Origin of the sequence: Streptomyces sp. NPDC059649 (genome assembly GCF_042734445.1) — a bacterium.
Lineage (GTDB): Bacteria > Actinomycetota > Actinomycetes > Streptomycetales > Streptomycetaceae > Streptomyces.
On sequence record NZ_JBHWDV010000036.1, the window covers coordinates 1 to 57374 of the forward strand.

At 70.4% G+C, this 57374-nt stretch carries 47 protein-coding genes, 1 pseudogene and 1 riboswitch (1 of these 49 running past the window's edge); of the genes and pseudogenes, 17 read left to right on the forward strand and 31 right to left on the reverse strand.

The window, feature by feature from the left end; genetic code table 11:
* Positions 1-68: 68 nt before the first annotated feature.
* The 10 genes from ACFV1J_RS29010 to ACFV1J_RS29055 form a co-directional block, all read right to left on the reverse strand.
* Positions 69-1778 (reverse strand): proline--tRNA ligase, encoded by a 1710-nt coding sequence (locus ACFV1J_RS29010; protein ID WP_385862937.1) that lies wholly within the window; start codon positions 1776-1778, stop codon positions 69-71.
* A gap of 150 nt (positions 1779-1928) precedes the next feature.
* A complete protein-coding gene (locus ACFV1J_RS29015; protein ID WP_385862938.1) occupies positions 1929-2465 on the reverse strand; it encodes a GNAT family N-acetyltransferase in 537 nt (178 codons plus the stop codon).
* A 24-nt stretch (positions 2466-2489) separates the two neighbouring features.
* Entirely contained in the window at positions 2490-3335 is an 846-nt protein-coding gene (locus ACFV1J_RS29020; protein WP_385862939.1) for a GNAT family N-acetyltransferase, read from the reverse strand.
* 171 nt (positions 3336-3506) lie between these two features.
* Positions 3507-4664 carry a flavodoxin-dependent (E)-4-hydroxy-3-methylbut-2-enyl-diphosphate synthase gene (gene ispG / locus ACFV1J_RS29025; protein WP_385862941.1) on the reverse strand — a complete coding sequence of 386 codons (1158 nt, stop codon included), beginning with the start codon at positions 4662-4664 and terminating at the stop codon, positions 3507-3509.
* A 172-nt stretch (positions 4665-4836) separates the two neighbouring features.
* Positions 4837-6138, reverse strand: coding sequence for a M50 family metallopeptidase (locus ACFV1J_RS29030; RefSeq protein ID WP_385862943.1), 1302 nt, complete (start codon positions 6136-6138; stop codon positions 4837-4839).
* Complete coding sequence (gene dxr / locus ACFV1J_RS29035) at positions 6135-7409, reverse strand: 1-deoxy-D-xylulose-5-phosphate reductoisomerase (protein WP_385862945.1); 1275 nt, start codon at positions 7407-7409, stop codon at positions 6135-6137. The genes ACFV1J_RS29030 and dxr overlap by 4 nt, the downstream gene beginning before the upstream one ends.
* A gap of 98 nt (positions 7410-7507) precedes the next feature.
* A complete protein-coding gene (locus ACFV1J_RS29040) occupies positions 7508-9427 on the reverse strand; it encodes an acyl-CoA dehydrogenase family protein (protein ID WP_385862947.1) in 1920 nt (639 codons plus the stop codon).
* 566 nt (positions 9428-9993) lie between these two features.
* Entirely contained in the window at positions 9994-11454 is a 1461-nt protein-coding gene (locus tag ACFV1J_RS29045; protein WP_385862949.1) for an aldehyde dehydrogenase family protein, read from the reverse strand.
* 296 nt (positions 11455-11750) lie between these two features.
* A complete protein-coding gene (locus ACFV1J_RS29050) occupies positions 11751-13463 on the reverse strand; it encodes a PucR family transcriptional regulator (RefSeq protein ID WP_385862951.1) in 1713 nt (570 codons plus the stop codon).
* Between the two features lie 196 nt (positions 13464-13659).
* Positions 13660-15837, reverse strand: coding sequence for an ATP-binding protein (locus ACFV1J_RS29055; protein WP_385863047.1), 2178 nt, complete (start codon positions 15835-15837; stop codon positions 13660-13662).
* A 284-nt stretch (positions 15838-16121) separates the two neighbouring features.
* Here ACFV1J_RS29055 and gabT point away from each other — a divergent pair, with 284 nt between their 5' ends.
* A complete protein-coding gene (gene gabT, locus ACFV1J_RS29060) occupies positions 16122-17471 on the forward strand; it encodes a 4-aminobutyrate--2-oxoglutarate transaminase (RefSeq protein WP_385862953.1) in 1350 nt (449 codons plus the stop codon).
* Between the two features lie 576 nt (positions 17472-18047).
* A complete protein-coding gene (locus tag ACFV1J_RS29065) occupies positions 18048-18791 on the forward strand; it encodes a phosphatase PAP2 family protein (RefSeq protein WP_385862954.1) in 744 nt (247 codons plus the stop codon).
* A 63-nt stretch (positions 18792-18854) separates the two neighbouring features.
* Here ACFV1J_RS29065 and ACFV1J_RS29070 read toward each other — a convergent pair whose 3' ends face one another.
* From ACFV1J_RS29070 to ACFV1J_RS29095, 6 genes are all read right to left on the reverse strand, one after another.
* Positions 18855-20276 carry an NAD(P)/FAD-dependent oxidoreductase gene (locus ACFV1J_RS29070; protein ID WP_385862956.1) on the reverse strand — a complete coding sequence of 474 codons (1422 nt, stop codon included), beginning with the start codon at positions 20274-20276 and terminating at the stop codon, positions 18855-18857.
* Positions 20277-20290: 14 nt separating this feature from the next.
* Entirely contained in the window at positions 20291-21160 is an 870-nt protein-coding gene (locus tag ACFV1J_RS29075; protein ID WP_385862958.1) for an ABC transporter permease, read from the reverse strand.
* Positions 21160-22095 (reverse strand): ABC transporter permease, encoded by a 936-nt coding sequence (locus tag ACFV1J_RS29080; protein WP_385862960.1) that lies wholly within the window; start codon positions 22093-22095, stop codon positions 21160-21162. The genes ACFV1J_RS29075 and ACFV1J_RS29080 overlap by 1 nt, the downstream gene beginning before the upstream one ends.
* Positions 22092-23255, reverse strand: coding sequence for an ABC transporter ATP-binding protein (locus ACFV1J_RS29085; RefSeq protein ID WP_385862962.1), 1164 nt, complete (start codon positions 23253-23255; stop codon positions 22092-22094). The genes ACFV1J_RS29080 and ACFV1J_RS29085 overlap by 4 nt, the downstream gene beginning before the upstream one ends.
* Positions 23256-23320: 65 nt before the next feature.
* Positions 23321-24568 (reverse strand): PotD/PotF family extracellular solute-binding protein, encoded by a 1248-nt coding sequence (locus ACFV1J_RS29090; RefSeq protein ID WP_385862964.1) that lies wholly within the window; start codon positions 24566-24568, stop codon positions 23321-23323.
* Between the two features lie 182 nt (positions 24569-24750).
* A complete protein-coding gene (locus ACFV1J_RS29095; protein WP_385862966.1) occupies positions 24751-26268 on the reverse strand; it encodes a gamma-aminobutyraldehyde dehydrogenase in 1518 nt (505 codons plus the stop codon).
* Positions 26269-26470: 202 nt separating this feature from the next.
* Between ACFV1J_RS29095 and ACFV1J_RS29100 the strand changes: the two genes are divergently transcribed.
* The 3 genes from ACFV1J_RS29100 (at position 26471) to ACFV1J_RS29110 (ending at position 29105) form a co-directional block, all read left to right on the forward strand.
* Positions 26471-27112: an NADAR family protein gene (locus ACFV1J_RS29100; protein WP_385862968.1), complete on the forward strand. Its 642-nt coding sequence runs from the start codon at positions 26471-26473 to the stop codon at positions 27110-27112.
* 108 nt (positions 27113-27220) lie between these two features.
* Positions 27221-28243: an adenosine deaminase gene (locus ACFV1J_RS29105; RefSeq protein WP_385862969.1), complete on the forward strand. Its 1023-nt coding sequence runs from the start codon at positions 27221-27223 to the stop codon at positions 28241-28243.
* A gap of 193 nt (positions 28244-28436) precedes the next feature.
* The gene (locus ACFV1J_RS29110) at positions 28437-29105 is read left to right on the forward strand and encodes a DUF2690 domain-containing protein (RefSeq protein ID WP_385862971.1); all 669 of its coding nucleotides are present in this window, start codon (positions 28437-28439) and stop codon (positions 29103-29105) included.
* Positions 29106-29162: 57 nt separating this feature from the next.
* On the opposite strand, the gene ACFV1J_RS29115 is transcribed toward ACFV1J_RS29110, so the two are convergent.
* Both ACFV1J_RS29115 and ACFV1J_RS29120 read right to left on the reverse strand, forming a co-directional pair.
* On the reverse strand, positions 29163-30344 hold the full coding sequence (locus tag ACFV1J_RS29115) for a PotD/PotF family extracellular solute-binding protein (protein ID WP_385862972.1): 1182 nt from the start codon (positions 30342-30344) through the stop codon (positions 29163-29165).
* Positions 30345-30486: 142 nt separating this feature from the next.
* The gene (locus tag ACFV1J_RS29120; protein ID WP_385862974.1) at positions 30487-31941 is read right to left on the reverse strand and encodes a gamma-aminobutyraldehyde dehydrogenase; all 1455 of its coding nucleotides are present in this window, start codon (positions 31939-31941) and stop codon (positions 30487-30489) included.
* 198 nt (positions 31942-32139) lie between these two features.
* On the opposite strand from ACFV1J_RS29120, the gene ACFV1J_RS29125 reads away from it, so the two are divergent.
* The 4 genes from ACFV1J_RS29125 to ACFV1J_RS29140 all read left to right on the forward strand — a co-directional run bounded on the left by ACFV1J_RS29125 (position 32140) and on the right by ACFV1J_RS29140 (position 36102).
* Positions 32140-32613 carry an Lrp/AsnC family transcriptional regulator gene (locus ACFV1J_RS29125; RefSeq protein ID WP_018087114.1) on the forward strand — a complete coding sequence of 158 codons (474 nt, stop codon included), beginning with the start codon at positions 32140-32142 and terminating at the stop codon, positions 32611-32613.
* 2 nt (positions 32614-32615) lie between these two features.
* The gene (locus ACFV1J_RS29130; protein WP_385862976.1) at positions 32616-33977 is read left to right on the forward strand and encodes an aspartate aminotransferase family protein; all 1362 of its coding nucleotides are present in this window, start codon (positions 32616-32618) and stop codon (positions 33975-33977) included.
* Between the two features lie 230 nt (positions 33978-34207).
* The gene (locus ACFV1J_RS29135) at positions 34208-34948 is read left to right on the forward strand and encodes an ABC transporter ATP-binding protein (protein ID WP_385862977.1); all 741 of its coding nucleotides are present in this window, start codon (positions 34208-34210) and stop codon (positions 34946-34948) included.
* Positions 34930-36102 (forward strand): hypothetical protein, encoded by a 1173-nt coding sequence (locus tag ACFV1J_RS29140; protein WP_385862978.1) that lies wholly within the window; start codon positions 34930-34932, stop codon positions 36100-36102. Before ACFV1J_RS29135 ends, ACFV1J_RS29140 begins: the two co-directional genes overlap by 19 nt.
* 493 nt (positions 36103-36595) lie before the next feature.
* Here ACFV1J_RS29140 and ACFV1J_RS29145 read toward each other — a convergent pair whose 3' ends face one another.
* Positions 36596-36991 (reverse strand): RidA family protein, encoded by a 396-nt coding sequence (locus ACFV1J_RS29145; protein ID WP_385862980.1) that lies wholly within the window; start codon positions 36989-36991, stop codon positions 36596-36598.
* 151 nt (positions 36992-37142) lie between these two features.
* Here ACFV1J_RS29145 and ACFV1J_RS29150 point away from each other — a divergent pair, with 151 nt between their 5' ends.
* From ACFV1J_RS29150 to ACFV1J_RS29170, 5 genes and pseudogenes are all read left to right on the forward strand, one after another.
* Entirely contained in the window at positions 37143-37550 is a 408-nt protein-coding gene (locus tag ACFV1J_RS29150) for a MarR family winged helix-turn-helix transcriptional regulator (protein WP_385862982.1), read from the forward strand.
* A 10-nt stretch (positions 37551-37560) separates the two neighbouring features.
* Entirely contained in the window at positions 37561-38706 is a 1146-nt protein-coding gene (locus ACFV1J_RS29155; protein ID WP_385862984.1) for an LOG family protein, read from the forward strand.
* Positions 38707-38872: 166 nt separating this feature from the next.
* Positions 38873-39754 (forward strand): annotated as a pseudogene (locus tag ACFV1J_RS29160) (hypothetical protein); the annotation flags it as partial.
* A gap of 529 nt (positions 39755-40283) precedes the next feature.
* On the forward strand, positions 40284-41438 hold the full coding sequence (locus ACFV1J_RS29165; protein ID WP_385862986.1) for a sensor histidine kinase: 1155 nt from the start codon (positions 40284-40286) through the stop codon (positions 41436-41438).
* The gene (locus ACFV1J_RS29170; RefSeq protein WP_385862988.1) at positions 41432-42118 is read left to right on the forward strand and encodes a response regulator; all 687 of its coding nucleotides are present in this window, start codon (positions 41432-41434) and stop codon (positions 42116-42118) included. Before ACFV1J_RS29165 ends, ACFV1J_RS29170 begins: the two co-directional genes overlap by 7 nt.
* 112 nt (positions 42119-42230) lie before the next feature.
* Here the strand turns inward: ACFV1J_RS29170 and ACFV1J_RS29175 are convergent, their stop codons facing one another.
* From ACFV1J_RS29175 to ACFV1J_RS29200, 6 genes are all read right to left on the reverse strand, one after another.
* Positions 42231-43319, reverse strand: coding sequence for an ABC transporter ATP-binding protein (locus ACFV1J_RS29175; protein WP_385862989.1), 1089 nt, complete (start codon positions 43317-43319; stop codon positions 42231-42233).
* Positions 43320-45050, reverse strand: coding sequence for an ABC transporter permease (locus ACFV1J_RS29180; protein WP_385862991.1), 1731 nt, complete (start codon positions 45048-45050; stop codon positions 43320-43322). It lies immediately after the preceding gene.
* Positions 45026-46102 carry a thiamine ABC transporter substrate binding subunit gene (locus ACFV1J_RS29185; RefSeq protein ID WP_385862993.1) on the reverse strand — a complete coding sequence of 359 codons (1077 nt, stop codon included), beginning with the start codon at positions 46100-46102 and terminating at the stop codon, positions 45026-45028. The genes ACFV1J_RS29180 and ACFV1J_RS29185 overlap by 25 nt, the downstream gene beginning before the upstream one ends.
* A gap of 102 nt (positions 46103-46204) precedes the next feature.
* Positions 46205-46325, reverse strand: a riboswitch (TPP riboswitch).
* A 33-nt stretch (positions 46326-46358) separates the two neighbouring features.
* Positions 46359-47465 (reverse strand): 23S rRNA (adenine(2503)-C(2))-methyltransferase RlmN, encoded by a 1107-nt coding sequence (rlmN, locus tag ACFV1J_RS29190; protein WP_030413730.1) that lies wholly within the window; start codon positions 47463-47465, stop codon positions 46359-46361.
* Between the two features lie 335 nt (positions 47466-47800).
* Positions 47801-48373, reverse strand: a complete 573-nt coding sequence (locus ACFV1J_RS29195; protein ID WP_385862995.1) for an RICIN domain-containing protein — start codon at positions 48371-48373, stop codon at positions 47801-47803.
* Between the two features lie 665 nt (positions 48374-49038).
* Positions 49039-49662 (reverse strand): TetR/AcrR family transcriptional regulator, encoded by a 624-nt coding sequence (locus ACFV1J_RS29200; protein ID WP_385862996.1) that lies wholly within the window; start codon positions 49660-49662, stop codon positions 49039-49041.
* 79 nt (positions 49663-49741) lie between these two features.
* Here ACFV1J_RS29200 and ACFV1J_RS29205 point away from each other — a divergent pair, with 79 nt between their 5' ends.
* Positions 49742-49969: a hypothetical protein gene (locus tag ACFV1J_RS29205; RefSeq protein ID WP_385862998.1), complete on the forward strand. Its 228-nt coding sequence runs from the start codon at positions 49742-49744 to the stop codon at positions 49967-49969.
* On the forward strand, positions 49966-50232 hold the full coding sequence (locus ACFV1J_RS29210) for a hypothetical protein (protein WP_385863000.1): 267 nt from the start codon (positions 49966-49968) through the stop codon (positions 50230-50232). The genes ACFV1J_RS29205 and ACFV1J_RS29210 overlap by 4 nt, the downstream gene beginning before the upstream one ends.
* Positions 50233-50479: 247 nt before the next feature.
* Here ACFV1J_RS29210 and ACFV1J_RS29215 read toward each other — a convergent pair whose 3' ends face one another.
* From ACFV1J_RS29215 to rpsB, 5 genes are all read right to left on the reverse strand, one after another.
* Positions 50480-51652, reverse strand: a complete 1173-nt coding sequence (locus tag ACFV1J_RS29215; protein WP_385863001.1) for a phosphatidate cytidylyltransferase — start codon at positions 51650-51652, stop codon at positions 50480-50482.
* Positions 51652-52209, reverse strand: a complete 558-nt coding sequence (frr, locus tag ACFV1J_RS29220; RefSeq protein WP_030413725.1) for a ribosome recycling factor — start codon at positions 52207-52209, stop codon at positions 51652-51654. The genes ACFV1J_RS29215 and frr overlap by 1 nt, the downstream gene beginning before the upstream one ends.
* A gap of 175 nt (positions 52210-52384) precedes the next feature.
* A complete protein-coding gene (gene pyrH, locus ACFV1J_RS29225) occupies positions 52385-53155 on the reverse strand; it encodes a UMP kinase (RefSeq protein WP_385863003.1) in 771 nt (256 codons plus the stop codon).
* Between the two features lie 163 nt (positions 53156-53318).
* The gene (gene tsf / locus ACFV1J_RS29230; RefSeq protein WP_385863005.1) at positions 53319-54155 is read right to left on the reverse strand and encodes a translation elongation factor Ts; all 837 of its coding nucleotides are present in this window, start codon (positions 54153-54155) and stop codon (positions 53319-53321) included.
* A gap of 105 nt (positions 54156-54260) precedes the next feature.
* Positions 54261-55154: a 30S ribosomal protein S2 gene (gene rpsB / locus ACFV1J_RS29235; RefSeq protein ID WP_385863007.1), complete on the reverse strand. Its 894-nt coding sequence runs from the start codon at positions 55152-55154 to the stop codon at positions 54261-54263.
* A gap of 361 nt (positions 55155-55515) precedes the next feature.
* Here rpsB and ACFV1J_RS29240 point away from each other — a divergent pair, with 361 nt between their 5' ends.
* Positions 55516-56919, forward strand: coding sequence for a murein hydrolase activator EnvC family protein (locus ACFV1J_RS29240; protein ID WP_385863009.1), 1404 nt, complete (start codon positions 55516-55518; stop codon positions 56917-56919).
* 366 nt (positions 56920-57285) lie between these two features.
* On the opposite strand, the gene ACFV1J_RS29245 is transcribed toward ACFV1J_RS29240, so the two are convergent.
* On the reverse strand, positions 57286-57374 hold the 3' portion of the coding sequence (locus ACFV1J_RS29245) for a TetR/AcrR family transcriptional regulator (RefSeq protein ID WP_385863048.1). 451 nt of this gene lie beyond the right edge of the window; only the last 89 of its 540 coding nucleotides appear in the window; its start codon lies beyond the right edge, outside the window; its stop codon occupies positions 57286-57288.

Genomic DNA, 57374 nt, shown 5'->3' on the forward strand with positions numbered 1-57374 from the left:
CGGGGGCCCGGCGGGGGGGGGCGCGGGCCCCCCCCGCGGCGTTCTGGTGTCGGGCGTTACCCGGCGGGTCAGGCGCTGAGCCGGGCGACGGCCTCCTCGACCGTCAGCTCCTCGCGCTCGCCGGTGCGGCGGTCCTTGACCTCGACCACGCCCTCGCCGGCGCGCCGGCCGGCGACCACGATGGTGGGCACGCCCAGCAGTTCGGCGTCGGTGAACTTCACGCCCGGCGAGACCCCGGCCCGGTCGTCGACCAGGACCCGCAGGCCGGCGTCGCCGAGCCGGTCCCCGATCTGCAGCGCGAGCTCGGTCTGCTGGGCCTTGCCCGCCGCGACGACATGCACATCGGCCGGGGCGACCTCGCGGGGCCAGCACAGCCCCTTCTCGTCGTGGGTCTGCTCGGCCAGCGCGGCCACCGCGCGGGAGACGCCGATGCCGTACGAGCCCATGGTGACCCGGGTCGGCTTGCCGTTCTGGCCGAGCACGTCGAGCTCGAAGGCGTCCGCGTACTTGCGGCCGAGCTGGAAGATGTGGCCGATCTCGATGGCGCGGTCGATCTTCAGGCCGGTGCCGCACTTCGGGCAGGGGTCGCCGGGCTCGACGACAACCACGTCGAGGTAGTCGTCGACCTCGAAGTCGCGCCCGCAGACCACGTTCTTGGCGTGCACGCCGTCCTTGTTGGCGCCGGTGATCCAGGCGGTGCCGGGGGCGACGCGCGGGTCGGCGAGGTAGCGGAAGGCCTTGCCGGCCAGGCCCTGCGGGCCGACGTAGCCGCGGACCAGGTCCGGGCGGTCGACGAAGTCCTCGGCGGTGACCAGCTCGACGGTGGCCGGCGCGAGGTGCTCGCCGAGCTTGCCCAGGTCGACCTCGCGGTCGCCCGGGACGCCCACCGCGACGATCTCGCCGTCGACCTTGACCAGGAGGTTCTTCAGCGTCGCGGAGGCCGGTACGCCGAGGAACTCGGCGAGCGACTCGATGGTCGGGGTGTCGGGGGTGTCCAGCTCCTCGACGGGGCCGTGCACGCTGCCGTCGGCGGGCTCGACGGTGACCGTGACGGCCTCGGTGTTGGCGGCGTAGTCGCAGGCCGGGCAGTCGACGAAGGTGTCCTCGCCGGCCGTCGCGGGCGCCAGGAACTCCTCGGACGCCGAGCCGCCCATCGCGCCGGAGACGGCGGAGACGATGCGGTAGTCCAGGCCCAGGCGCCGGAAGATCTTCTCGTAGGCCTCGCGGTGCAGCGCGTAGGACTGGGCCAGGCCCTCGTCGGTGGTGTCGAAGCTGTACGAGTCCTTCATGTGGAACTCGCGGCCGCGCAGCACACCGGAGCGGGGGCGGGCCTCGTCGCGGTACTTGATCTGGATCTGGTAGAGGATCACCGGCAGGTCCTTGTAGGACGTGCACTGGTCCTTGACCGTGAGGGTGAAGATCTCTTCGTGGGTGGGGCCGAGGAGGTAGTCGGCGCCCTTGCGGTCCTTGAGGCGGAAGAGCAGGTCGCCGTACTCCTCCCAGCGGCCGCTGGTCTCGTAGGGCTCCTTGGGCAGCAGCGCCGGCAGCAGGACCTCCTGGCCGCCGATGGCGTCCATTTCCTCACGGACGATGCGGGAGACGTTCTCCAGGACCTTCTTGCCCAGCGGCAGCCACGTCCAGATGCCGGCGGAGGAGCGGCGGACGTACCCGGCGCGGACGAGCAGCTTGTGGCTGGCGGTCTCGGCGTCGGCCGGGTCGTCGCGCAGTGTCTTGATCATCAAGCGGGACATGCGCTGGACCTGTGCGGCGTTGGCCATGGGAGTTTCTCCTGCGTAAGAAAGGTGACTCCCTGGAGGTTAGCCGCAGGGGTGTGCCCGGCGGAAATGGGATACGGCTGGGATACCGCCCACGTGGTCGGCCGAGTGGGGGCGTGCCTGTTCCGGTGCCGGCGACTTCGTGGCGGCGGATCAGGGACGTTTCAGCGGCAGGGCCGCGCCCATCACCGCGTACGGGGTCGGGGCGCTCGGGAACAGGACCCGGCGGGCCAGGTCGTGGTAGCCGAGGGAGCGGTAGAGCTTGCGGGCGGGGCTCTCGACGTCGATGGCGGAGAGGATGGAGCGGGGTTCGCCGGCGCCGTCGGTGATCCGGGTGATCAGTGCCCGGCCGAGGCCGCGGTGCTGGTAGGCGGGGTGGACGTGCAGCTCGGTGATGGTGAAGGAGTCGTCGAGCCAGTGGTCGAGGCCCTCGCTGCGCAGATAGGGCTCGACGACCGTGGACCACCAGTGGGTGCGGTCGTTGGGCATGCCGTAGACGAAGCCGACGAGCCGGCCGGCGGGGGTGGTGGCGCCCAGGGCCCGGGCGCCGGGGCAGTCGAGGTGGCGCAGGACGATGTGCCGGCGGACGGCGATCTCCTCCTCGCTCAGGCCGAAGGCGAGCGCCTGCACCGCGAGCGCATCGTCCACGCGGGCGGCGAGATCGAGGGGGCCGACCGCGACATCATCCATGGTCGGAGCGTACAAGGCCGGGGGTCAGAACAGTACGCTCATGAACGCGCCGACTTCCTCGAAGCCCACCCGGCGGTAGGCGGCCCGGGCAGCGGTGTTGAAGTCGTTGACATAGAGGCTGACGACCGGCGCGACGTCGCTCAGGGCATAGCGGAGCACGGCCGCCATTCCGGTCTCGGACAGGCCCTTGCCGCGGTGCGCGGGGTCGACCCAGACGCCCTGGATCTGGCAGGCGCGCGGGGTGGCGGCGCCGATCTCCGCCTTGAAGATGACCTTGCCGTCCTCGACGCGGGCGAAGGAGCGGCCGGAGCCGACGAGTTCGGCGACCCGGGCCTGGTAGAGCAGCCCGCCGTCGCCGGCCATCGGGGAGATGCCGACCTCTTCGGTGAACATGGCGACGCAGGCCGGCATGATCAGGTCCATCTCGTTCTTGCGGATCCGCCGGACGTACGGGTCGGGGGCGATCTCGGTGGACGGCGAGGTGGTGACCATCAGCGGCTGGTGGGCGCGGATCTCGCGGGCCGGTCCCCAGTACGGCTCCAGCAGCGACCAGAGTTCGGTGGTCGGGCCGGCCGGGCCGACGATGGAGGAGCAGCGCCGGCCCTGGCGGCGGGCGCGGTCGGCGAAGCCGCGGATGGCCTCGGAGGTGGCGCAGACGGGGACGAGGTTGGCGCCGGCGTAGCAGAGCGACTCCAGCCGGCCGCCGAGGTACCAGCCCCACATCTCGCCGCCGAGCCGCCAGGGGTCGAGGCCGGCGACCTGGACGCGGGCGGCGACGAAGGCGTTGGCGACCGGGTCGCGGTCGAGGACCGCGAGCGCATCGTCGAGGTCCCCTGGTTCGAGAACCTTGATGGTGGTGGTCGTCAGCACTTCTCGGTTTGCCTCACCGTGACGGGCCTGGGAGGCCAGGCGGGAGCAGGTCTTGGCACTTTACCTCGCGTCCGCGCGGGGCACCCGTGCGCTGCCCGGGGGGCCGGTCCGGGCAGCGGTGAGCCCCGCGGCCCGGGGTGGGCGCGGGGCTCGGGTGGGCTGTGGGGCGGGTCAGCCGGCGGCGGTGACGACCGGTTCGCCGGAGGCGACGCCGTCCTTCTCCATCTGCTCGGCGATCTTCAGGGCCTCTTCGATGAGGGTCTCGACGATCTTCGACTCGGGGACGGTCTTGATGACCTCGCCCTTGACGAAGATCTGGCCCTTGCCGTTGCCGGAGGCGACGCCGAGGTCGGCCTCGCGGGCCTCGCCGGGGCCGTTGACGACGCAGCCCATGACGGCCACGCGGAGCGGGACCTCCATGCCCTCCAGACCGGCGGTGACCTCGTCGGCGAGCTTGTAGACGTCGACCTGGGCACGGCCGCAGGACGGGCAGGAGACGATCTCCAGGCGGCGGGGGCGGAGGTTCAGCGACTCCAGGATCTGGATGCCGACCTTGACCTCCTCGACGGGGGGCGCGGAGAGCGAGACCCGGATGGTGTCGCCGATGCCCTCGCTGAGCAGCGCGCCGAAGGCGACCGCGGACTTGATGGTGCCCTGGAAGGCGGGGCCGGCCTCGGTGACGCCGAGGTGGAGGGGGTAGTCGCTCTGGGCGGCGAGCTGGCGGTAGGCGTTGACCATCACGACCGGGTCGTTGTGCTTGACCGAGATCTTGATGTCGCGGAAGCCGTGCTCCTCGAAGAGGGACGCCTCCCACAGCGCGGACTCGACCAGCGCCTCGGGGGTGGCCTTGCCGTACTTCTGCAGCAGGCGCCGGTCGAGGGAGCCGGCGTTCACGCCGATGCGGATCGGGGTGCCGGCGTCGCCGGCCGCCTTGGCGATCTCCTTGACCTTGTCGTCGAACTGCTTGATGTTGCCGGGGTTGACCCGGACCGCGGCGCAGCCGGCGTCGATGGCGGCGAAGACGTACTTCGGCTGGAAGTGGATGTCCGCGATGACCGGAATCTGGGACTTCTTGGCGATCACGGACAGCGCGTCGGCGTCGTCCTGCGTCGGGCAGGCGACCCGGACGATCTGGCAGCCGGAGGCGGTCAGCTCGGCGATCTGCTGCAGCGTCGCGCCGATGTCGGAGGTCCGTGTCGTCGTCATCGACTGCACCGACACCGGTGCGTCTCCGCCCACGGCGACCGTACCGACGTGGATCTTGCGGCTGACCCGGCGGTCGGCGAGCTTGGTCGGTACGTCCGGCATTCCCAGTGAAATGGCAGTCATCTGGCGAGCAACCCCAAGGTATGGATCAAGGCCCCGCATCGGCGGGCTCCGGCCTCCGAGATTACGGCACCGGGCTCGCCCGGAGCACATCGAGGCCGTGCGCCCCCACTAACGGAGGCGGCCGGGCGCGCCCATACGGTGGCGGCGGGCCCGGCCGGCACGGATATCCGGTTCAGGTGAGCTTGACCGGGTTCACCACGTCCGCCACCAGCACCAGCAGCGTGAAGCAGATGAAGATCCCGGCGACGACGTAGGCGACCGGCATGAGCTTGGCCACGTCGAAGGGTCCGGGGTCCGGCCGCCGGACGATCTTGGCGAAGGCCCGGCGGATGGACTCCCACACGGCGCCGGCGATGTGCCCGCCGTCGAGCGGGAGCAGCGGCAGCATGTTGAACAGGAACAGCGAGAGGTTGAACCCGGCGACCAGGAAGAGCATGGTCGCCACCCGCTGCTCCGGCGGGATGTGCAGCGAGAAGACCTCGCCGCCGACCCTCGCTGCGCCGACCACGCCCATCGGGGAGTCCTGCTTGCGCTCGCCGCCGTTGAAGGCCGCGTTCCACAGGTCCGGGACCTTGCCGGGCAGGTTGACCAGGGAGGAGACGCCCTGCTCGACCATGTTGCCCATGCGGTCGACGGACTGGCCGAAGGACTGCTGGACCACGCCGCTGGCCGGGGTGAAGCCGAGGAAGCCGGCGGTGACGAACTGGCCGGGGACGTAGCCGCCGTGCCCATCGGTCTTGGCGACCTTGTTCTTGATCAGCTCGGCGTGCAGGGTCTTGCGGACGCCGTGCCGCTCGACGACCAGGGTCGCGGGGCCGGTGGTGTCCCGGATCTGCTGCTGGAGGGCGCCCCAGTCGGGGACGTCGTGGCCGTTGAACGTGACGATCTTGTCGCCGGCGCGCAGGCCGGCGGCCTTGGCCGGGGAGTCCTTGGCGCCGTGCGGGCACTTGTCGGTCTTGGCGGCGGCCGAGATCACACAGTCGGAGACGGAGCCGACCTGGGTGGTCTGGGTGTTGATGCCGAAGCCCATCAGGACGCTCATGAAGATCACGACCGCGAGGATCAGGTTCATGAACGGCCCGGCGAACATCACGATGATGCGCTTCCAGGGCTTGCGGGTGTAGAAGAGCCGCTTCTCGTCGCCGGGCTGCAGTTCCTCGAAGGCGGCCGAGCGGGCGTCCTCGATCATGCCGCGGAACGGCGAGGTGGAGCGGGCCTGCAGCTTCCCGTCGTCCCCGGGCGGGAACATCCCGATCATGCGGATGTAGCCGCCGAGCGGGATGGCCTTGATGCCGTACTCGGTGTCGCCCTTCTTGCGGGAGAAGATCGTCGGCCCGAAGCCCACCATGTACTGCGGCACGCGGATGCCGAACATCTTGGCCGTGGAGAGGTGGCCGAGCTCGTGCCAGGCGATGGAGAACAGCAGGCCGACGACGAAGACGACTATGCCGAGGATGGTCATCCAGGTCGTCATGCGCGAGCCTCCGAGGGTGTCCGTGCCGCACGGGCGGCCAGTTCGCGGGCGCGGGCGCGCGCCCAGGTCTCCGCCTCCAGGACGTCCGCGACGGTCAGGGAAGTTCCCGAGGCGGGCGTGCCGTGTTCGGCGACCACCTCCGCGACCGTATCCACAATCCCTGTGAACGGCAGCCCGTCCTTGAGGAAGGCGTCCACGCATTCCTCGTTGGCGGCGTTGAAGACGGCCGGTGCGGTGCCGCCCAGGGAGCCGACGTGGCAGGCGAGCGGTACGGCCGGGAAGGCCTCGGCGTCCAGCGGGAAGAACTCCCAGGTCTGCGCCGTGGTCCAGTCGACGCCGGGGGCGGCGTCCGGGACGCGGTCGGGCCAGCCCAGGCCCAGTGCGATCGGCATCCGCATGTCGGGCGGGCTGGCCTGGGCGAGGGTGGAGCCGTCGGTGAACTCCACCATCGAGTGGATGAAGGACTGCGGGTGGACGACGACCTCGATCGCGTCGAAGGGGACGTCGAAGAGCAGGTGCGCCTCGATGACCTCCAGGCCCTTGTTGACCAGGGTCGCGGAGTTGATCGTGACGACCGGGCCCATGGACCAGGTGGGGTGGGCCAGCGCCTGTTCGGGGGTGACCCCGGCCAGCTCGGCCTTCGTACGGCCGCGGAACGGGCCGCCGGAGGCGGTGACCACGAGCTTGCGGACCTCGGCGCGGTCGCCGCCGGTCAGCGCCTGGAAGAGCGCGGAGTGCTCGGAGTCGACGGGGATGATCTGGCCCGGCCGGGCGACGGCCTTGACCAGCGGGCCGCCGACGATCAGGGACTCCTTGTTGGCCAGCGCGAGTACCCGGCCCGCCTTGAGGGCGGCGAGGGTCGGGGCGAGGCCGATGGAGCCGGTGATGCCGTTGAGGACGGTGTGGCAGGGGGAGGCGGCGAGTTCGGTGGCGGCGTCGGGGCCGGCCAGGATCTCGGGGAGCTTCTCGCCCGGGCCGTACCGGTCGGCGAGCGCGGCGCGCAGCGCGGGGGCCGCGTCCTCGCGGGCCACCGCGACGGTGTCCACCCGCAGCCGGTGCGCCTGCTCGGCGAGCAGCTTGGGCCGGCCGCCGGCCGCGGAGAGCGCGCTCACCCGGAAGCGGTCGGGGTTGCGCAGCACGATGTCGATCGCCTGGGTGCCGATCGAGCCGGTCGAGCCGAGGATCACCAGGGAGCGGGGCCGGACCGGGCCGTCGGGATCGCCGGCGGCCGGCTCGAAGCGCAGGTGCGGATGGGCGAGGGAGTCCGTCATGGGGTCCATTGTGGCCGGTCGCGGAGGTGCCGTGGACACGGAGGGCACAGGCCGGGCCCGGTCCGGCCGATCAGCGGCGGACCGGGCCCGGGTGTGGTTCAGCCGATGGGGCGGTGGACGTTGTCCTTGGCGCTCGGGCCGGGGGTGGCGTCGGCGATCCACGGGCCGTCGCCGCTGGGGTCGACGATGCCCTCCTCCAGCCAGCCGTAGCTGCCGTCCAGGACGCCGGAGACGACCTTGCGGTCGAGTTCGTCGGTGTTGGTCCACAGCCGGCCGAAGAGCTCCTCGATCCGGATCCGGGCCTGCCGGCAGAACGCGTCGGCCAGTTGCTGGGCCTCGCGGCCGTGGTCGGCGGTCTCGCGCAGGTGCTCGGCGCGGACGCAGGCGGCGCTCATCGCGAAGAGTTCGGCGCCGATGTCGACGATCCGGCCGAGGAAGCCCTGTTTGGTCTCCATCCGGCCCTGCCAGCGGGACATCGCGTAGAACGTGGACCGGGCGAGCTTGCGCGAGGTCCGCTCGACGTACCGCAGATGCCCGGCGAGGATGCCGAACTCCTGGTACGTACGCGGGAGTTGACCGGGCCCGGCGACGAGCTTGGGCAGCCAGCGGGCGTAGAACCCGCCGGCCTTGGCGGCCGCCCGGCCCTTGTCGGCGAAGGACTTGTCGGGGTCGATGAGGTCACCGGCGACGGACAGATGGGCGTCCACCGCCTCCCGGGCGATCAGCAGGTGCATGATCTCGGTGGAGCCCTCGAAGATCCGGTTGATCCGCATGTCGCGCAGCATCTGCTCGGCGGGGACCGCGCGTTCGCCGCGGGCGGCGAGCGAGGGAGCGGTCTCGAAGCCGCGGCCGCCGCGGATCTGGACCAGTTCGTCGGCCATCAGCCAGCCCATCTCGGAGCCGTAGAGCTTGGCGAGGGCGGCCTCGATGCGGATGTCGTTGCGGTTCTCGTCGGCCATCTGGGAGGACAGGTCGACGACCGCTTCCAGGGCGAAGGTGGTGGCGGCGATGAAGGAGATCTTGGCGCCGACGGCCTCGTGCTTGGCGATCGGCCGGCCCCACTGCTCGCGTGCCGCGGACCACTCCCGGGCGACCTTCAGGCACCACTTGCCGGAGCCGACGCACATCGCGGGCAGCGAGAGCCGCCCGGTGTTGAGCGTGGTCAGGGCGATCTTCAGGCCGGCGCCCTCGGGGCCGATGCGGTTCGCGGCCGGGACCCGCACCCGGTGGAAGCGGGTGACGCCGTTCTCCAGGCCGCGCAGGCCCATGAAGGCGTTGCGGTTCTCGACGGTGATGCCGGGCGAGTCGGCCTCGACGACGAAGGCGGTGATGCCGCCCTTGTGGCCCTCGGAGGCGGGCACCCGGGCCATCACGACCAGCAGGTCGGCGACCACGCCGTTGGTGGTCCACAGCTTGACCCCGTCGAGGACGTACTCGTCGCCCTCGGGCACGGCCGTGGTCGCCAGCCGGGCCGGGTCGGAACCGACGTCCGGCTCGGTCAGCAGGAACGCCGAGATGTCCGTACGGGCCAGCCGCGGCAGGAAGGTCTCCTTCTGCTGCTGGGTGCCGAACAGCTTCAGCGGCTGCGGTACGCCGATCGACTGGTGGGCGGAGAGCAGCGCGCCGATGGCGGGGCTGGCGGTGCCGACCAGGGAGAGCGCGCGGTTGTAGTAGACCTGGGTGAGTCCGAGGCCGCCGTATTTGGGGTCGATCTTCATCCCGAGCGCGCCGAGCTCCTTGAGCCCGCGCACCGTCTCGTCCGGAATCCTGCCCTCGCGCTCGATCCGTGCGCTGTCGATCTCCGTCTCGCAGAAGTCCCGCAGGGTGGCGAGGAACTTCTCACCGCGGCGCACGTCGTCCACGGCGGGCGTGGGGTGCGGATGGATGAGGTCGAGCCGGAAGCGCCCCAGGAACAGTTCCTTGGCGAAGCTCGGCTTGCGCCAGTCCTGCTCGCGGGCCGCCTCGGCGACCTGGCGTGCTTCGCGCTCGGAAACGTTGCGGATGGATGGAGCGGTCATCAGGAGCTCACCTCGCCGCGGGGTCGGGAGTTCAGCGCCGGCGGCCGGTCGGCCGCTGGACAGCGCTACTTGTGAGAGTTACCCGATCCACGCGGCTTGCACCACTGGAGGTACCGGCCGCCGCGGCCCGGAACGGTGCCTCCCGGCCATGCGGGGCCTGCGCCCCGGCGGGCCGGCGATCCGGCCCGGCGTCATCGGCCCTTCGGGGGGTGTGCGCATACCGCGCTGGTTGTACGTACCGGCCGGTCTCCCCCCTGGGACACGGCCGCGGCTCCACCTGGGACAGGAGGCGCCGGGGCGGTCCGCGCCGTACGGTCAAGATCCGGCACGACGGGGGAACGGTGCCGGAGAACGGGGGACGCGGCGCGCTCCGGAAACAGGGTGCCGGAGCGCGCCGCGTCGAGGGGCCGGCGCCGGGGGGTGCGCCGGCCGGGGTCAGGACGGTGATTCGGCCCGAGGGAAGGCCGTCGCTGTCCACCGGTCCCGACCGGGTCGGGGGCGTCGGGGCGTCGGGGGACGCCGGGTTCGAGGTGACGCCGGAGGTGCCCCCGGAGGGGCAGCGGGTCCTACAGGGCCAGGCCGGTGAGGACCAGCACCCGCTCGTAGGTGTAGTCGTCCATGGCGAACCGGACGCCCTCGCGGCCCACGCCGGACTGCTTGACACCGCCGTACGGCATCTGGTCGGCGCGGTAGGACGGCACGTCGCCGATGACCACGCCGCCGACCTCCAGCACCCGGTGGGCGCGGAAGGCGGTCTTGGCGTCGTGCGTGAACACGCCCGCCTGCAGGCCGTACTTGGAGTCGTTGACCGCCGCGAAGGCCGCGTCGACGCCGTCGACCTTGGTGAGGGTGAGCACCGGGCCGAAGACCTCCTCGCAGGCGAGGGTGGTGCCCGCGGGCACGTTCTCCAGCACGGTCGGCGCGTAGGAGGCACCGTCGCGCTTGCCGCCGGCGAGCAGCTTCGCGCCGCCCTGCACGGCCTCGTCCACCCACGCCTCGACGCGCTTGGCGGCGTCCTCGTTCACCAGCGGGCCGACCTCGGTCGCGTCGTCCGACGGGTCACCGGTGACCTGCGCCTCGACGGCCGCCACGATCTTCGGCACCAGCCGGTCGTACACCGAGGCGTCCGCGATCACCCGCTGCACGGAGATGCAGGACTGGCCACCCTGGTAGTTGGAGAAGATCGCGATCCGCTGCGCGGCCCAGTCCAGGTCCTCCTCGGAGGACCAGTCGGGCAGGACGACGGCCGCGCCGTTGCCGCCGAGCTCCAGGGTGCAGTGCTTGCGCGGCACCGAGTCGAGGATCGCGTAACCGACCTTCTCGGAGCCGGTGAAGGAGACGACCGGCAGCCGCTCGTCCTGGACCAGCGCCGCCATGCGCTCGTTGGGCACCGGGAGGATCGACCAGGAACCGGCCGGCAGGTCGGTCTCGGCGAGCAGCTCACCGAGGATCAGACCGGACAGCGGGGTGGCCGGGGCCGGCTTGAGGATGATCGGCGCGCCGGCGGCGATGGCCGGGGCGATCTTGTGGGCGCAGAGGTTGAGCGGGAAGTTGAACGGCGCGATGCCGAGGACCGTGCCGCGCGGGAAGCGGCGGGTCAGCGCGAGCCGGCCGGCGCCGCCCGCGTCGGTGTCCAGCCGCTGCGCCTCGCCGCCGTTGAAGCGACGGGCCTCCTCGGCCGCGAAACGGAACACGGAGATCGCCCGGCCGACCTCACCGCGCGCCCACTTAATGGGCTTGCCGTTCTCCGCGGAGATCAGCCGCGCGATCTCCTCCGTGCGCTCGACGAGCCGGCGCTGCACGTGGTCCAGCGCGGCCGCCCGTACGTGCGCGGGGGTCGCCGCGAACTCCTCCTGGACCGCGACGGAGGCCGCGACGGCCTCCTCGACCTGGTCCTCGGTGGGCACGCTCACCGTGCCGACGAGACGTCCGTCCCAGGGGGAGGTGACATCGAAGGTGGCCTCGCCGGTGGCCTCGCGGCCGGCGAGCCAGAAGGCGGTGGGGGCTGCATCAGTGGGGATCGGCACAGTGGAACCCGGCCCTTCAGACGTGGTGAGTGGTGCGCATGGCTCGGCGAGCGGCTCTGCGGTTTTGACTGCTGCCCCCACGGTAGGGGGGCGCCGCCTCGATGGCGTTTGTCCGAAGCGGCGTAATCAGGGGGCGGGGCTCTCCGTGGTGGAGGGGGTGGGGCGGGATGTGGGCGGGATGCGGGTGGAGTGGGGGTGTGGTCGGGGGTGGGGCTGTGGTCGGGGGCGGCTGTAGCTGGGGGGCGGGCCGGCTGTACGTGCGGTGCGCTCCCGTGGCACGGCCGGGGGCGCTCCGCTTACTCCCCGCCCTGCGACGAGGGTGCCGATGGCGACGACGACGCCGTCGACGACGTGGCCTTCAGCGCCAGCCACAGCTCCATCCGCACGTCCGCGTCGTCCAGCGACCGCCCCAGGATCTCCTCCACGCGCCGCATCCGGTAGCGCAGCGTGTGCCGGTGGACACCCAGGTCGGCGGCGGCCGCGTCCCACTGGCCGTGCCGTGCGAGCCAGGCCCGCAGCGAGGCCACCAGGTCACCGCGGCCGGTCGCGTCGTGCTCGCGCAGCGCCCGCAGCAGCCCGTCCGCGAACGCCCGGACCGCGTCGTCGGCGAGCAGCGGAAGGACGGACCCGGCGGCCACGTCCTCGTGCTCGACCAGCACCCGGCCGCGCCGGCGGGCCACCGACAGCGCCTGCTCGGCCTGCCGGTAGGCGTTCGCGGCGGCCGCCGGCCCGGTCGGTGCGGACAGCCCGACGGCCAGCCCCTCGCCGCCGCCCGGTTCAGTGCGCCCCGCCCGGCCGCGCGTGCGGGACTGCGCACCGGCCCGGGCCTCGGCCTGCGCCGCGTACGTCGCACAGGCGTCCGCCGCCGCGCCACCGTCCGCGACCAGCACGATCAGCCGGCCGCCGTCCGGCACCGCGAGCACCGCCTCACCGGTGCGGGCGGCCGCCGAGTCCATGGCATCGGCCAGCGCGTCCAGCGCCGCGCCCGTACTACTGCCACGAGAAGTACCACGAGAAGTACCGGAGGCCGGGGCGGCGGCCGACCCGCCGCCCTCCTCCCCCGGCACCGCCTCCGCGACCACCATCCGGAACGGCGCGTCCAGCAGCCCGCCGTAGAGCCGCCCGGCCACCGCCCGTGCGTGATCGGGCTCGCCCGCCAGCAGCATCTTCAGCACCGCGGCGCCCAGCCGCTGCTCGGCGTCCTGCAGCGCCCGGGACCGCTCGGTGGTCAGCGTCAGCAGCGCGACCGCGGAGTGCACCGCGTACCGCTCGGCCGTCCCGAGCGGCGCACCGGTGCCCACCGCGAGCACCCCGCGCGCCCGCCGGCCGGTGCCCAGCGACTGCAGCTCGACGCGGTCGTCGCCCTCGGCCTCGCTCACCACGGAGCTCGCCGGCGCGGGCCGCTCCCGGAGCCGCGCCACGTCCTCCGCGAGCCGCGCCGCCCGCCGCGCCGCCCAGTCGGGGGCGGCCGCCACCACGGCCCCCGAGGCGTCGTACAGCGCCGCCCAGCCGTCCAGATGCGCGGCGAGCCGGGCCAGCAACTCCGCCGGGCCCTCGACGCTGAGCGCCGCCCGGGTCAGCTCCCGCTGCGCCTCGAAGCCCGCGGTCACGGCGCGGTACTGATCGGCGGCCACCGCCGCCGACACGGCCTTGCTGATCGCGATGAACGGCGTCCGGCGCGGCACGCCCAGCAGCGGCAGCCCCTGCTCCCGCGCCGCCGCCACCAGCGGCTCCGGCACGTCCTCGTAATTCACCCCGACCGCGAAGCCCAGCCCGACCACCCCGGCCTCCGCCACCCGCCGCACGTACCTGCGGGTGGCCTCCGGGTCCTCCGCGTCCAGCTTCAGCGCCGTGATCAGCAGCAGCTCGCCGCCCTCCATGTACGGCACCGGATCGATCAGCTCGCTGGCGTGCGCCCAGCGCACCGGCACGTCCAACCGCTCCTCGCCCGCGAGCACGGTCAGCTTGAGCGCGGTGTGGTTGACCAGGGAAGCGAGCGTGTGCGGCATAGGACCTTCGATGGACGTCGGTGACTTCGGTGACTTCGGCGGGAACCCGAGCGGACAACCGATCGTCGACCACCCGACAACCGGCCCACGCCCCATTCTTTACGCCGCCCCGTACGAACGGCCACTGCCGATTCTGCCTCAACGGAGGAATCGGGGAACGGGGGCCGGGGCATGCCGGCGGCATGGGGCGCGGGGGTCAGGAGCGGAGGTCTACGAGGACGGGTGGGGCGTGTTCCCCGGTCACGCTGGTCACCGAGAGCACCGCATGCCCCGCCGGGACGGAGTTGGCGAGGTCGGAGGCGGACCAGCGCTCCCGCTCCACGGTCCGTACGGTGACGGCCTTGGCCGTGGCGGCCTTGCCGGTGACCAGGTGCCGGAAGATGTGGAACGCCTTCCCCGCGGCGCTCTCCGCAATGATCTGACGGTCCGTCACATCGCGGGTCTCCACCCACTCCTTGCCCCAGACCTCGGCGAACCGCGCGCCGTCCCAGGTCGTGACGCCCGCGAACGCCATCCGGCAGCCGACCGTGCCGAGCAGTGTGCCGCGCAGCGTGTCCGGGATGTCGTCGAGGGACCGCAGCGTGAGCACCACCCCCGCATTCGCCGAGCGCAGCCGCTGCAGACCACGGAGCGCCTCGGCGGTGATGGTGTGCGCGGCCTCGTCAAGCACCAGACAGGCGAACAGCGAGCGGTCGCTGCGGGCCACCGCGCACTCGGTGAACTGCGCCAGCACCAGCCGCGCGAGGATCCGTGAGGCCTCCGCGTGACCGCGCTCGGGCAGTTCGATCCGTACCCGCAGCGGATGGTCGAGGGCGTGCAGCGAGACCTGGCGGGTGCGCCCCGTCGGGTCGAAGTACGCGGCGAAGGCGGGCCGGTCCAGGAGGGCGAGGCGGTCGGCGAGGAGCACGGCGGCGTCACCGGGGCGCTCGGCCTGGCGGGCCCGGACGTCCAGTTCACGCAGCAGGGTGGGGGCCTCTGCCTCTTCCAGAGCGGTGCGCAGGGCGGTGATCGCCTCGGGCGCCGCGTCCAGCAGGGCGCGCAGCTCGGGGACGGTCGGGAAGCGGTCGTGGGCGGCCCGGAAAGGGCCGAGCAGCTGGGCCAGCGCGGTCGCGGCCCGCCGACTGTCCCCACCGGGCAACTGCTCGGCGAGGTCGCCGACCAGCGCCTCGGCGAGGATCCCCGCCGCCTCGTCGGGGTCCGTGGTGCCGCCGTAGAGATCGAGATCGCAATCGGGGTCCGGGCGGCCGACCCTGACCACCACGTCGAACGCCTCGTCGGGCCCCAGGTCCGAACCGGCCGGTCCGACCGCGATCACGGCGCACTGCCCGGCCAGCGCCTGCAGACACATCGACTCCACCACCGGCTTCACCACCCGGGTGGTCTTCCCGCTCCCGGCGGGCCCGACGGCCAGCAGGGACGTCCCCAGAATCCCGGGCTCAAGGGCACAACCAACACCGCGGTGCTGGTAGGGATTGCGGGGGTGGTCGGCGGCGGTGCCGATACGGACCTGATGGGCGAGCAGGTCGTGCGCGGCGGTCCGGCGCGGCAGGTCACGCCGGCCGGAGGGATGCGCACAGGCGGCCGCGCCGTGCCGCAGCACGGTGTCGGTGAAGGTCGCGAGGGAATTCTTGCCGGACCGGACCGACCGCCAGGCTCGTTCGATCCTCGCCACGTCCACGTCGTTCATCCGCCCGGCACGCGCCTCGGCAGCCAGCTTCTCGGCCGCATCCACCGCACCGTGCGCCCGCATCTCGGGCCATTCCACGGGGTCGGAGGCGGCTTGGGGCTTGGGGGCGACGGCGGAGGTGCGGAGGCGGCGGAAGACGGGCACCACGTACCGACGAGCCAGCTCCGGCCAGCGGCCGAGACGGCCGAAGAAGAACGCGATGCCGAGGATCCACAGAGCACTGTAAACGCGCGTTACCACCGCATAAATGACCTCGTCACTGGACGTTGCTCCAACTACCCAGGAACGAGGTACGAGAGCTTCGAGCGGCCAGACCCAATACGTCCCCAAATACCCATTCCACAACAACGACCACAACAGCCACCCGCACAAGAACGAGATGACCGCCCCGCTGACCAGCTGGCGAGCCGGGACCCGGTCGGGCTCCTCAGCGGGGCGCGGGCGGTGTCCGTACGTCCACACTCCTGGTGCCGCCGCCGGGCGTGGCATGCGGAGCCAGTTCACGACCGGCGGCTCGGGCACGGCCGTGCCGGCGGCCGGCGCCGAAGTCGGGGGAAGGGTGGGCACGGCCGGTGCCGCCGGGGGCCCCACCGGCCGTGGCGGCAGGTCTGTGGGTGGTGGTGGTGTCGGTCGTGGGACCTGGTCGGAGCGGGTGTGACGTGCGTCGTGCGTGCCCTCGGTGTCCATCCGGTGCCCCTTGTCCCCCTTGAGCCGTGGCCTGGTGTGCCGGTGCGGCGGCGCCGTGGGCCGGCGGTGCCGCGTTGCCATTGTCATGCCCGCGCTGGTGGGCGCCGCTGCCGGGCGCGCCGGCGCTCAATCTACTGGCCGGGAGCCGTCGCTATGTCCGGTGCGGACAACGCAACACGCGCACTTCTCCCGAACGGAACATGCCAGACCCGCCCCACCGCCCCTAGCCTGCGAGAACAAGACTCAAGACGTCTGTCCGTTCCCGTTCCATCCAGGAGACTGCCATGAGCGAACTGTCCGGAGGCCCCGCCCTTCCCCAGGAGCGTCGCGTCGTCACCGCGATCCCCGGCCCGAAGTCGCAGGAGCTGTGGGCCCGTAAGCAGGCCACGGTCGCCAGTGGCGTCGGCGCGGTACTGCCCGTCTTCGTGAAGCGTGCGGGCGGCGGCGTCCTGGAGGACGTGGACGGCAACTCCCTGATCGACTTCGGCTCGGGCATCGCGGTGACCTCGGTGGGCAACAGCGCGGAGGCGGTCGTCCGCCGGGCCACCGCGCAGCTCGCCGACTTCACCCACACCTGTGTGATGGTGACGCCGTACGAGCCGTACATCGAGGTCTGTGAGGCGCTGGCCGAGCTGACCCCGGGCGACCACGAGAAGAAGTCGGCGCTGTTCAACTCCGGTGCGGAGGCGGTCGAGAACGCCGTCAAGATCGCCCGGGCGTACACCAAGCGGCAGGCCGTGGTCGTCTTCGACCACGGGTACCACGGCCGGACGAACCTCACGATGGCGCTCACCGCCAAGAACATGCCGTACAAGCACGGCTTCGGCCCGTTCGCGCCCGAGGTCTACCGTGTGCCGCTGGCCTACCCCTACCGCTGGCTGACCGGCCCGGAGAACTGTGCGCAGGAGGCCGCGGAGCAGGCCATCACGCAGATCACCAAGCAGATCGGCGCCGAGAACGTCGCGGCGATCATCATCGAGCCGCTGCTCGGCGAGGGCGGCTTCATCGAGCCGGCCAAGGGCTTCCTGCCCGCCATCGCGAACTTCGCGAAGGAGAACGGCATCGTCTTCGTCGCGGACGAGATCCAGTCCGGCTTCTGCCGTACCGGCCAGTGGTTCGCGTGTGAGGACGAGGGCATCGTGCCCGACCTGATCACGACGGCGAAGGGCATCGCCGGCGGTCTGCCGCTGGCGGCCGTGACCGGTCGCGCGGAGATCATGGACGCCGCGCACGCGGGCGGCCTGGGCGGCACCTACGGCGGTAACCCGGTGGCCTGCGCCGCGGCGCTCGGCTCCATCGAGACCATGCGCGAGCAGGACCTCAACGGCAAGGCGCGGCGGATCGGCGAGATCATGAAGGCCCGCCTGACCGCGATCGCCGAGAAGTACGACATCATCGGCGAGGTCCGCGGCCGCGGCGCCATGATCGCGATCGAGCTGGTCAAGTCCGGTTCGAAGGAGCCCAACCCCGAGGCCACCGGCGCGCTCGCCAAGGCATGCCACCAGGAGGGTCTGCTCGTCCTGACGACCGGTACGTTCGGCAATGTGCTGCGCTTCCTGCCGCCGCTGGTCATCGGCGAGGACCTGCTCAACGAGGGTCTGGACATCCTCGAGGCGGCGTTCGCGAGGATCTGATCCGGACGGAGCTGATCCGGCCAGGAGCTGATGCATCCGGGAGTTGATACGTCCGGGAGCTGGTCCCGCCGGGAGTGAGCGGCCCGCAGCCTGTCTGCGGGCCGCTTTCCCTTTCCGTATCGGGGTGGCGGCTTCCGTGTCGGGGGTGGCGGCCCGTTTTCGCAGGTGGCGGCGGTGGGTCAGCGCACCGTTCCGGTCACCGCGTTCCGGGTGGCCACGGGTGGCTGGAGACGCCGAGTGAAGAAGATGTGCGGGGCCGATGGCGGGCGGGTGATGCGGCTGTCCGGTGCGCTCCCCGTGCCGTACGGTTTCTGCAGATGAGAGAAACACCCCGCCCGCAGGGGACTGCGGGCGACGCCCGGTCGGCGCTTCCCCGGCTCCGACCAGGCCGTGCCCTCGCGCACAAAGCCGGCCCCCCTCGTGAGAGGGGATCCGGGAATCCTCACCGATCGGATGTCCGCCCGCCCCATACCCCCCGGGGCGCGCGGGACACCGGTCAGCGTGGCCGCCTCGGAACCACCCCCCCCTGTTCCGAGGCGGCCGAACCTTTTCCCGGGCCTGTTCGCCCCTCGGTACGTGCTGCTCCTCTGCGTGCTGCTGTTCGCCGTTCTCACCTGGCAGGTGGCGGCGCACGGTCCGCTGCGGACGTACGACGAGCGGCTGGGCCACGGCATCGCCGGTGCCCGCGAACTCCCCTCCTCGGTCGCCGAGTTCCTCGCCGATCTCGGCAACACGGTCGTGGCGTTGCCGGTGTTGGTGGGGGTTGTCTTGGTGAGGGTGGTCGTGGGGCGGGCCGGGTGGCGGGGCCGGCAGCCGGAGGGGGTCGCGGGCGGTCCGGCCGGGCGGTGGTGGCTGCCGCCGCTGGCCGCCGGGCTCGCGCTCGCCGTGGTGCCCGTGCTCGTCGTCCCGCTCAAGCTGTGGCTCGCCCGGCCGGGCCCGCCGCGGATGGCCGCCGCCGGTGGGCACGACGGTTTCTATCCGTCGGGCCATGCCGCCACGGCGGCGGTTGCCTACGGCGTGGCCGCGCTGTTCCTGACCCGGTGGGGACCCGACGCGGGCCGGGCCGGCCGCAGGGCGCGGGGTCGGGGCCGGCTCCCGTTGGCGCTGGCCACCGGGACCGTGCTGCTCAACCTCGGCGTCGGCGTGGGGCTGGTGCGCCGCGGATACCACTGGCCGCTGGACGTCCTCGGCAGCTGGTGCCTGGCCGGGGTGGTGCTGGCGCTCTGGTGCGCCGTCTGCGAGCGCTGGGCGCCGGCGGTCACCGCGTCCTCCGCGCCGGTAACCGCCCCCGCTCCCCCTTCGCCCCCGCCACTGCCGTAATACGCACGCGATCACGCACGCGCGAGGGGGCGGGCAGCAGCCACCCGCCCACCCCCGTCCCCCTCAGCTGTCGAAGCCCAGCCCCATCTTGTCCATCGCCTTCAGCCACAGGTTGCGGCGTCCGCCGTGGGTGTCGGCGCGGGTCATCGACCACTGGGTGATGCCGATGCCGGCCCAGCGCAGCGGCTCGGGCGGGAAGGGCAGCGGCTTGCTGCGGACCATCTCCAGCTCCGTGCGCTCGGTGGGTTCGCCGGCGAGCAGGTCGAGCATCACGTCGGCGCCGAAGCGGGTGGCGCCCACGCCGAGGCCGGTGTAGCCGGCCGCGTAGGCGACCCGGCCGGCGTGTGCGGTGCCGAAGAACGCCGAGAAGCGGGCGCAGGTGTCGATCGCGCCGCCCCAGGTGTGGGTGAAGCGCAGGCCCTCCAACTGCGGGAAGCAGCGGAAGAAGTGCCGGGCGAGCTTCTCGTACGTCTCCGGGTGGTGGTCGAATTCCGCGCGGACGCCGCCGCCGTAGCGGTAGACGATGTCGTAACCGCCCCACAGGATGCGGTTGTCGGCGGTGATGCGGAAGTAGTGGAAGTGGTTGTTGGAGTCGGAGAGGCCCTGGCGGTTCTTCCAGCCGATGGCCGCCAGTTGCTCGTCGGTCAGCGGCTCGGTCATCAGGGCGTGGTCGTAGACCGGGACGATGTACGGGCGCACCCGCTTGACCAGGGAGGGGAAGGCGTTGGTGCCGAGCGCGACATGACGGGCGAAGACCCGGCCGTACGGGGTGCGGACGGCCATGCCCATGCCCTCGGAGGCGAGCGCGGTGGCGCGGGTGCGCTCGTAGATGCGCACGCCGAGGTCCAAGCAGGCCTTTTTCAGGCCCCAGGCGAGCTTGGCCGGGTTGAGCATGGCGACGCCGTTGCGGTCCCACAGGCCGGCCCGGAAGGTCGGTGAGTCGACCTCGGCGCGGAGGGCGTCCTCGTCAAGGAAGGTGTGCCGGTCCAGGCCGAGCTTCGCGGCGTCCTCGGCGGCCTCCTGGAGCTCGGCGATCTGGTGCGGCTCGGTGGCGATGTCGATCTCGCCGGTGCGCTCGAAGTCGCAGTCGATGCCGTAGCGGGCCACCGCCTCCTCGATGGCGTCGAGGTTGCGGATGCCGAGTTCTTCGAGCTTGGCGAGTTCACCGGGCCAGCGGGCCAGGCCGTTGCCCAGGCCGTGGGTGAGGGAGGCGGCGCAGAAGCCGCCGTTGCGCCCGGAGGCGGCCCAGCCGATCTCGGCGCCTTCGACGAGCACGACGTCGCGCTGCGGGTCGCGCTCCTTGGCGAGCAGCGCGGTCCACAGTCCGGAGTAGCCGCCGCCGACGACGAGCAGGTCGCAGTTCTCGTCGCCGACGAGGGCGGGCTGCGCGGCGGGGCGGGTGGGGTCGTCCAGCCAGAAGGGTGTGGGGGCGGCGTCCGCGAGCGCGTGGACGGGGGACGGGGCGTTCATGGCAGCTCGTGCCATGGTTCTCAGCTCCTCTAGCTCCGCTTACGGCGTTTGCCGGCCAGCTGGCCGACCACTACGCACAGCACGGCGACCAGGAACATCGCCGTACCGATGACATTGATCTGAACGGGTGTGCCCCGCTGTGCCGATCCCCAGACGAACATGGGGAAGGTCACCGTGGAGCCGGCGTTGAAGTTGGTGATGATGAAGTCGTCGAAGGAGAGCGCGAAGGAGAGCAGGGCGCCGGCCGCGATGCCGGGCGCGGCGATCGGCAGCGTCACCCGCAGGAAGGTCTGCGTGGGCGAGGCGTAGAGGTCCTGGGCAGCCTGTTCGAGCCGCGGGTCCATGCTCATCACACGGGCCTTGACGGCGGTGACGACGAAGCTCAGGCAGAACATGATGTGCGCGATGAGGATCGTCCAGAAGCCGAACTGGATGCCCATGTTGAGGAAGAGGGTCGCCAGCGAGGCGGCCATGACGACCTCGGGCATGGCCATCGGCAGGAAGATCAGGGTGTTGACGCCGGCCCGGGCGCGGAAGCGGTAGCGGGCCAGCGCGAACGCGATCATGGTGCCGAGGACGGTCGCGCCGACCGTGGCCCAGACGGCGATCTGCAGGCTCAGTCCCAGCGAGCCGCACAGGTCGGCGACCCCGCACGGATCGGTCCAGGCGTCCGTGGAGAACCGCTGCCACTGGTAGTTGAAGCGGCCGTTGGGCTTGTTGAACGAGAACACCATCACGACGAGGTTGGGCAGGATGAGGTAGCCCAGGGTGCAGAGCCCCGCGAGGGTGACGATGTTGCGGCGCAGCCAGCGCAGGCCCTTGTGGGGCGTGCGGCCTCTCGTGGGCGCCGTGGTTGCCGTGGTCTCGGCCGTGCTGGCCGTGGTCCCGGTTGCCGCCATCAGACCAGATCCTCCGTCCCGGACTTGCGGATGTAGATCGTGACCATGGCGAGGATGGCCGCCATGAGGATGAAGGAGAGCGCGGCCGCGGTCGGGTAGTCCAGGACCCGCAGGAACTGCGACTGGATGACGTTGCCGATCATCTTCTGGTCGGTGGAGCCCAGCAGTTCGGCATTGATGTAGTCGCCGGCGGCCGGGATGAAGGTGAGCAGGGTGCCCGCGACGACGCCGGGCATCGACAGCGGGAAGGTCACCCGGCGGAAGGTGGTGGCCGGGCGGGCGTAGAGGTCGCCGGCCGCCTCGTGCAGCCGCGGGTCGATGCGCTCCAGCGAGGTGTAGAGCGGCAGGACCATGAACGGCAGGAAGTTGTACGTCAGTCCGCAGACCACCGCGAGCGGGGTGGCCAGCACCCGGTGTCCCTCGGTGATGCCCAGCGCGCTGGTGACGTCGAGAACGTGCAGCGAGTTCAGGGCGGCGACGACCGGTCCGCCGTCGGCCAGGATCGTCTTCCAGGCCAGCGTGCGGATCAGGAAGCTGGTGAAGAACGGGGCGATGACCAGGATCATCACGAGGTTGCGCCAGCGGCCCGCCTTGAAGGCGATGAGGTACGCCAGCGGGTAACCCAGGAGCAGGCAGAGCGCGGTGGCGAGGGCGGCGTAGCCGACCGAGCGGACGAACTGCGGCCAGTATTCGCCGAGCGCGTCCCAGTAGGTGGCGAAGTGCCAGGTGACCTTGAAGCCCTCTTCGAGGGAGCCGGTCTGGATCGAGGTCGACGCCTGGTAGACGAGCGGGGCGGCGAAGAAGACGATCAGCCAGAGGATGCCGGGCAGCAGCAGCCAGTAGGGGACCAGCCGTTTGCGGGCCGGGGTCTTGTGCACCTCCAGGGGTGCGGCGGTCTGCTCGTCCGGTGGTGCGGGGGTCTCGGTGGTGGTCACGCGGCCTCCTCGTCGAGGTCCGCGCCGGCCTGGATGTCCTGGGTGGCGTCCAGTCCGAAGGTGTGCGCCGGGCTCCAGTGCAGCACGATCTCCGCGCCGGGCACGAGGCGGCCGTCGCGCTCGATGTTCTGCTCGTAGACGGCGAGTTCGCCCAGGCCCGGTACGTCGACGACGTACTGGGTGGAGACGCCGATGAAGCTGGCGTCCTTGATGCGGCCGGGCAGCCGGTTGTGGCCCTCGGCGATGGACCCGGCGTCGTCGGCGTGCCGCAGGGCGACCTTCTCGGGCCGTACGCCGGCCAGCACCTTCTCGCCCGTACGGGCCGAGGCGCTACATCGGGCGGCGGGCAGCCGGAGTGTGGCGTCCGCGGCCTTGAGGAGCAGCTCGTCGCCGCCGGCCTCGACGACCTCGGCCTCGATGAGGTTGGAGGTGCCCAGGAAGTTGGCGACGAAGGTGGTGGCGGGGTTCTCGTAGAGGTCGGCGGGGGCGCCGAGCTGCTCGACCCGGCCGCCGTTCATCACGGCCACGGTGTCGGCCATCGTCATGGCCTCCTCCTGGTCGTGGGTGACGTGCACGAAGGTGATGCCGACCTCGGTCTGGATGCGCTTGAGCTCCAGCTGCATCTGGCGGCGCAGCTTGAGGTCGAGGGCGCCCAGCGGCTCGTCGAGGAGCAGCACCTGGGGGTGGTTGATCAGGGCGCGGGCGACCGCGACGCGCTGCTGCTGGCCGCCGGAGAGCTGCTGCGGCTTGCGGCGGGCCATCGGGCCGAGCTGGACCAGGTCGAGCATCTCCTCGACCTGCTTCTTGACGGACTTGATGCCGCGGCGGCGCAGTCCGAAGGCGACGTTCTCGTAGATGTCGAGGTGCGGGAAGAGCGCGTAGTTCTGGAAGACGGTGTTGACCTGGCGCTTGTAGGGCGGCAGGACGGTGACGTCCTGGCCCGCGAGTTCGACGGTCCCGGTGGTGGGCTCCTCCAGGCCGGCGATCATCCGCAGGGTGGTGGTCTTGCCGCAGCCCGAGGCGCCGAGCAGCGCGAAGAAGGAGCCCGCGGGGACGGTCAGGTCGAGCGGATGGACGGCGGTGAAGGAGCCGTAGGTCTTGCTTATCCCTTGGAGGCGGACGTCGCCGCCGCTGCTCTGAGGGGTCGCGGTCTTGGTCATGTCGGTCGTCCCGTGGGTCGGAGGGCGAAACGGCTCGGAGGGGGCGGGCCCGGCGGGCGGTGGGGTCAGGCGCCGGTGAGCTCGGAGAACTTCTGGCTGAACTGCTTGTTCTCCTTGGCGGACAGTGCGCGGAAGGAGTGGGACCTGGTGGCCATCTCCTTGTCCGGCAGGATCAGCGGGTTGTCCGCCGCCTTCTTGTCGATCTTGGCGAGTTCCTCGCGGACGCCGTCGACCGGGCAGACGTAGTTGATGTACGCCGCGAGCCGCGCCGCCACCTTCGGCTCGTAGAAGTAGTCGATGAGCCGTTCGGCGTTTTCCTTGTGGCGGGCCTTGTTCGGCACCATCAGGTTGTCGGTGGACGTCATGTAGCCGCTCTTGGGGATGACGTACTCGATGTCCGGGTTGTCGCTCTGGAGTTGAACGATGTCGCCGGCCCAGGCCACGCACGCGGCGAGGTCGCCCTTGTCCAGGTCGGTGGTGTAGTCGTTGCCGGTGAAGCGGCGGATCTGCTTGGAGTCGACGCCCTTCTGGAGCCGGGCGATCGCCGCGTCGAAGTCGTCGGCGGTGACCTCCTCGGGCTTCTTGCCCATGTCCAGGAGGGTCAGCCCGATGGAGTCGCGCATCTCGGAGAGGAAGCCGACCCGGCCCTTGAGCCGCGGGTCCTCCAGCAGCTGGCTGACCGAGTCGACCTTCCGGCCGCCGGTGGCCTTCTTGTTGTACGCGATGATCGCGGGGATGCCCTGCCACACGTAGGAGTGCGCCCGGCCGGGGTCCCAGGCGGGGTCGCGGAACTGCGCCGAGAGGTTGGCGTAGGCGTGCGGCAGGTTGGCCGGGTCCAGCTTCTGGATCCAGCCGAGGGAGATCATCCGCGCGCACATCCAGTCGGTGAGCACGATCAGGTCGCGGCCGGTGTCCTGGCCGGCCGCCAGCTGTGCCTGGACCTTGCCGAAGAACTCGTCGTTGTCGTTGATGTCCTCGGTGTATTTGACGCCGATGCCGGTGCGCCGGGTGAAGCGGTCCAGCGTCGGGTGGTGCTTGCCGTCGTCGCTGACGTCCATGTACTCGGTCCAGTTGGAGAAGTTGAGCTGCTTCTCCTTCCGGGAGTGGTCCTGGGACGCCGCGGCGTCGGTACGGCCGGCGGGCGGGATGCCGCAGGCCCCCAGAGCGCCCAGACCGCCGGTGACGGCCGCCATGGCACCGCCCGCGCGCAGCAGCGAGCGGCGGGTCATGGCGAGCCGGCCGTTGGCCGCGCTCCGGCGCATGGCGGCGAGTTCGACCGCGGACAGGGGTTCGGGCTGCTGGTGGTGCTCCATGCGCGGTGCCCTTTCAGGGGTGAGCCCGGCGCTCGGCCGGCGGGGACGGTGCCGTGCGGCCACTGGCCGCGGGGTGGGCCCGTACGGGCGGGGTACGGGCGGGGCGGGGCGAGGTGGGGGCTCGCTCCGGGGAGTCGTCCGGGGACGGGTCCGGGGGGCGTCCGAGCCCCCGGGTGGTCCCGTCAGGTGCGGTCCCCGAAGATCGTGCGGTGCCAGTCCTTCCTGGCGACCGCGGTGTTGTCGTACATCACGTGCTTGACCTGGGTGTACTCCTCGAAGGAGTAGGCCGACATGTCCTTGCCGAAGCCGGACGCCTTGGCGCCGCCGTGCGGCATCTCGCTGATGATCGGGATGTGGTCGTTGACCCAGACGCAGCCCGCCTTGATCTCGCGGGTGGCGCGGCCGGTGCGGTAGACGTCCCGGCTCCAGGCGGAGGCGGCCAGCCCGTAGGGGGTGTCGTTGGCCAGGGCGATGCCCTCGTCGTCACTGTCGAAGGGCAGCACGACCAGGACCGGGCCGAAGATCTCGGACTGTACGACCTCGCTGTCCTGGGGGGCGCCGGCGATCAGCGTGGGCAGGTAGTACGCGCCCTTGGCCAGCTCGCCCTGGGGGGCCTCGCCGCCGGTGACGACGGTGGCGTAGTCGCGCGCCCGGTCGACGAAGGCGGCCACCCGGTCGCGCTGGGTGTGCGAGATCAGCGGGCCGAGGTCGGTGGACGGGTCGAAGGGGTCGCCGAGCCGTACGGTCGCCATCAGGTCCGCGACGCCGCTGACGAACGCGTCGTAGAGCGGGCGCTGGACGTAGGCGCGGGTGGCGGCGGTGCAGTCCTGGCCGGTGTTGATCAGCGCACCGGCGACCGCGCCGTGGACGGCCGCCTCCAGGTCGGCGTCGTCGAACACGACGAACGGGGCCTTGCCGCCGAGTTCGAGGTGGAGGCGCTTGACGGTGCCGGTGGCGATCTCGGCGACGCGCTTGCCGATGGCGGTCGAGCCGGTGAAGGAGGTCATCGCGACGGAGGGGTGGCCCACCAGGTGCTCACCGGCGTCCCGGCCGGCCCCGGAGACGATGTTGAGCACTCCGTCGGGCAGCCCCGCGCGCTGGGCGGCCTGCGCGAAGAGCAGCGAGGTCAGCGGGGTGATCTCGGCGGGCTTCAGGACGATGGTGTTGCCCGCGGCGATGGCCGGCAGCACCTTCCAGGCGGCCATCTGGAGCGGATAGTTCCAGGGGGCGATGGAGCCGACGACGCCGAGGGGCTCGCGGCGGATCACGGAGGTGTGGTCGGCGCTGTATTCGCCGGCCGCCTTGCCCTCCAGATGGCGGGCCGCACCGGCGAAGAACGCGGCATTGTCGATCGAACCCGGCACATCGAACTCATTGCTGAGCTTGATCGGCTTTCCGCAGTTCAGCGATTCGGCGAAGGCAAGATCGGCGGCGTCCTCGGCGAGCGCGGCGGCGAAGCGGTGGAGGGTGTCGGAGCGCTCGCCGGGCGTGGCCCCCGCCCACTGGGGGAAGGCCCGCCCGGCCGCTTCGACGGCCGCGTCGACGTCGGCCGTACCTGCGAGTTCATAGCGGTACACCGTCTCGCCGGTCGCCGGGTCGACGACGTCCTGGGTCCGGCCGGAGGTGCCGCTCCGGAGGCTGCCCGCAATGAATTGCGCGCCCTGGGCGAATCGCTCGGTGACGTCGAATCGGTGATCCATGGTGCTCTCCTCCGCCGGGCGCGGGGGCCGCTCCGCGGCACTGCCTGGCGTAGCTATTTCCGGAATCGATGGCCGATCTTGACAGAATAGAACGGCCTCAACAAGGGATTCCGTTGTTGCCTTTTGGTTACGCGACGAATTCTGCGATTTCTGGGGGTGGGGACCCCGACACGTTGTCGGTGCCCGCTGACAGAATCCCGGCATGATGCACGACAGCACGGGGAGCGGCCCGGGGCAGGCCCCGGGGACCGCCGGGGGGATCATGGACGGGCGCGCCGCGGACGGGCCGCGCTCGGTCGACGAACTGCGCCGGGAGACATCCGCCGGCAAGCGTCCGAAATACGTGTTTTTCTGGGGTCACCGCCCGCGCCGCGACGGCGACCTGAGCCCGAGCTGTTTCAGCCAGTGGTGGCCGGCCCCCTTCACGGTCGACGGGACGACGTACGCCACCGCCGAGCACTGGATGATGGCCGGAAAGGCCCGCCTCTTCGGTGACGCCGAGGCGGAACGGCAGGCCCTCGCGGCCGGCCACCCCAAGCAGGCCAAGGACGCCGGCCGGAAGGTCCGGGGCTTCGACGAGGAGACCTGGCGGCGGCACCGCTTCGCCCTGGTCGTCGAGGGCAGCCTGCACAAATTCGGCCAGGACCCCGCCCTGCGGGACTTCCTGCTCGGCACGAACTCCCGGGTCCTGGTCGAGGCCAGCCCGCTGGACCGGATATGGGGCATCGGCCTGGCCGCCGACGACGAACGCGCCCCGGACCCGGCACGCTGGCGCGGACTGAACCTCCTGGGCTTCGCCCTGATGGAGGCCCGCCAGCGCCTGCGCGAGGACGCGGCGGCGTAGCGGGGGCATCCCCAGGGCCGCCGCCCGCCCGGCAACCGCCCCGCATAGCATGACGGGGCCGACGGGGCCGTTCCGCTCACCCTGCCCATCCCTGACCAGGAGGATCCGTTGTCCGATCTCGATGCCTTCATCGCGGGCCTGCCCAAGGCGGAGCTGCACGTCCACCACGTCGGCTCGGCATCGCCGCGGATCGTCTCCGAGCTGGCCGCCCGGCACCCGGACTCCGCCGTCCCCACCGACCCCGAGGCGCTGGCCGACTACTTCACCTTCCGCGACTTCGCGCACTTCATCGAGGTCTACCTCTCCGTCGTGGACCTGATCCGTGACGCCGAGGACGTCCGGCTGCTGACGTACGAGGTCGCCCGGGACATGGCTCGCCAGCAGATCCGCTACGCCGAGCTGACCATCACGCCGTTCAGCTCCACCCGCCGCGGTATCCCCGACGCCGCGTTCGTCGAGGCCATCGAGGACGCCCGGAAGGCCGCGGAGTCCGAGCTGGGCGTGGTGCTGCGCTGGTGCTTCGACATCCCCGGCGAGGCCGGTCTGGAGGCCGCCGAGGAGACCGCCCGGATCGCCTGCGACCTGCAGCCCGAGGGACTGGTGTCGTTCGGGCTCGGCGGCCCCGAAATCGGCGTGCCCCGCCCGCAGTTCAAGCCGTACTTCGACCGCGCGATCGCCGCCGGACTGCACTCCGTACCGCACGCCGGCGAGACCACCGGCCCCGGCACGATCTGGGACGCGCTCCGCGACCTCCGCGCCGAGCGCATCGGGCACGGCACCAGCGCGACCCAGGACCCCGCGCTGCTCGCCCATCTCGCCGAGCACCGCATCCCGTTGGAGGTCTGCCCGACCTCCAACATCGCCACCCGCTCGGTGCGCATCCTCGACGAGCACCCGGTCAAGGAGATGGTCGACGCCGGCGTCCTGGTCACCATCAACAGCGACGACCCGCCGATGTTCGGCACCGACCTCAACACCGAATACGCCGTCGCCGCCCAGCTGTTGGACCTGGACGCCGGCGGGCTGGCCGCCCTGGCCAAGAACGCCGTCGAGGCCTCCTTCATGGACGCCCCGGCCAAGGCCCGGCTGGCCGCCGAGATCGACACGTACACCGCCTCCTGGCGCGGGTGAACGACGCCACCGCCCGCTGACGGTCCCCCGGTTGCCCGCTGACCGGCGGCGTTCCCCCGATGGGAACGCCGCGGTCCACGCCGACACACGACCGGATCTGTCGCCGACACACGACCGGATCTGTCCGCGTCATATCCGGCCAAGCGCCCTATCCTGCCCTCCTGACGGTGAGTCACACAGTGCAGGAGGTCGCGTGCCCGGCTCACGAGGCGATGCGGAGGGGCCCCACAGCGAGACGGACGAGACGGACGACTCGGTGGCGGACGGCTCGGTGACGGGCCCGCGTGCGGCCACGCCCGACGAGCGCTCCTGGCTGAAGCGGCACGGCCCCGAGACGCTGATCGGTTCGGTGATCGTGGCCGCGGTGACCACCGTGCTGACCGTGACGATCCCCCTGCTCGCGGGCGGCGACCCGGACGACGACCGCACCGGCGGGGCCGGCCCCGTCCGTACCCCGTCCGCCGTCCCGGCCACGACCGAGCCCCCGACCTGCACGATGCTCGACTGTGACGGCCTCGACCCCAAGGACACCCACTGCGACCGGGGCGCGCTCACCCTGGCCCGGGAGACGGCCGGAGCCATGCAGGTCTCGGTCCGCTACAGCCCCGGCTGCCGCACGGTCTGGGGCAAGCTGACCGGCGCCGAGGAGGGCGACACGATCGAGATCGCCACCTCCCCGACCAAGAAGGAACGTAAAGCGGTCCGCACCGGTCACACCCAGTACACGGCCATGCTCCCGGCCGGCGCGACCTTCTCCGCCCAGGCCACCGGCACCAGCCTCAAGGGCCAGCCCGCCCACGACCTCCCGCCGGGCCACCAGGTCCCGATCGGCGCGAGCCAGAACGACATCCCGCCGCTCTAGCCCCGGTCCCGGCCGGGCACCGTGACCGCGGCAACCCCGCCCCGCGCCCGCACCGCTCTACAACCCCACGATCCCGTTCCACTCCTTCGCGAACTCGGTCCGCTCCTTGGACGTGATGTCCCGGGCGATGGCCAGCCGCTTGCGCATCGCATCGTCCGGGAAGATCAGCGGGTCCTCGGCGAGCGCGGCCCGCTCCTTGTCCTTGGAGGAGGCCAGCACGTCGCGGGCGGCCGGTACGGGGCAGACGTAGTTGACCCAGGCGGCGAGGTCCGCGGCGACCTCCGGCTCGTAGTAGTAGTCGATCAGCCGCTCCGCGTTGTGCTTGTGATCGGCGAGGTTGGGGATCATCAGGCTCTCCGCCCACAATTCGGCGCCCTCCTCGGGCACCACGAACTCGATGTCCGGGTTGTCCGCCTGCAGCTGGATCACATCGCCCGAGTAGGCCTGGGCGGCGAGCACGTCCCCCGAGTCGAGGTCCTTGATGTAGTCGTTGCCGGTGAAGCGCCGGATGTGGCCCCGGTGGACCAGGCCGCGGAGCTGGTCGGTCATCCGGTGGAAGTCGTCCGCCGTCCAGCGGGTGATGTCGACCCCGTTCCCCTGCATGAGCAGGGCGAACGCCTCGTCGAGCCCGGAGAGCAGGGTGACCCGCCCGCGCAGATCGGGCTTCCAGAGGTCCGAGAGGTGCTTGATCTCCCGGCCGAGCTTCTTGCGGTTGTACGCGATGCCGGTGATCCCGGACTGCCAGGGCACCGAGTGCAGCCGGCCGGGGTCGAAGTGCGGGCGGCGCAGCAGCGGGTCGAGGTACTTGGCGACGTGCGGCTGGGCGGCGCGGTCCATCTTCTGCACCCAGCCGAGCCGGACGAACCGGGCACACATCCAGTCGCTGATGACGATCAGGTCGCGGCCGGTGCTCTGGTGGTTCATCAGCGCCGGGCTGACCTTGCCGAAGAACTCGTCGTTGTCGTTGATCTCCTCGGTGTACGTGACGGAGATCCCGGTGCGCCGCTGGAACGCGTCGAGGGTGGGGCGCCGCTGTTTGTCGTGGTCGTCGACATCGATGTAGAGCGGCCAGTTGGCGAAGACGATCTTCCGCTCGTGCCGGGAACGGTCCGGGCCGCCGCGGTCCGCGGCCTCGACGTACGCGGGCGGCACCCCGCAGCCGGTCAGGGCGGCCAGCGCCCCCGCCGTACTCATCCCGCCCATGCCCCGGAGCAGCGCCCGCCGCGAAAGGTCAACCATGGTGAGCACTCTCACGTGCCGCGGGCGGAGGCGGCAAGCGACAGAGCGTCAGTTGCCGGGCCTCCGCCCGCGACGGTGTGTCGAGCGTTCCGTGCCGCTCGACGGTGGGGATCCCCCGGGCCGGTCGGGCCGGCCGGTCCGGTCAGTCGTTGAGCGAGGTCATCACGTGCTTGATCCGGGTGTAGTCGTCGAAGCCGTAGGCCGAAAGGTCCTTGCCGTAACCGGACTTCTTGAATCCGCCGTGCGGCATCTCGGCGACCAGCGGGATGTGGGTGTTGATCCACACACAGCCGAAGTCGAGGCTCTTGGACAGCCGCATGGCGCGGGCGTGGTCCTTGGTCCACACCGAGGACGCCAGCGCGTACTCGACGCCGTTGGCCCACTCCACCGCCTGCTTCTCGTCGGAGAAGGACTGGACGGTGATGACCGGGCCGAACACCTCGTGCTGGACGATCTCGTCGTCCTGCTTGAGGCCGGAGACGACGGTCGGGGCGAAGAAGTAGCCCTTCTCGCCGACCTGTTCGCCGCCCGCCTCGATCTTGGCGTGCGCGGGCAGCCGCTCGATGAAGCCCTTGACCTGCTTGAGCTGGTTGGCGTTGTTCAGCGGGCCGTAGAGCACGTCCTCGTCGTCGACCGCGCCGGTCTTGGTCTCCGCGGCCTTCTTGGCGAGCGCGGCGACGAACTCGTCGTGGATGGACTCCTGGACGAGCACGCGGGTGGCGGCCGTACAGTCCTGGCCGGCGTTGAAGTAGCCGGCGACCGCGATGTCCTCGACGGCCTTGGCGATGTCGGTGTCCTCGAAGACGACGACCGGGGCCTTGCCGCCCAGCTCCAGGTGGACCCGCTTGAGGTCCTTGGAGGCGGACTCGGCGACCTGCATACCGGCGCGTACCGAGCCGGTGATCGAGGCCATCGCCGGGACCTTGTGCTCGACCATGAGGCGGCCGGTCTCGCGGTCACCGCAGATGACGTTGAACACGCCGCGCGGGTGGCCCAGCTCGTCCAGCACACCACCGATGATGTCGGCGATCAGCACCGTCGAGGCGGGGGTGGTGTCGGACGGCTTGATGACGACGGTGTTGCCCGCGGCCATGGCCGGGGCGAACTTCCAGACGGCCATCATCATCGGGTAGTTCCACGGCGCGACCTGGGCGCAGACGCCCACCGGCTCGCGGCGGATGATGGACGTGAAGCCGTCCATGTACTCGCCGGCCGAGCGGCCCTCCAGCATCCGGGCGGCACCCGCGAAGAAGCGGATCTGGTCCACCATCGGCGGGATTTCCTCGGAGCGGACGAGCGCGATCGGCTTGCCGCAGTTCTCGGACTCGGCGGCGATCAGCTCCTCGGCGCGCTCCTCGAAGCGGTCCGCGATCTTGAGCAGAACCTTCTGCCGCTCGGCGGGGATCAGGTCACGCCATACGGGGAAGGCGGCCTCGGCCGCGGCCATCGCCGCGTCCACGTCGGCGGCACCCGAGAGAGGGGCGGTGGCGTACACCTCACCCGTCGCGGGATTGACCACCTCCGTGGTCCGCCCGTCGGCGGCGTCCCGGAACTCCCCGTCGATGTAGTTGCGCAGACGACGCAGTGCGGTGGTCACTGTGCGCCCCCTTCAGTCAGATGTCCGGTGGTTGGGAACCACTGTCCGGTGGTTTGGAACCACCCTAGCCGCGGAACCCACGTTTTCAACACACCCGCCACTCGGGAACAACGGAATCAGTGAAATTTCGATCGCGAGACGACTAATTTCATCGATTTGGGGTTGCAAGACTGTCGAGGCTCGTGCACAGTGAGGGACGTGGCCACTCGTGACAGAAACGGCACTCCGTCGATCGACTCCGTCTCCCTGGCGATCATCGAGCAGCTCCAGGAGGACGGGCGCCGTCCGTACGCCGCGATCGGCAAGGCCGTGGGCCTGTCCGAAGCGGCTGTGCGCCAACGCGTACAGAAACTGCTCGACCAAGGCGTGATGCAGATCGTCGCGGTCACCGACCCCCTCACGGTCGGTTTCCGTCGGCAGGCAATGGTCGGCATCAACGTCGAGGGTGACCTCGACCCCGTGGCCGACGCCCTGACGACCATGGAGGAGGTCGAGTACGTCGTCATGACGGCAGGCTCCTTCGATCTCATCATCGAGATCGTCTGCGAGGACGACGACCACCTTCTGGAAATGATCAACAAGCGGATCCGCACGCTTCCCGGCGTTCGATCCACCGAGAGCTTCGTGTACCTCAAGCTCCGGAAGCAGACCTACACCTGGGGAACGAGATAGCAATGAGCGCCGACCTCTCCAAGACGGCGTACGACCACCTGTGGATGCACTTCACCCGCATGTCGTCGTACGAGAACTCTCCCGTGCCCACGATCGTGCGCGGTGAGGGCACCAACATCTACGACGACAAGGGCAAGCGCTACATCGACGGCCTCGCCGGCCTCTTTGTGGTCAACGCCGGCCACGGCCGGGTCGAGCTCGCCGAGACCGCCTACAAGCAGGCGCAGGAACTGGCCTTCTTCCCCGTGTGGTCCTACGCCCACCCCAAGGCCGTCGAGCTGGCCGAGCGCCTGGCCCACCACGCCCCGGGCGACCTGAACAAGGTCTTCTTCACCACCGGTGGCGGCGAAGCCGTCGAGACCGCCTGGAAGCTGGCCAAGCAGTACTTCAAGCTCACCGGCAAGCCCACCAAGCACAAGGTCATCTCGCGTGCGGTCGCCTACCACGGCACCCCGCAGGGCGCCCTGTCGATCACCGGCCTGCCGGCCCTGAAGGCCCCCTTCGAGCCGCTGGTCCCCGGCGCGCACAAGGTGCCGAACACCAACATCTACCGCGCCCCGATCTTCGGTGACGACCCGGAGGCCTTCGGCCGCTGGTGCGCCGACCAGATCGAGCAGCAGATCCTCTTCGAGGGCCCCGAGACCGTCGCCGCCGTCTTCCTGGAGCCGGTGCAGAACGCCGGTGGCTGCTTCCCGCCGCCGCCCGGCTACTTCCAGCGGGTCCGCGAGATCTGCGACCAGTACGACGTGCTGCTCGTCTCCGACGAGGTCATCTGCGCCTTCGGCCGCCTCGGCACGATGTTCGCCTGCGACAAGTTCGGCTACGTCCCGGACATGATCACCTGCGCCAAGGGCATGACCTCGGGCTACTCCCCGATCGGCGCCTGCATCATCTCCGACCGCCTGGCCGAGCCGTTCTACAAGGGCGACAACACCTTCCTGCACGGCTACACCTTCGGTGGCCACCCGGTCTCCGCCGCCGTCGGTATCGCCAACCTCGACATCTTCGAGCGTGAGGGTCTCAACCAGCACGTCCTCGACAACGAGGGCAACTTCCTGAGCACCCTGCAGAAGCTGCACGACCTGCCGATCGTCGGCGACGTCCGCGGCAACGGCTTCTTCTACGGCATCGAGCTCGTCAAGGACAAGGCCACCAAGCAGTCGTTCAACGACGAGGAGACCGAGCGCGTCCTCTACGGCTTCCTCTCCAAGGCCCTGTACGACAACGGTCTCTACTGCCGTGCCGACGACCGTGGCGACCCGGTCATCCAGCTGGCCCCGCCGCTGATCGCCGACCAGTCGGTCTTCGACGAGATCGAGCAGATCCTGCGCGCGGTCCTCACCGAGGCCTGGACCAAGCTCTGATCACCGCGTCACCTCCCGTTTCGCTGATGCGGAGCTCACAGGTACACAACTGAACACCCAGCGGCTCAGATTCACTCACTTCAAGCCATACGAGTGAATCTGGGCCGTTGTGCTGCCAAGCGGCGAATACCGGGGGTCAGCAATCCTTACCGTGCTAGTGACCGATACCCTCCATGGTCGTTCACCCGGTTGGGGGAACGAGTCGACGCGAACAAGCAAGAGGTGCGCAGATGGTGGCCCCGCCTGACAACGACGTTCTCTGGGCCCGCGGCCTGCACCACACGTACGGTGGGACCACCGCCCTCGCCGGAGTCTCGCTCGGCGTCCGCGAAGGTGAGATCCTCGCTGTCACCGGCCCGCGCGGCAGCGGTAAGACCACCCTCCTGAAGTGCCTCTCCGGTCAACTCGTCGCGACCGAGGGCGAGGTCTGGTTCAACAGCGCCCCCGTGCACACTCTCTCTTCCCCCAGCCGCGAACGGCTGCGTCTCGACCGGTTCGGCTGGATCGACACCCAGCCTCACCTCGTTCCCGAACTCACCGCCTGGGAGAACGCCGCCCTCCCCCTGCTGCTGCGCGGCACCGGCGCCCGCTCCGCGAAGCACACCGCGATCGAATGGCTCGACCGTCTCGACGTCGGTATGTGCGCCCGCCGCCGCCCCGCCCAGCTCGACCAGTCCCAGCGCCAGCGCGTCGCCATCGCCCGCGCCCTCGCCACCACCCCTCAGGTGCTGTTCGCCGACGAGCCGACCGCCCCCCTGCACCGCGCCGACGGCACCCAGGTCCTGCGCACCCTGACCACCGCGGCCCGCTCGCACCAGATCACCGTGGTACTGGCCACCCATGACCCGGACATCGGCACCCTCGCCGACCGGTCCGTCGCACTTCTCGACGGCCGCCAGTCGACCGCCGCACCGACCGGCGCCGGTTCCTCCGATGAGGAAAGCAGGGCAGCGTGCTCGCTCTCCGTCTAGCCCGCGGCTCTCACCCCCTCGTCATGCTGCGCCGCCTCCTCGTGGCCACCGCCGCGGCCGGCACCGGCTTCCTCATCCTGTCCACCGTCGGCCACGCCACCGGCCACCCGGCCGCGGCCCAGGAATCCGTCGTACGCCTGCTGTGGTGCGCCGCCCCGCTCGCCGCCACCGCCCAGTTCGCGGTCTCCACGGCCCGCACCGACCCGGCCGCCCGTCTCCAGCGCGGCATGACCGCCGCCGGGCTGGGCCCCCTCCGTCTCACCCTCCTCGCCAGCGTCTCCACGGCACTGACCTGCTTCCTCGGCGTCCTCCTTTCACTGCTCGTCTTCCTGCGCCTCCGCGGCGACCTCGGCGGCGCGGGCACCGCCCGTTCCCTCGGCATCGAGGCCGACCTGCTGGGCGCCGGCCACCCCCTTCCCCTCGTCGGATCCCTCCTCCTGCTCGCCCTCGTACCTCTCACCGCGTCCGCCGCGACCGCCGTCTCCCTGCGCCCCCGCGACGACGCCGGCTCCCAGGACGCCGAGCCCCGCCCCCGGACCGCCCCGCCGTCCGGCCTCCCCTGGGGCATCGCCCTGGCCGCTGCGGGCCTGGCGATCGAGGCCTACACCAGCCCGGCCTCCAAGGCCCACGGCGGACTGTTCCCCCTGCCCGGCCGGCTGATCGGCAGCCCGCCTGGCGTACTGGGCGGCTGGGCCCTGTCGGCCCTGGGCCTCGTCCTGGCCGGCCCCGGCCTGGTGCATCTGTGCGGCCGCCTCCTGTGTGCCGGCCGACCCGGCGCCCTGCGCCTCCTCTCCGGGCGCACCCTCCAGGAGGAGTCACACCGTCTCGGCCGCCCGCTCGGCGTCCTCTGCGCGGTCGCCTCCGCGGCCTACGTCGCCGTCAAGGTCTACGACGCCGTTCCCTCCCGCGCTTTCGGTCCCCTCACCGGCGTCGGCGCAACGGTCGTCCTCGCCTGCGTCACCGCCAGCGCCCTCACCGCCGCACTGGAATCCCGCTCCGCCCGCGCCCAGACCACGGCCGCTCTCCGCCGCCTGGGCGCCTCCGCCTCCGTCCTCCACCGCGCCGCCGCCCTCCGCACCCTGGCCCTGCTCCTCGTCCTGGGCCCCCTGACCTGGACCGTGGCCGAGATGGCGACGCTGCCGTTGATGCATTGAGTTGATGCATTGAGCTGGCGGGTGGGCTGTGCATCTTGCTGATGGGTGGGGTGCGGGTTGGGCTGTGGGTTCGGCTCTGGGTTCAGCTGTGGGCATGGGGCTTGGACGGTAGGCGAGTCTCCCGAGCGGGGGTATCCCCTGAGGCTGAAGCAGGTGGCACGGGTCAGGTGCAGGCCGGGCGGCCGGGATCAGATGGTGGGGCAAGTGGCCCAGGGGGGTAGGCGTGTCAGCCAGTTGGCGGGCCGGTGGTGGGTCGACTGTCGGCTGTCGGCTGTGTGGGGCGCGGTGGCCCCCCGACCCCCGGCCCCCCGGGCCCGGGGGGGGCGGCCCCGGGTCGCGGCCCCCGGCCAGGGCGCTGGGTCACGGGCCCTGGCCTGGGGTCTTGGGTCCCGGACCCCGAGCTCGGGCCGAACTCCCTTGCGCGGTTCGACGGTTCGGCGATTGAGGGGTTGAGCGGCTGGTGAATCTTGCCCACTCGCAAAGCTGCCCGTCGTCAGCGGCTGCGGTCCAGCGCCGTGACCTCCACCTCTATTCGCCAGCCCGGTTGAGCCAGAGCCGACACTTCCAGCAGCGTGTCGGCGGGATAGGGCTCGGACAGGAACTCCTCGCGCAGCGTGATGACCTGGTCGAGGTGGGCCGCCATGTCCGTCACGAAGATGCCGACCTTGACGACGTCGGCCAGCGAGGCACCTGCCGCGGCCAGGACCTGTGTGACGTTGGCGAACGCCTGCCGGCCTTGTTCCAGAAAATCGTCCGAGACGGTTCGTCCCTGCTCATCGATTCCCGCTTGCCCCGAGACGTGGATCAGTCCACCCGCCCTGATGGCCTGTGAGATCTTGTACGGCTCGTACCAGTCCGGCACGGTGGCGATCCGCTCGATCTCAGTCATGCTCCGAGCCTCGGCTGCCACGTTTCCCGTCACCATCATCATCCCCCTAGTTCCATGTGCATGCATCACTTGCATGCACATGCATTATTTTCAGGTGCATGTACGCTGCTGTCAAGAGCCCAGCGGGAAAAGGCAGAAGAGGCGGGTGGCGATGGACGCGGAGCACTGGGACCGGCTCGGAGCACTGCACACGCGCGTGGAACAGGAACTGGCAAGGGCCCTGCAGCAGCACCACAGCATCGGGCTGTCGGAGTACCGCGCGCTGGCCCGGCTGGCCGAGGCGGACGACGGTGAACTGCGGATGCAGGAACTCGCCGACCTCATCGGACTCAACCAGAGCTCGGTGAGCCGGCTGGCCTCGCGCCTGGAGTCGTCCGGTCTCACCCGCCGGGACCTGTGCCCCGATGACCGACGCGGCGTGTACAGCGTGATCACCGAGGAAGGCCGCAAGCTGCAGAAGAAGGCCCGGCCGACGTACGACGGCGCACTGCGCACCGCCCTGGACTCTGCGGCCGCCGACCAGAACCTTCGTCCCCTGGTGGAGTCCCTGCGGCCCTAACATGGCGGGGGTGCATTGGAATTCAGAGTCCCCGGCGTCCGAACATCACCCCGAGCACGACCGTGAGATCGAATCCTTGGAGGAGTTCGACCAGGTCGCCTCCACCGGCAGCCTCGCCGGCTACCGCATCCAGTCGGTCGACCTGATGGACCGTACGTTCGCGCTCCTCAGCACGGACACCACGGAATCGGTGTTTCTCGGCTGCGCCATGGAGCCGGATGCGGCAGCCAAGGTCCGCGCCGGCGGCGCCTTGGTCTTCCCACCCATACCCGACCTGCCGTTCGATCCCTATCGGGGCAGTGTGTACGGGCCGGAGGAGCTTTTCGAGGGGCTGGTCGACGCGGGCTACGACGCCACCCCGGACGCTCTCACCTATCACTGGTACCAGGACACCAAATCGGACGGCGACATCTTCGCCTCGATGCTCCGCAGCATCCACGACGACGCGGTTTCCGATGCCCTCGACGAACACCTCGCGGGCGCGCAGGTGGTGGGCATCATGGGCGGCCATGCGCTGGAGCGTGGATCCGCGGCCTATAGAGGAGCGGCCCAGCTCGGTCGCCGGCTCGCGCGCGACGGTCTGACCGTGGCGACGGGTGGCGGCCCGGGCGCGATGGAGGCCGCGAACCTCGGCGCGTATGCCGCGCCCTTCGAGGACGAGATGCTCGACTCGGCGCTGGAGATCCTTTCCAAGGCACCGCACTTCGACCCCTCGATCACCGACTGGGCGCGTGCCGCCTTCGACGTACGCCGGAGCCGGCCGGGCGGCGGCTCCTCGGTCGGCATTCCGACCTGGTTCTACGGACACGAACCGCCCAATGCCTTCGCTTCCCACATCGCCAAGTACTTCGTCAACGCGGTGCGCGAGGACGGCCTGCTGGCACGCTCGAACGCCGGCGTCGTGTTCCTGCCCGGCGCGGCCGGGACCGTACAGGAAATCTTCGACAACGCGACCCCGAACTACTACCAGTCGCGCGGTGAGCCGACCCCGATGGTGCTGGTCAACCGCGCGCACTGGACCGAGAAGCTGCCCACCTGGCCCCTGCTCCAGGCCCTCGCCGCGGACCGCCCCATGGCTACCCGGATCGCCCTGGTCGACTCCGTGGACGAGGTCCCGGACGCACTCGTCCGCCTGAGGGGCGGCACGCCTTCCTGAGCGAGGGGGCGCACCCTCCACCCAGCTCTCCGCAACAGTAGGGGGCGCGCTCCCGCCGCCGGCGAGTGATCCGTTTGCCCGCTGAGGCAACTCCTCTCCCGAAATGCACGTCTGCCAAGCCAGGTAATGAACAGGTAATGCAGACAGCGGGCGAACGGAGCTCTCGGTGATCATCGGCCTTCTGACGGCCGTAGCGGCCTCGGCCTGCTACGGCACGGGTTCGGTCCTACAGGCGGTCGGTTCCCGTAAATCCGCCCGCCAGGAGGCGGCCAAGGCCTCCACCACGGTTGTCACCCAGCACGGCGGCCCCAGCCTCGCCTCGACCGCCAAAGCCGCCGTGACCTGGGAATTCATGGTGGGCACCGTGCTGGACTTCATCGGCTTCGGGCTCGGCGCACTGGCGGCCCGGCTGCTGCCGCTGTTCCTGTCCCAGACCGTGATCAGCGCGAACCTAGTGATCACCGCCCTTTTGAGCATCAAGCTCCTCGGCATCCGGCTCAGCAAGGCCGAGTGGAGCTCCATCGGTGTGGTCTGTTCCGCGCTGGTGCTGCTCGCCACGGCCGCCGGCCCGGAAGGCAGCGGCCATACGCCTATCGCCACCCACTGGTGGTTGCTCGCCGCCTCCATCCTGCTCATGGGAGGCGGCACCTTGACCGTTCGCCTGATGGGCGGACGGGCGGCGATCCTTGCCGGTCTGCTCTCCGGCCTGGGCTTCGGTGCCCTCGGCGTCGGCGTCCGGGTGCTGAACGGCGCGGAGCCCTTCGATCTGCCGTCCATGCTCGCCGACCCCGCTCTGTACGCGATTCTCGTAGCGGGCCTCGGCGGCATGTATCTGCACACCGTCGCCCTGCAGATCGGTTCGGTGAACGGTGCCACGGCGGCGCTCGTGGTGGGCGAGACCGTGGTCCCCGGCATCTTGGGCGTCCTCTGGCTCGGTGACTCCTCCCGTCCCGGCTTCGCATGGGTCGCCATCCTCGGGTTTGTAGTGGCCGTGGCCGGAGCGGTCGCGGTCGCCTGGTTCGGTGAGACCGAGCCGGACGGTTCCGACGCTGAGACGGCGTCGGGGGCCCGATCGGGCGCGGGGGCAGAGAAGGAGCTGGGGTCGCCGGGTGCCGGCTCGCCCGAGGCGGCGGGTGGATCTCTCCGTGACGGTGCCGTGCCTTCGCCCGTTCGCGAACAGACACTGGGCGCGGCGAACGACGTGCGGACCAGCGGCGAGCTCCGTGAACAACCCGTGCATCCCGTGGCCGGCAATCGCGGCAGGTCGTCGTAGGAGCGGTCTCACTTCCACCCCGCGCCCCGCGGCCGCCGCTGCCAGAACGACGATGCGCAGCCGAGAGCGACGATTGCCAGGCCTGCGCCGCCAGCCACGCCATCGCCAAATTCCTTGTGTATAAGGTGCGTTGGTAGTTCATGAATCCTCCGTCCTCGCAGTGATCACGAGGCTATGGAGTGCGGGCTTGCGGGGCGTCAACCGAGCAACTGAACCTCGGCGTCAACCCGTGGCATGACATGCGGCCGAGAGATCAACCCGTGCGGCGACGCTGCGGCACAGCCCGATTTTGAAAAATATCGGCATGAGCAAATCTCTCCAGCAGCGGCTGCGCGGGTGGATCGCGTCGCCCTCATACCCCTGGATCACCGGCTGCGCGCTGACCGCGTCCGCGGCCGCGGAACTGGTGGTCGTGCCGCGGCACTCGCTGGCGATCGCGCTCGCTGTGCCGGCGTCCACCGCGGCTCTGGCGTGGCGGCGTTCGCACCCGGCCATCGCGGTGCTCGCCGTCGTAGCGGTCCTGGTCAGCTTCGCGGCCGGCAGCGACCTCTCTCTCGCGGCCGCCGCGAGCGGACTGATCGGCTGCTACACCCTCGGGCGTCGCAGGGTTGCACACCCCGCGGTTGTTGCGATCGCCGGTTCGGTGCTCTCGCTCGTCGTGAACCAGTGGCACATTGCTGGACGGGGCTGGACCTCCTACTCCCCCAGTCTGTTCGCCGAGTGGTTCGTGCTGACCGTGGCGATCACCGCGGCGGTGTCGATGGGCGACGCGGTACGCGCACGGGAGGAAACCCGGCGGGAACGCACCGCTGCACAGGCCCGGTTGATCGAGCTGGAGCGGTGGCAGGCCGCCGAGGCCGAGCGGGCTGCGATCGCCCGCGAACTCCACGATGTCATCGCGCACTCGGTCGCGATGATCGCGGTCCAGGCCGAGAGCGCGACGTACACCACGCCTGGTCTCTCCCCGCAGGCCCGTGAGGGTTTTCAGCAGATCGCGGCCTCCGCCCGCTCGTCGATGGCGGAGCTGCGCCGGCTGCTGGGCGTCCTGCGGGCGGGGTCCGACGACAAGACCGGCACGGCTCCCCAGCCGACTCTGGACGCACTGAACGATCTCATAACACAGCACCGCTCGGTGGGCGGTGAGGTCGAGCTGCGCATCAGTGGTGAACGCGTCGCGGTGCCCACCTCCTGTGAGCTGTCCGCATACCGCATCGTGCAAGAGGGACTGACCAACGCACGTCGGCATGCTCCGGGGGCTCATACGGTGGTGGAGATCGGCTACTGCTCCGACCGGCTGGCGGTGCGCATCGCGGACGACGGACCGGGCCCGGTGGCTCCGGTCCACCCCGGCCACGGGCTGGTCGGCATACAGGAGCGGGCGGCGCTGCTCGGCGGGAAGCTCACCGCCGGGCCCGGACCCGACGGCGGCTTTCTCATAGAAGCGGAAATCCCTTGGTGATCAGAGCAATCGTCGCCGACGACCAGGCGGTCGTCCGCACCGCATTCGTCAATCTCCTGGGCACCCAGGACGACATCGAGGTGGTCGGTGAGGCCGAGGACGGGGTCCAGGCGGTGCGCGTCGCCGCGGAGCAGCGGCCCGACCTGGCGCTGCTGGACATCCGTATGCCGCACAAGAACGGCATCGAGGCCGCTCGTGAGATCACCCGGGCGTCCGGCGGTGCCACCAAAGCGCTGATGCTGACGACGTTCGGTCTCGACGAGTACGTCTATGACGCGCTCGCGGCCGGGGCCAGCGGCTTCCTGCTGAAGGATGCGACGTTCCCCGAACTCCTCCATGCCGTAAGGGTGGTGGCGGAGGGCAATGCGCTTCTCGCGCCGGAGCTGACGAAGCGGCTCATCGCGGCCTTCGTCAAGCAGCGGGCAGCACCGGTGCCCGTACGCACGGTCGAGGAGCTCACCGGCCGCGAAGTGGAGGTGCTCGTCCAGATCGCCCAGGGCCTTTCCAACGCGGAGATCGCCGAACGACTGACGATCACCGACCACACCGTCAAGACGCACATCAACCGGCTGTTCACCAAGATGGGTCTGCGTGACCGGGCTCAAGCGGTCATCCTCGCCTACGAGTTGGGCCTGGTGGTCCCCAAGGGTCGCCGCCCGGATTCCCTTCCCCTCGCATGAATCAAGACATCAACCCTGAACCACAGACCACGACCACCTCAAGGAGCACACCATGGCCATGGCAGCACAAGCACCGGCACAGAAACGGGCACCGTTACTCCGCGCCCGCCAGTTATTCCGCTGGGTTCGGAGCGTGAGGGTCCATAGCGTCCAGGACCACGACGTCCTGTGCGGTGAACGCGATCCCCACTCGCTCCCCCACCTCCGGCGCTTCACGCAGCGCGCAGGCCGCCTCCAACTGCGGTCCCCCGGAAGGCTGGAGCAGCAGGGCGACATGGGTACCGCGGAAGGTGCGGGCCGCGACCCTACAGGGCAGACCCTCGGGCGCGGGCATCAGCCGCACACCGGCCGGACGTACGAGCAGTCGGCACGGTCCGTCCGGAGTCCCGTCCGGGACCGGCACCTTGCCCCACGGGGTGACGGCGGCCTCGCCCTGCACCGTCGCCTCGACGACATTGTCGAAGCCCAGGAAGCGGGCGACGAATTCCGAGGCCGGGCGCTGCCAGACCTCCAGCGGGGTGCCGCTCTGCGCGATCCGGCCCTCCTGCATCACCACGACCCGGTCGGCGAGCGCGAAGGCCTCGCCCTGGTCGTGGGTGACGGCGAGTACGGTCGTGCCCAACTCCCGGAAGAGGCGGCGCAGTTCGACGACCAGCCGTTCGCGCAGGCCGCGGTCGAGCTGACCGAGGGGTTCGTCCAGCATCAGCAGTCGGGGGCGCGGGGCGAGCGCGCGGGCCAGTGCGACCCGCTGCTGTTCCCCGCCGGACAGGGAAGCCACGGCGCGTCGCTGGGCGCCCGGGAGCCCGACGAGGTCGAGCAGTTCGGCGACCGTACGGTCCCGGTCGGTGCGCGCGGTGCGTCGCATCCGCAGCCCGAAGGCAACATTCCCCGCGACGTCCCGCTGCGGGAAGAGCTGGTGGTCCTGGAACATCAAGCCGACCCCGCGCCGGTGCGTGGGTATTCCCGCCTGGTCCCGCCCTTCCAGCAGCACTCGACCCGCATCAGCCTCCTGGAGGCCGGAAACCACCCGCAACAGGGTGGACTTGCCGCTGCCGCTGGGGCCCAGGACGCACACGATTTCGTGCGCGGCGACGTCCAGGTCGACCGAGTCCAGGGCGGGGCGCTCGGCGGAGCCGAAGCGGACGGTCACGCCGTCCAGCCGCAGCAGTTCCGGCGCAGTGGTCTCGGCCCGTGCCGTCATCTAGAACTCCCCGGGGTGGTTGATGCGGATGCGCTCCAGGACGAGCAGGGCGCCGGCGCAGACCACCATCAGGATGGTCGACAGGGCCATCGCCTGCCCGTAGTTGAGCTCTCCGGCCCGTCCCAGCAGCCGTGCCACGGCCACCGGCAGCGTCGGACGGTCCGGCCGGGCGATGAACACCGTCGCGCCGAATTCGCCGAGCGACACGGCGAAGGCGAACCCTGCGGCGATCAGCACAGCCCGCCGCACCATCGGAAGATCGACCTCGCGCCATACCCGCCAGGGCGAGGCACCGAGGACCGCGGCGGCCTCGCGCAGCCGTACGTCGACCGCCCTCAGGACGGGCAGCATCGTGCGGACCACGAACGGCACTCCCACCAGTGCCTGGGCGAGCGGGACCAGCCACCAGGAGTCACGCAGGTCCAGGGGCGGCTTGTCGAGGGTGATCAGAAAGCCGAAGCCGACGGTCACCGCGGAGACACCGAGGGGCAGCATCAGCAGGGCGTCGAAGCCCCGGACGAACCGGTTGACCACCGGTGTCCGCCCGGACGGGCTCCTGCCGAGCCGGGGCAGCGTCAGGGCGGCGGCTGCCAGTGCGCCGATGACGAGGGCGATCACGGTCGCCGCGGCCCCGTAGGCGAGGGAGTTCCACAGGGCGTCGAGCGGGGCGACGGCGAACGTGCTGTCGGCGGACGCAGTCGAGCGCAAGGAGTCGTAGAAGATCGTCCCGTAGCCGTCGGGGCCGGCGAACGACCGCTCGACGAGCACGACCAGGGGGACGACGAGCAGCACGGTGATGACCAGGAGGTTGCCCCACAGCAGGGCCCATTGGCCGGCACCGCGCGGGCAACGGGCGGTCTGCGAGGCGTCCACCAGCCGGAGTGCGGTCTCCCGTCGGCGCACCGTCCAGGCGTGCAGCGCGAGGACGCCCAGTACGGCCGCGAACTGGATCATGGTCAGGACCGCGGCTGTCGGCAGGTCCAGGAAGTCCGCGGTCTGCCGGTAGATCTCCACCTCCAGCGTCGAGAAGGTGGGGCCGCCCAGGATCTGTACGACGCCGAAGGAGGTGAAGGTGAAGAGGAAGACCATCAGTGCGGCCGCCGCGACGGCCGGACCCAGTGCGGGCAGCGTCACCCTGCGCCAGGCCGCGAATCGCCCGGCGCCCAGTACCCGCGCGGCCTCTTCCTGACGCGGATCGAGTTGCGCCCAGAGCCCGCCGACGGTCCGTACGACCACCGCGTAGTTGAAGAAGATGTGGGCGAGCAGAATCGCCCACACCGAGGTGTCCAGGCGCAGGCCCGACAGTTCGTCCAGCAGCCCTCCACGGCCGACGAGGGCCAGGAAGGCCGAGCCGACGACGACGGTCGGCAGCACGAACGGCACCGCAACCACCGCACGCAGCAGCTGTTTGCCGGGGAAGTCGAAGCGGGCGAAGACGTAGGCGCCGGGCAGCGCGATCAGCAGCGTCAGGCCGGTGGAGGCCGCTGCCTGCCAGACGGTGAACCACAGCACGTGGACGATGTCCGGGTCGGTCAGCACGGCTCCCAGCCGGCCGAGCTGCCACTGTCCGCCGTCCTTCAGCCCTCGTCCGACGATGGCGGCCACCGGATAGGCGAAGAACAGCGCGAAGAAGGCGAGCGGCACCGCCATCAGGCCGAGCCGCACCGCCGTTCCCCGCGCGGGGCGCGCGCGCCGCGGGGTGTGGACTACTTCAGAACGAGCGAGGACCACTGCTTGATCCACTGTTCACGGTTCTTGGTGATCGTCTCCGGCGGCAGCGTCGTCGGCTTGTCGATCTTGGTGCCGTACTTGGTGAACAGCTCGGGCACCTTGGCGTCCTTGCGCGCCGGGTTGACGAACATCTGCAGCGGTTCGTCCTCCTGGAACTTCTTGCTCAGCAGGAAGTCCAGGAGCGCCTTGCCGCCCTTCTCGTTCTTCGCGCCCTTGAGCAGACCACCGAATTCGATCTGCCGGAAGCAGGTGCCGGTCGCCACCCCGGTCGGGGCCTCCTTGGGAGCGGGCTTCTTGCCGAGCACCTCGGCCGGCGGGCTGGAGGCGTAGGAGACGACCAGCGGCTTGTCGCCCTTGCCGGCACCTGCGGCGGAGCCCGAGAAGCGGTCGTTGTACGCCTGCTCCCAGCCGTCGACGACCTCGACGCCGTTGGCCTTGAGCTTCTTCCAGTAGTTCTGCCAGCCGCTGTTTCCGTACTTGGCGATGGTGGCGAGCTGGAAGCCGAGCCCCGGAGAGGAGGTGGCGGAGTTCTCCGTGACGAGCAGGTTCTTGTACTGCGGCTTGATCAGGTCGTCGAGGGTGGTCGGCGGCGCGATCTTGTGCTTGGTGAAGTAGGCGCGGTCGTAGTTGACGCAGATGTCGCCGTAGTCGAGCGGGGTGACACGGTGCCGGCCCTTGTCGAGCTGCAGGGCGGCCGGGACGTTCTCCAGGCCCTTGGCCTTGTAGGGGGTGAACAGTCCCTCGTTCAGTCCTCGCGAAAGGAGAGTGTTGTCGATACCAAAGAAGACATCGCCCTGGGGGTTGTCCTTGGACAGGATCGCCTGGTTGACGGCCTTGCCGGCGTCCCCACCCTTGACCTGCTTGACCTTATAGCCGCTCTCCTTCTCGAAGGCGGCCAGGACGGACTTGGAGACATAGAACGAGTCATGGCTGACGAGCGTGACGGTCTTGGCGTCCGCGCTCCCGCCGCCCGAGCTGCCGCACGCGGCAAGCGTGGTCATGCCGACCGCGGCGGCGAGCGCTGTCGCGGTGATCCTGCTGGTGGTGCTCACTGATTTCCTCCTGGCTGGCCAGGAAGAGACGCGGCCCCGCCCGGTGTCCGCGGCTCTCGACGTCGGGGACGTACGGAGGGGACGCCGGGCGGGGCGCAACAGCATGAGTGACGACCGAACTTCCTACCCGGAATGACCCGGGCGAGGTTCAAGGGTCTGCGGGCACCGTATGTCTACGACGCTTCCGCACTCTCAGCGCTGTGGCGCTCCCCTGTCGGAATGTGCATTTGTTCGATCACACAGTACCAGCGGGCGGTCAGCGCTCCGAGGCGGCGAGCTGCCCGCAGGCTCCGTCGATCTCCTGGCCGCGGGTGTCCCGGACGGTCACCGGAACCCCGTGCGCCTCGATGGCCTGGACGAACGCCCGCTCGTCCTCCGGGCGGGAGGCGGTCCACTTCGACCCGGGGGTCGGGTTGAGCGGAATGAGGTTCACATGGACCCGCTTGCCCTTGAGCAGCCGTCCGAGGAGGTCACCGCGCCATGCCTGGTCGTTGATGTCGCGGATCAGGGCGTACTCGATGGAGATCCGGCGGCCGGACTTCTCGGCGTACTCCCACGCCGCGTCCAGCACCTCGCGGACCTTCCAGCGCGTGTTGACGGGGACGAGCGTGTCGCGCAGCTCGTCGTCCGGGGCGTGCAGCGAGACGGCGAGCCGGCATTTGAAGCCCTCGTCGGCGAACCGCAGCATCGCCGGCACCAGGCCGACCGTGGAGACGGTGATGCCGCGCTGGGACAGGCCCAGTCCGTCGGGCTCCGGGTCGGTCAGCCGGCGGATGGCGCCGACCACGCGCTTGTAGTTGGCCAGGGGCTCGCCCATGCCCATGAAGACGATGTTGGACAGCCGCGCCGGGCCGCCCGGCACCTCACCGTCGCGCAGCGCCCGCATCCCGTCGACGATCTGGTGCACGATCTCCGCCGTCGAGAGATTACGGTCCAGCCCGGCCTGGCCGGTCGCACAGAACGGGCAGTTCATCCCGCACCCGGCCTGCGAGGAGATGCACATGGTGACCCGGTCCGGGTACCGCATCAGGACCGACTCGACGAGCGTGCCGTCGTGCAGCTTCCACAGCGTCTTGCGGGTGGTGTCGTCGTCGCACGAGATGTGCCGCACGACCGTCATCAGGTCCGGCAGCAGCTCGCTCGCCAGCTTCTCGCGGGCCGCCGCCGGGATGTCGGTCCACTGCGCCGGGTCGTGTGCGTAGCGGGCGAAGTAGTGCTGCGACAGCTGCTTGGCGCGGAACGGCTTCTCACCGATCGCGGCCACCGCCTCGCGGCGCTCGACGGGGCTGAGATCGGCAAGGTGCCGCGGAGGCTTCTTGGCCCCGCGCGGCGCGACGAAAGTGAGTTCTCCGGGTGCAGGCATGGTCCGTCCAGTGTCGCAGATCGTCTTGTGCGCCCGAGGCGCGTGCGACCCAGGGGAGATCTGCGAGGAATCCGTCACCCTCGGCGGCCGGATCGCCACTCGACGTCGTTGTCGCCGGTGGCCGGCCCGGCTACGGACCGTGGACACGGCCCGGAGTTGGGTGCTGAGCTCAACCGATGGAGCGCTCAGCTGTGTCGTTCTCATACATGGGGTGACGGGTCGCACAAGCCTTGCCGGACTTGAAGCTGGTCCGGTACGTCGTCAACTGGTCCGGTACGTCGTCAACGACCCGCTGGACAATTCCGCGTACTGATGCATCACCCGTCGGCACTGCCTCAGTCGATGATCCCACCGACCCGTTTCAGGATCCAGCGACGCGAGGGGTGCGAGTCGCAGGTGAACTGGACGAGCCCCACGTTGTTGTCGGTGGAAACACCGCCCGCAACGGTCATGCACTTGCCGGTCTGCGCATTGACGAGCTGGAACGAGTTGCCGCTTTGGTTGGTGACGATCCAGCGGCGAGAGGGGTGCGTATCGCAATTGAACTGCACGAGCCCCACGTTGTTGTCGGTGGAGACACCGCCCGCGACCGTCGCGCACTTGCGCGTTTGCTCGTTGATGATTTGGTTGGAGCGGCCGTCGCTGTTGGTGACGAGCCAGCGGCGCGAGGGGTGCGAATCACAATTGAACTGCACGAGCCCGACATTGTTGTCAGTCGAGACACCGCCCGCAACCGTCGCGCACTTGCCGGTCTGCGCATTGACGAGCTGGAAGGTTCCGGATACCTGCGCCGGGGCGCTGCCTGTCTCCGGCTGGGCGACCGCGCCATCGGGAAAGAGCATGACGCCGCCGGCTATAAGGACTGTCGAAGCCGTCAAAAGGCGGCGTTTTCGGCTGCTTTGGCGCATAGGGGTGCTCCTCTCGAAATTCCGCGAGGGAGATGCGAAGAAAAGGCGTTGACTCGTCCGCTGGACCTTTTCCAGGACCTTCTTCGGCCCTTCTGCGCAACGAAATCTGGCGCCGCGTCCATGGCTGGCAGTGGGCCACCGATAATGGCGTGGCGACCCTTCCCACCATCGAAGCACGACTCGCGCAGAATGGCAGCCCGTAAGGGTACGGAGAGCGCGCCGACGCCGCGCGCTTCTTCTCTGCCTTTCGCCGCCGCTTCGCAAAGCAAAGACCTCGGGACCCAAGGGCCTCCGAAGGGTTTCCCACGGGGCCGGCAGCCACGGTCTGGTCGACCCCTCCCGCCTGACTGCTCCACGGGGCGCCAGCCCGCCCCCAGTGCCACTGCCAGTGCCAGTGCCATGAGCAGTACCGCACTGCACCATTTCTCTGAAGTGCGTGCGCTTGGCTCCGAGTTCGGCGAGGCGCGACCAGGCGCCACCCGCCCCCGCGCCTTCCTGCGTAATCACCGACCAGGCAACGAGTACGGCCTGTCAGCAGGTCGCTCACGCCAGCGGAACCGGCGCATGCCAGCGGAACCGGCTTGCCGTCCACCACAGAGCCCCTCAATGTCTACCGACCGGAGGCCAGAGGCCAGGGGCACCGGGATAGATCCGCGTCTCACTTTCTAGCCCTTCCCCGCCAAGTCCCCCAGGTGGGCGGCCAGTACGGCGCTGCACATCTGAGGGCTCAGGACGTCGGGATTGCGGACGGCGCCGAGGCCCAGGCCGTCGAGGAGGGCGGTCAGGCGCTCGGTTTCGATGTCGAGGTCGCGGCCGGGCCGCAGGGTGCCGGACTCGTCGAGGCGGGTCAGGACGCGGCGGACCAGTCGTCGGGCGCCGGCGGCGGCCTGGTCGGAGAGGTCCTTGAAGGCCGGGTTGGTACGGGCCGCCGCGTTGAAGTCGAGGAAGACCGTGACCTCCGCGCGGCGGCGTTCGTCGAGGGGAAGGAGTTCGGCCAGCAGACCGGCCGCGAGGCGGAGGCGTTCGGCGGGGGGATGCGTGCTCAGGTCTCCGATGCGCTCGACGTGACGCAGCAACCGGTCGGTGAGGCCGTCGAGCATCGACTGCATGGCGAAGTCCATCAGCTCCTGCTGGCTGGCGAAATAGTGGCGCAGGGAGCCGATGTTGAGTCCGGCCTCGTCGGCGACGGCGCGTAGCGAGGTGCGCTGCAGGCCATCCCGTACGACGACTCGGAACAGGGCGTCGACGACCTCGCGGCGGCGGGCGTCCGGATCCACGACTTTGGGCATGGCCTCTTTGTATCACGTTATATCACGGCTGTGATAAATTGTTTTGTGTCACGCCTGTGATAGAAAACGGGAGGCTCCGGTGGAGACGTATCTCAACCTCATGCTCATCAGGTTCGGCGTCATCGCGGGCGGCGTTGTGGTGCTTGCCCTGGTGGTCTTCGGCGTTGCCGTGTTCCTCAAACGCAGGGGCCGGCTCGACCAGGCACGCCGCTATACCGACCCCGCTGTACGGGCCGCGCTGCGCATGGCCGCCCGGCGGCTGGAGGACGGGGCCGGCCGGGCCCGGCGGCGGGACGGCCGACGGTGACCGGGCTCGCCCTGCAGGCGCCTTACCTCGCCCTGCAGGCGTTCGATCTCCACCTGGCCCGCCTGTCCCACCTGTCCCACCTGTCCCGCCTGCACCAGCTGACCGAGCTGTCGGCGTCCGATCTCGCCCACCATCTGTTGGTGGATTTCGCCCTCAAGATCCTCATCGTCGTCGTGGCCCTGGTGGTGCTCGGGCTGGGGATGACGGTGATCTGGAGGCGCGTCGGCCGAGCGGAGGAGCGACAGCCGAAGAATGACGAGTGACGGGACGGGGCGGGACGGGCGGCGAGGGGCGCGGGACGGGACGGCGCAGGGCGGCGCGGCCCTACGCCGAGCCGTGGCACCGCACCCGCACCCACACCCACCACGCACCAGCGCCCCGGCCCACCCCCACGCAAAAGCCCCCTGCCAGCGGCATTCCGCTGGCAGGGGGCTTCGACTTCTCGGGCTCTCCGGCTTCTCGAGCCTGTCCGGCCTCTCGCGGCTCAGAGGCCGGGCGGCTCCACCAGGCTCAGCCCGCTCCGACGAAGACCACGAAGAGCAGCCAGACGATGGGCGCCGTCGGCAGGAGGGAGTCCAGGCGGTCCATGATGCCGCCGTGTCCGGGGAGCAAGGTGCCCATGTCCTTGATGCCCAGGTCCCGCTTGATCATGGATTCGCCGAGGTCACCGAGGGTGGCGCTGGCCGCGACCGCGAGGCCGAGCAGCAGGCCCTGCCACCAGGCGCCGTGCTTGATCAGGAATTCCATGCACAGCGCGCCGGCGACCATCGCGAAGAGCAGCGCGCCGACGAGTCCCTCGCGGGTCTTGCCCGGGCTGATGCGCGGGGCGAGCTTGTGCTTGCCGAACCGCCAGCCGACCGCGTACGCGCCGGTGTCGCTGACGACGGTGAGCAGCAGGAACGTCAGTACGCGCTGCGGCCCGTCGTCCGCCGCGAGCATCAGCGCCACGAATGTCGCGAGGAACGGCACGTAGAACGCCGCGAAGACACCGGCGGTGACGTCCCGCAGGTAGTTCTCGGGCGCCTCGGTCATCCGCCAGACGAGGACGGCGAGGGCGGTGAGCGCCATCGCCACCCAGGCGCCCTCAGCTCCGCGTACGTAACCGGCGACGACCATGGCGGTGCCACCGACCGCGAGCGGCACCAGCGGCACCCGGATGTCCTTGCGTTCCGCCAGCCGCGAGGTCAGCTCCCACAGTCCGACGACGACGGCGATCGCGATCACGCCGATGAAGACCGGCTTGTAGACGAAGAGCGAGGCGAGGATGACCGCGCCGAGACCGACACCGACCCCTATCGCGGCGCGCAGATTGCGCCCCGCGCTCTTCTTCTTCGGCTTCTCTGAGTCCGGCGCACGGTCGGACCCGGGAACGGAGGGGGGCATGGGCTCCTGCGGCTGGTCGTCGCGGAACAGGGGGCCGCTCCGTGGAGCAGCCCCCCGGTCGTCCGGGTGGTCCCGGTTATCCCGGATGTGCCGATGTTGCCGGTGGTCCCGGTCGTCGTCCTGGTGTCCGCCTGGCTCGGGCACGATGGGCATGGGCCGAGTCTGCGCCGCATCGCCCCAGTCGTGCACGGGACCCGCCGAGGCGGACGGCGCCACCCCGCGAAGCGAGGAGGCCGAACCGTATTCGGGCGGTCCCCAATGACCGGCGCCGGGCGGGGCCCCCCAGGATGACTCGTTCATCAGACCTCGAGGAGCTCGGATTCCTTGTGCTTGAGCAGCTCGTCCACCTGCGCGACGTACTTCGCGGTGGTGTCGTCGAGCTCCTTCTCGGCGCGGCGCACCTCGTCCTCGCCGCTCTCCTTGTCCTTGACCAGCTTGTCCAGGGACTCCTTGGCCTTGCGGCGGACGCTGCGGATCGAGATCTTCGCGTCCTCGCCCTTGTTCTTGGCGACCTTGATGAACTCCTTGCGGCGTTCCTCGGTCAGCTCGGGGAAGGTCACCCGGATGATGTTGCCGTCGTTGCTCGGGTTGACCCCGAGGTCCGAGTCGCGGATCGCCTGCTCGATGTTGCGCAGCGCGCTCTTGTCGAACGGGGTCACCACGGCCATCCGCGGTTCGGGAACCGAGAACGACGCCAGCTGGTTGATGGGCGTCATGGCGCCGTAGTAGTCCGCCACGATCTTGTTGAACATCGCCGGGTGCGCACGCCCGGTGCGGATCGCGGCGAAGTCCTCCTTGGCGACCACGACGGCCTTCTCCATCTTCTCCTCGGCTTCGAGGAGGATCTCTTCGATCACCACTTGCTCCTGGTCTTTTCGGTAAGAAGCAGAGCCTCGCCCCTGCCGCGCGTCTACTCCTGCACGGTGTCCGACCGGCAGGCGGTTGTCCATCCCCGTACCGAGGTCTTACCCCGGCCGGGAGTTGCCGCCCGTACGGACCGATGCCCGTACGGAAGGGCGGCAGTTGGGGCCGTCAGGCCCGGGTGTCCTGATCGCTGACGAGCGTGCCGATCTTCTCACCCTTCACCGCACGCGCGATGTTGCCCTCGGCGAGCAGTTCGAACACGAGGATCGGGAGCTTGTTGTCCCTGCACAGCGTGATGGCGGTGGCGTCCGCGACCTTCAGGTCACGGGTGATGACCTCACCGTATTCGAGGGCGTCGAACTTGACCGCGTCCGGGTTGACCTTGGGGTCGGAGTCGTAGACCCCGTCCACGCCGTTCTTGCCCATCAGCATGGCCTCGGCGTCGATCTCCAGGGCGCGCTGGGCGGCGGTGGTGTCGGTGGAGAAGTACGGCATGCCCATACCGGCGCCGAAGATGACGACCCGGCCCTTCTCCAGGTGGCGTACCGCGCGCAGCGGAATGTAGGGCTCCGCGACCTGGCCCATGGTGATCGCGGTCTGGACGCGGGAGTCGATGCCCTCCTTCTCCAGGAAGTCCTGGAGGGCCAGGCAGTTCATGACCGTGCCGAGCATGCCCATGTAGTCGGACCGGGCCCGGTCCATGCCGCGCTGCTGGAGTTCGGCGCCGCGGAAGAAGTTGCCGCCGCCGATCACGATGGCGATCTCGTAACCGTCGCGCACCACGGCGGCGATCTCGCGGGCCATCGCGTGCACGACGTCGGGGTCGACGCCCAGTCCGCCGCCGCCGGCGAACGCCTCGCCGGACAGCTTCAGCAGGAAGCGCCGCCTGCCGTCCTTGGTGGCATGGTCGGTGTGCGCGCCGTCGGCACCGTGATTCATTGAGCTCTCCTCGTGCACATACGAAGAAGGCCATTGCCGTGGGTCTGGTCCAGATCCCTGTGCGGCAATGGCCTCCTCGTCACATCTGCGGTCGGCCGGTGAGCGGCCGACTGCGTACGACCCTAGCGGGGTCGTAGGTCATTCGCTGCCTTGCGGCAGGCTCTCAGATGCCGACCTTGATGCGCGAGAAGCGCTTCAGGGTGACACCGGCCTCCTGGAGGACCTTCTCGACGGACTTCTTGTTGTCGAGCGCGTACGGCTGGCCGAGCAGCGTCGCGTCCTTGAAGAAGCCGTTGAGGCGACCCTCGACGATCTTCGGAAGGGCGGCCTCGGGCTTGCCCTCCTGGCGGGTGGTCTCCTCGGCGACGCGGCGCTCGGCCTCGACGACCTCGGCCGGGACGTCCTCGCGGGAGAGGTACTTCGGCGCGAAGGCGGCGATGTGCTGGGCGACACCCTTGGCGATCTCGGCGTTCTCCTTGTCGAACTCGACAAGGACACCGATCTGCGGCGGCAGGTCGGGCATGGTGCGGTGCATGTACGCCGTCACGTAACCGCCGGAGAACTGCGCGAAGCGGTCCAGGACGATCTTCTCACCCAGGTTGGCGTTGGCCTCGTCCACGTACGCCTGGACGGTCTTGCCGGGCTCGATCTCGGAGGCGAGCAGGGCCTCGACGTCGGCCGGGGAGGTCTTCGCGACGTGCTCGGCGATCGCCGTGGCGACGGCCTGGAACTTCTCGCCCTTGGCGACGAAGTCCGTCTCGCACTTGAGCTCGACGATGACGCCGGAGGTGTTGTCGTCCGCGATCAGGGAGACCACCGCGCCGTTCTCGGCGGAGCGGCCCTCGCGCTTGGCGACGCCCTTCTGGCCCTTGATGCGCAGCGCCTCGACGGCCTTGTCGACGTTGCCCTCGGCCTCGTCCAGGGCCTTCTTGCAGTCCATCATGCCGGCGCCGGTGAGCTCGCGGAGCTTCTTGACGTCGGCGGCGGTGTAGTTCGCCATGGTCTGTGAATCTCTTCTCGAAATCTCGAAGTCGAAAGATCTACGGGTGGACGGCGGGGGCGGCGCTCGTGGCGCACTCCCCCGCCGTCGTCAACCGGTCCTTGTTCAGGCCTGCTCGGCGTCCGCAGCCGGCTTCTCGGCCTCGGCGGCCGGAGCCTCAGCGGCCGGAGCCTCGGCGGCCGCCGGAGCCTCGGCGGGCTTCTCCGCCTCGTCGGCCTTCTTCTCGCCCTCAAGCAGGTCGCGCTCCCACTCGGCCAGCGGCTCGGCGGCAGCCTTGTCGCCGGGCTTCTGGTCGCCGGTGGCGGCGCCGGAGCGGGCGATGAGGCCCTCGGCGACGGCGTCGGCGATCACGCGGGTGAGCAGGGTGACGGAGCGGATCGCGTCGTCGTTGCCCGGGATCTTGTAGTCGACCTCGTCCGGGTCGCAGTTGGTGTCGAGGATCGCGACGACCGGGATGTTGAGCTTGCGCGCCTCGCCGACGGCGATGTGCTCCTTCTTGGTGTCCACGATCCAGACGGCGCTGGGCACCTTCTGCATCTCGCGGATACCGCCCAGGGTCTTCTCCAGCTTGGCCTTCTCACGGGAGAGGACCAGGAGCTCCTTCTTGGTGAGGCCGGACGCGGCCACATCCTCGAAGTCGATCTGCTCGAGCTCCTTGAGGCGCTGCAGGCGCTTGTAGACGGTCGAGAAGTTGGTCAGCATGCCGCCGAGCCAGCGCTGGTTCACGTAGGGCATGCCCACGCGGGTCGCCTGCTCGGCAATGGCCTCCTGGGCCTGCTTCTTCGTACCGACGAACATCACGGAGCCGCCGTGGGCGACGGTCTCCTTGACGAACTCGTAGGCGCGGTCGATGTACGACAGCGACTGGAGCAGGTCGATGATGTAGATGCCGTTGCGCTCGGTGAAGATGAAGCGCTTCATCTTCGGGTTCCAACGGCGGGTCTGGTGCCCGAAGTGGACGCCGCTCTCCAGCAGCTCCCGCATCGTGACGACGGCCATGGCCGTACTCCTTGTTGTTCTCGGTTCCACTGCGACCGGTCGGCCGCGGTGCCTGACGCCCCGACGCGCCTGCCGGGGAAGACACCTTGCGGAGCCGTCCGAGGACCGAGGAGCGCGGCCGACGTGCTGCCCGAACGGGACTGCTGCACTGACGGCGGGGCGTGCGAAGTCGACCCGGTGACCCGGATCGCCACCAGAAGTGTACGGGACGGCCGATGCACCGGGCGACACGCATCATTTCGAGCCCTGAGCGGGTGAGACCGACACCCGTCCGGGTGAGGCAGTTGTCCACAACCGGCCCGTTATCCACAGTTCCGAACCAAGATCCCCACGCCTGGCCGGACTGCGCCACTGTCGAGCCATGCGACAGCAACGACAGCAACACGAACAAGGACGAGAACGAGATCAGGAACCGGAACAGGAACGGGAACGGGAACGACAGCAGCAGGAGGGCCGAAGGCGCCTGTCGTCACAGCAATTACGGGTTCGACGAGGACGGGCACGACAAGATCGACAAGATCAGCACCATCGACCGCACAACGTACGAGTGCGAGACGTGCGAGACGTGCGAGACGTGCGAGAGGCACGACGAGATCGATCGCACGGCGTCCGGCTCACCGGCGTGGGCTTAGGCGGGGGCTGGCGGCGCGCCGGCCGGCACACAGCTTCCCGGTTCCCCTCGACTTCCCCGTCCCCATCGGCGTTCCCATCGACCCTCTTGCCGCCGCTCGGCGACTCGGCCGGCTACGGGCCGAGCTGCTTCTTTCCGGCCCGAGTGACCAGAACCCTGCTGGCCCCGGCACTGACGCTGGCACTGGCCTTGACCGCCTCGCCACTCGCGCACGCGGCGGCGAGCGGGCTGGGGTCGGGGGTGGCAGCGGGGCGCGGGGTGCAGGTAACGAGGCAGGGGGCGGAGGCGGCGACATCGCGTGAGGGGCGGCGGGCTGTGGACCTGGGGCGAAACGCTGAGGCCGCGACCGAGGCCGAGTCCGGTGGTGCTGGGGGTGGTGGCGAGGTCGGTGGTACCGGGGGTGGTGGTGCCGAGTCCGGGGGGACGCAGGCCGCCGGGGGTGAGCGGGCCTGGCCAGTGGCGGGCCCGGAAGGGATACGCCCCACTGTGTTACGCGGCTGGGAGCCGCCGCCGGCACCATGGGCGGCCGGGCACCGCGGCGTGGACCTGGCAGCTTCCGCCGGCACGACGGTACGGGCCGCCGCGCCGGGTCAAGTGGCGTTCGCCGGGACCGTGGCCGGCCGCGGCGTGCTGACCATCGAGGTGGCCCACTCCGGCCACCCTCCCTTACGCACGACGTACGAGCCCGTACGCGCCACGGTCCGTAAGGGCCAGCGGGTCACGGCCGGCCAGCCGGTCGCCGTACTCCAGCGGGGGCCTTTCCACTGCCGGGCACCGTGTCTCCACTGGGGGCTGCGCCGCGGCAAGACCTACCTGGACCCACTGTCCCTGCTGCCCCCGAGCATGCGCAGTGGAGGCCCGTCACGGCTGCTGCCGGTATTCGGTATCCCTGTGCCGCCTGGCAACAGCGCGGAGACGGCGGGCTCGCGCCCAGATCAGCCAGTGCATGCACCAAGCCCCGTGAGTGCGGCATCTACGGCTCGGGAGACGGAGGCGGCACCAACGGGAGCAGCCGTCACAGGCGCGGTCGTGCTGGCGGGGGCGGCGCTCTGGGCGCTGGGCCGACTACGTGCTGACCGCTCGGTCAGACGTCGTTCGATGCGAGGGGGTGGCCGGGCAGAGCGGCCGGGGTAAGGCGGGCGCTAGGCGGTTCGTGCGGTTCGTGCGGGTCTTCCGGTGGGCCTTGAGCCGCAGACGTCTTGAGTCCCTCGGGTCACTGTGCCGGCCCCCGGCCCCCTGGCACCGCGGGCTGCGGGCTGCGGGCTGCGGGCTGCGGGCTGCGGGCTGCGCCAACGAGAGGTGGGTGGTGACGTGCGGGGGGGCGGGTGTGGGAGGGGGTGGGTGGGGCGGGGGGAGGCCCCCGGGGTGGTGGAAGGGAAAGACAGCAGGCTCCCTGCATCCGGCCGCTCCGACCAGGGCCCACCGCCCAGAAGAGTGCCAGCCGTGAATGCCCGAATGCGGCGCGAAGGGCGCTAGCCCTGATTGCCGTGTTGCAGGGCCCTAGCCGTGGATGCCGTGGAGGGCCATGGAGACGGCTGCCTCTGTGATGTCGGTTGGGTCCTCTGCGGCGCCCAGTTCGATGCGGCGGA

Coding starts and splice junctions, on each gene's coding strand:
- ACFV1J_RS29010 (WP_385862937.1), bottom strand. CDS start 1,778: ATGGCCAACGCCGCACAGGTCCAGCGCATGTCCCGCTTGATGATCAAG.
- ACFV1J_RS29015 (WP_385862938.1), bottom strand. CDS start 2,465: ATGGATGATGTCGCGGTCGGCCCCCTCGATCTCGCCGCCCGCGTGGAC.
- ispG (WP_385862941.1), bottom strand. CDS start 4,664: ATGACTGCCATTTCACTGGGAATGCCGGACGTACCGACCAAGCTCGCC.
- ACFV1J_RS29030 (WP_385862943.1), bottom strand. CDS start 6,138: ATGACGACCTGGATGACCATCCTCGGCATAGTCGTCTTCGTCGTCGGC.
- dxr (WP_385862945.1), bottom strand. CDS start 7,409: ATGACGGACTCCCTCGCCCATCCGCACCTGCGCTTCGAGCCGGCCGCC.
- ACFV1J_RS29040 (WP_385862947.1), bottom strand. CDS start 9,427: ATGACCGCTCCATCCATCCGCAACGTTTCCGAGCGCGAAGCACGCCAG.
- ACFV1J_RS29050 (WP_385862951.1), bottom strand. CDS start 13,463: ATGCCGCACACGCTCGCTTCCCTGGTCAACCACACCGCGCTCAAGCTG.
- ACFV1J_RS29055 (WP_385863047.1), bottom strand. CDS start 15,837: ATGGACACCGAGGGCACGCACGACGCACGTCACACCCGCTCCGACCAG.
- gabT (WP_385862953.1), top strand. CDS start 16,122: ATGAGCGAACTGTCCGGAGGCCCCGCCCTTCCCCAGGAGCGTCGCGTC.
- ACFV1J_RS29070 (WP_385862956.1), bottom strand. CDS start 20,276: ATGGCACGAGCTGCCATGAACGCCCCGTCCCCCGTCCACGCGCTCGCG.
- ACFV1J_RS29075 (WP_385862958.1), bottom strand. CDS start 21,160: ATGGCGGCAACCGGGACCACGGCCAGCACGGCCGAGACCACGGCAACC.
- ACFV1J_RS29085 (WP_385862962.1), bottom strand. CDS start 23,255: ATGACCAAGACCGCGACCCCTCAGAGCAGCGGCGGCGACGTCCGCCTC.
- ACFV1J_RS29090 (WP_385862964.1), bottom strand. CDS start 24,568: ATGGAGCACCACCAGCAGCCCGAACCCCTGTCCGCGGTCGAACTCGCC.
- ACFV1J_RS29095 (WP_385862966.1), bottom strand. CDS start 26,268: ATGGATCACCGATTCGACGTCACCGAGCGATTCGCCCAGGGCGCGCAA.
- ACFV1J_RS29100 (WP_385862968.1), top strand. CDS start 26,471: ATGATGCACGACAGCACGGGGAGCGGCCCGGGGCAGGCCCCGGGGACC.
- ACFV1J_RS29115 (WP_385862972.1), bottom strand. CDS start 30,344: ATGGTTGACCTTTCGCGGCGGGCGCTGCTCCGGGGCATGGGCGGGATG.
- ACFV1J_RS29130 (WP_385862976.1), top strand. CDS start 32,616: ATGAGCGCCGACCTCTCCAAGACGGCGTACGACCACCTGTGGATGCAC.
- ACFV1J_RS29135 (WP_385862977.1), top strand. CDS start 34,208: ATGGTGGCCCCGCCTGACAACGACGTTCTCTGGGCCCGCGGCCTGCAC.
- ACFV1J_RS29145 (WP_385862980.1), bottom strand. CDS start 36,991: ATGACTGAGATCGAGCGGATCGCCACCGTGCCGGACTGGTACGAGCCG.
- ACFV1J_RS29150 (WP_385862982.1), top strand. CDS start 37,143: ATGGACGCGGAGCACTGGGACCGGCTCGGAGCACTGCACACGCGCGTG.
- ACFV1J_RS29165 (WP_385862986.1), top strand. CDS start 40,284: ATGAGCAAATCTCTCCAGCAGCGGCTGCGCGGGTGGATCGCGTCGCCC.
- ACFV1J_RS29175 (WP_385862989.1), bottom strand. CDS start 43,319: ATGACGGCACGGGCCGAGACCACTGCGCCGGAACTGCTGCGGCTGGAC.
- rlmN (WP_030413730.1), bottom strand. CDS start 47,465: ATGCCTGCACCCGGAGAACTCACTTTCGTCGCGCCGCGCGGGGCCAAG.
- ACFV1J_RS29195 (WP_385862995.1), bottom strand. CDS start 48,373: ATGCGCCAAAGCAGCCGAAAACGCCGCCTTTTGACGGCTTCGACAGTC.
- ACFV1J_RS29200 (WP_385862996.1), bottom strand. CDS start 49,662: ATGCCCAAAGTCGTGGATCCGGACGCCCGCCGCCGCGAGGTCGTCGAC.
- ACFV1J_RS29215 (WP_385863001.1), bottom strand. CDS start 51,652: ATGAACGAGTCATCCTGGGGGGCCCCGCCCGGCGCCGGTCATTGGGGA.
- pyrH (WP_385863003.1), bottom strand. CDS start 53,155: ATGAATCACGGTGCCGACGGCGCGCACACCGACCATGCCACCAAGGAC.
- tsf (WP_385863005.1), bottom strand. CDS start 54,155: ATGGCGAACTACACCGCCGCCGACGTCAAGAAGCTCCGCGAGCTCACC.
- rpsB (WP_385863007.1), bottom strand. CDS start 55,154: ATGGCCGTCGTCACGATGCGGGAGCTGCTGGAGAGCGGCGTCCACTTC.
- ACFV1J_RS29240 (WP_385863009.1), top strand. CDS start 55,516: ATGCGACAGCAACGACAGCAACACGAACAAGGACGAGAACGAGATCAG.